The sequence below is a fragment of the Globicatella sanguinis genome, from assembly GCF_002847845.2.
Lineage (GTDB): Bacteria > Bacillota > Bacilli > Lactobacillales > Aerococcaceae > Globicatella > Globicatella sanguinis.
Genome location: NZ_CP126962.1, coordinates 2,422,201 through 2,479,871, shown reverse-complemented (window position 1 = coordinate 2,479,871; position 57,671 = coordinate 2,422,201). Strand labels below are relative to the sequence as shown.

Below are 57,671 nucleotides of genomic sequence, written 5' to 3'. Positions count from 1 at the left end.
GCCCGTCTTCATTTGATAATCCGTTTCAATTAATTGTTGATAAAACCTTTGGATATCTTTTAAGGAATATTTTACTGCTAATTGATTTGCTAATTTCACACGATACGGATGAACCCCTAGTTGGCTTGCAATATTTTGTTCTAATTGTCCGGTACTTGACAATAACTTTACTTGAAGCATTAAGCGAAATTGCGAGATTAACAAAGCCAAAATCGCAATCGGTTCATGTTTCATCAATATTAAATCATCATAAATTTGCTTAGCCTTTGCTGCTTTTCGGCTTAATAAAGCATTGGTTAGTTCAAATACATCCGATTCTAAGACGCGTGGTACTAGTTGTTGAACCACGTCGATAGTTACTTCTTTCCCACTGATGGCATAACTTTTTAATTTAACAATTTCCAACATGGCAGTACTTAAATTAGATTGAACGCGATTCAATAATTCGTTTAAAGCATCGGGAGTAATCTTTAAGTTATTTTCTTGAATATATGATTTTAAATAGTGTTTGACATCCTGTTCTTTAATGGTAGCAACATCAACAATTGTAGACTTGGCACTAAATGCTTTAGTAATCTTTTTACGTTTATCTAACTCATCAGCACTTACTCGCCAAACCACAATCGAATTGGGATTAGGATTATCAAGATAAGCGATTAATTGTTTTTGTTCAGAATCGCTTAATTTTTGATTAGGCTGGGCATTAAAGAAGGTCACATTTTCTACTATAATCAAACGGTATTCTGTAAAAAAAGAATATAACTCCGCTTCGTCTAATACAGCTTGTATAGTATCAACATTCAAATCAATATGCATCACGTCTAACTCATCCGCTGCTGAGAGTGTCGCAGTCAAACTTGACATAAAAGTAGATTGTAAATAACTTTCAGAGCCCAATAATAAATAATTAGGTTGAAAATTCCCCTTCTTGATCTGTTTAATGGCCTCTTGTACTTTCATAGCAACCTCCTTTTTTATTAATTATTATACCTATTTTTACGAATACTAGGTAGTCCCTCTGAATTCATATTAAAAAGTCACGATATCTCTAAACTAATACACACAAATCTATTAGCTCACTACTACGTGACCTTCTATTTAATAATAATTCTATTCCACATGGTATTTATTCTAATATCTATTGGCTCACTACTATGAGACAATCTATTTAGGCTTGGTCTTTTTTAGAAGGTCCAGTGGCCGTATCGACTGTATCATCGGCATGTGGTGCATGCGAACCGGCAGTTGGCTCATAATGATATGTAGGTTCTTGTAATTGTTCATCACAGTCTACATAAAAATCATAACCGTCAAAATACCATTCATCACTTTCTTCAATAAAAAATTTAGTTCCCTTCACTTCAGTCATGACTAAAGGTCGGCTTGGTTCAGCTACTTCCATCCCTAATGAAAAATTTTCATGAACTGGTGAATTACCATAGACTTTACCAAAAAAGCGAATACCAGTCGTGGCTGTTAAACCCATTTCCTCTGCATACCATGCCTGAGCAGCTTCTGATACAACTAATTTCATCTGTTACACCCTCTCAAATTTATCAATGTAGTTTCATTGTAATTAATAATGATTATTTATACAAGTTTATCGATTATTCCTTCAGTAAATAAAATGAACAGTTTCTTTCAACCACAACTATTTCAGAAGTCTTTATTTCACAAATTTTTCATTAAAATATTGTAAAGGTTGCGTAACAGCTTTAATACGTTATAATGAAAGAATAATTTTAACATTTTAAATTTAAATATATATTACAAGGAGGAACTTCATGAAACCAGTAATCGGTATCACCGGAAATATTTCATTATTATCCAGTGCACAACCTTTTAATGTTAATTATTCGCCTTTAGGTTTTAGCAAGGCTATCGAAAAAGTAGGTGGCTCACCTATTATCTTACCTATCATGGACACAGATAATGCTGAAGAGTTGATTTCTATTGTAGATGGCTTATTATTAACCGGTGGTGAAGACGTATCACCTAAATTATATAATGAAGAACCGCGTATGGTCATTGGCCCTACGTCCCCAGAACGTGATCGTAGTGAAATCTTATTGTTAAAAGAAGCAATGAAACAACAAAAACCGATTTTAGGCATTTGTCGTGGTTTACAATTAATTAACGTTGTTTTAGGCGGATCACTTTATCAAGATTTATCTGAAAACAAAGACATTACCATTCAACATGTGCAAAAAACAAAGCCCCATCATCCAACTCATTCTATTGCTGTAAAAGAAAAATCACATATTGCTAAAATCTTTCAAACAGGCGACTATGTGAATTCTTTCCATCACCAAGTCATTAAAGATGTCGCCGACGGATTAACCGTATCGGCTTGGAGTCAAGACAAAGTCGTTGAAGCGATTGAATTATTTGAAAACAATCAGAGTATTTTAGGGTTACAATGGCATCCTGAATTGAATGCACTCAAAAATAATGAACAAAGTTTAGCTATTTTTGCTGATTTGGTTAAACGTGCCAATGATGCTAAACATCATATTAAAGCAAGAAAAGAAACCCCATACTATAATATTTAAGCTTTTAGTACAAAAATTACGTGCAACAAATTGGGAAATCTTATTGTAACTTTTATTTTTAGTTTAAGTCTCAATGTTTTTAACCTCTAGTTGCTAAGCAAAATAATCATAATTTGTTTGGTAGCATCGATTAAAATTTCGCGAGTGGAAAGTTGTATCTACTGCTTTTTTTATGATTAGGCATGCAGTCAAGTCATTGACTAATAATTAAAAACTCAGTAATTGAGTGGGCAAGAAGTAGAACTGCGTATAAATTTCACTTTTTGCTCACTTTTTCGAGTTTTTAAAAGTATTAATAATCCATGTACAATTTATAATATCCTATCGAAGTTGAATGTTATCTTCTATTTTCACTTTGTCATCCTACAATAATCTTACGACCTCCATCTACAAAGGCTAGGGAGTGGGCAAGAAGTAGAAAATTAAATAATTTTCGCTTCGTCTGCCCACCCCCCACAGTTGGGAGTAGACCAGAAGTAGAAAATCGAATGATTTTCGCTTCGTTGGCCTACCCCCGCACAGTTGAGTATGCCTCAAACAAGTCGAAAGACGCAGGTTGAGACCACTCAACCACTGTATATGTCAAATGAAAAAGGGACCACTTTGCTGACGAAAAAGGGACCACCTTGCAGTGGTAATAGGAGCTAATCTTCTCCTTTCTCTAGTCCCTTTTTCCATAGGCTTGTTTGCTTCATTCTGTAACTTTCTCCTCGCATATCTACCACATGGGCTTTGTAAGCGAGACGGTCGACAAGCGCTCCTGTTAAAGTAGGATCTTTAAAGCATTCTTGCCAACGATCAAATGTTAAATTAGTGGTAATAATCACCGATCCCTTTCCTATCTGATTCGATAATAAATTAAAGATAAGTTCAGCCCCCGATTCATCGAAGGATAAATAGCCAAGTTCGTCGATAATCAATAAATCTACCTTCTTTAAGCGCTGCTTAAAACGATAAAATTGACTCTGAGTGACGGCCTCTTTCATCTGGATGACTAGATTAGGGGCGTTGACAAATAAGACATTATAACCCTTTAAACAAGCTTCCATCCCTAATCCAATACTGTAATGGGTCTTACCCGTTCCTGGATTTCCTATAAAAATGGCATTCTCCTTTTCTTCAATAAATTGTAACGTCTTTAAGTTCCGTAGTTCCTTTCTAACAGGCTCCTGAAAGACTGTGTCATCAAAGTCCACCAAATACTTCTTCTGATTAAATTTAGCCGCTTTGATTCGCCTTTGATGACTACGGTCCCGTCGATGCATCACTTCTTCATTCAGCCATTCTTCGATGGCCTCTTCAATGTTCAATCCTCTGGCTTGATACTCTTTTATTAATTGCTGGTGATTCTCTTTAAGAAAGGCCAATTTTAGCTCATTAGCTGCTTCAACAATCTTCATCATATAACTTCCTCCAAACCGAAAAGGTCATTGAATTGATGAAGAGTCTGCTGAGTCTGCTGGATGATGGCATCTTGACTCGACTCCATTGAGGGCTCTTCTAGTGAAGAAAGAAGGCTGGCTTCAATGGTTTGAATGCGAACCTCAGGATTTAAAACTTGATATTTTTCAAGTAGTTCTAGGAAATCTCTTGGTTTATCGCTATAATATTTCTCATAGAGGATTTTCAAATCAGGGTTATACTTCAATGCATGTGAATGCTTTAATGCCCCCGGCTTCTTTTTCAAAGTTTTGATATAGTGGAAGATATCGAGACAGAAGCCTTGAGAACCCTCTATTTTTTGATGCCTAGCGACCTCTTGATCATTAGAATAGATAACTAAGCGGTCATGATAGGCTTTCACTTGGACAGTTTTTCCAACTAGGTAATCGGGTACTGAATACTGATTGCGTTCATAATGAATAGCGGAATAACGATTTACCTTTAGTTCATGGAAATCTGCTAATTCAAAAGGTGGGCGATAAGATAAGAGCAGTTCCTTTTCGGCTTCTATTTGGCTACTTTCATTTAGTTTTATCAGTTGGGATTGGAGATGGTCACAAGCTGTTTCTAAACTATCGAACTGATAGACTTTGGTGAAACAAGCTTGACGCACCTTTTTAACCCTGCCTTCTACTGTTCCTTTCTCATTACCGCTGAAACAATTGGTGACGTTGATATCAAACCCATAATAAGTAGCTAATTGAATCAGACGAGCATTCAACTCCTTTTCACTTTTGCCAATAAATCTTGAAACAACGTTACGCATATTATCATAGACAACTTCTAAATAAACACCTCCTACCTGTTCAAAGAAGCGAACATGTGCGTCTTGAAAAACATCTTGTTTCTGATGGGTATATAAATAAGCCCAATAATAATCGGAAGCTGGGCTGGCAAAGACCGCTAGGTAAAGTGTTGTCACCTTTCCATTGATATCCAGCTTAACTTCTCCAAAGTCAAATTCAACTCGGGATCCTAATTCATACTCTTGGCGTATAAAAGCCTCCTTAGCCTTTTTATTCAATTGTCCCCAATAGTGAGCGACCGTTCGATACTTAATATCATAGCCTTCCTCATTGAGTATTTCAGCAACAGCTACGGCAGTTAGAGCTTGTTTATGTGAACCTAATCTTTTTGTTTTCTCTTTTTCTTCTTCAAGCAACTCCTTCATTCTTGCCTCTACTTCTGGAGTAAAGGCTGTTTTCTTTCGGTTAGAGCTATCATACTTTCTCTTTAACACTAATTCCTCTGTGGCACGTTCAAGGGCTTGGTCGTCTTCAGCTTCGCCCAGTTTAACTAACGTCTCGTCATAAGCATCACAAATTTTTCTGACTGTTTTTCTATCTACCTCCAGTTTACGACTAATTCCTCTTTTAGTTTCTCCTCGACGATAACAACTGATAATTTCAAATTCAAGAGTCATACTTAACACTCCAAGCAACCTCCACTATAAAAATTCTATCTAAATATTATAGCGGATAATTGACTGCAGGTGGTCCCTTTTTCGGCTGCAATTCTTTCGATTTTTGGCCCCTTTTTAGAATACAATAAACAACCACTGCGCTATTAATTAACGAACAATAATCTTAACTAAATTTATCAAGTTTATGCCCAGCCTCAAAATAATCTTCAAAAAAGCTGATTTCATGGCAAAACTTCTCTTCTATCTCTTCAAGTAGACTTTATCCATCTTCAATACCACTAGGATTTTCATACCAAAAAAGCCGAATAGCAACAACTGTTACTACTCGACTAGGTTATCTTGACATCATGTCTTTAGCTTTTACTTTCGCACAAGAATAACAAAGCGTTCTAAGTTGAGTGATGATTTGGCCCTTTTCGGTTTCATCATCCTTAGTTCAATAAGCTACGATAAATATCTAAATACTGCTGAGTTGGTTGTTGCCAACTAAAATCTTTTTCCATCGCTTGACGAACTAAACCAGCCCAATGATCGGGTCGCTGATAATATACGGTTAATGCACGATAAATCGTTGTTAATAAATTCCAACTATTAAAGCCATTAAAGCTAAATCCAGTGCCTTCGCCTGTATATTGATTATACGGCTGTACCGTGTCTTTTAATCCGCCTGTTTCATGAACAATTGGCAAAGTACCATAACGCATCGACATCATTTGTGACAGACCACATGGCTCAAAGGCACTTGGCATTAAGAACATATCACTACCAGCATAAATTAATTGTGCTGTTTTTAAGTCAAATTTGATTAAACTCTTCATTTTATCCGGATATTTTTGTTCGAAATATCTAAACGAATGTTCAAAGTGATCCTCACCCGTACCTAATAAAACGATTTGTACTTCAGCCTGACTCAGTAATTCATCTAAACGTTCTTCGATTAATTGGAATCCTTTTTGATCGGTTAATCGTGAAACCATGCCAATAATCGGCACATCGTCGCGTACTGGTAAACCAACAGTTTCTTGTAATGCTTGCTTATTCGCTTTTTTCCCTGATAAATCATCGACATTAAAATGATAAGGAATCAATGGGTCTGTTTCAGGATTATTGATATCATAATCAATTCCATTAATGACACCCCGAACTTTCCACTGATTATAAAGCAAGGCGCCTTCTAATTGTTCTCCAAATTCAGGTGTCATGATTTCTTTGGCATAAGTGGGACTTACCGTTGTCACAATATCGGAAAAATTAATCGCTCCTTTCATAAAGTTTACGCGATCTTTCCATTGTAAACCGTCATGAGTATAGGTATTATAACCTGTTCCAAAAATATTCGGTAAAATGCTTGGTTCAAAAATTCCTTGAAAGCGTAAATTATGAATGGTGAAAACTTTACGAATATGACGCAAACGATTTTTCCAATGATAACGGTCCACTAATAAGACCGGGATCATCGCTGTATGCCAATCATTACAATGAACAATATCGGGTATCCAATCGATTACTTCTAACATTTCAATAATCGCAGTTGAAAAGTAGCCAAAACGCTCCCCATCATCCCATTCACCATACAATGAACGGCGATCAAAATAACTTAAATTATCAATAAAATAATAGGTTACACCTTCTAATTTCAGTGATTTAATCCCACAATAAACATTTTTCTCTCCTAGTTGGAATCTAAAATGACGGATTTCTTCTAATTGATCTTTATACTCTTGTGGCATTTGCACATAATTAGGTAATACAACACGAATATCGACACCTTGCTTAGCTAATTCTTTAGGTAAAGCATAGGCAACATCACCTAATCCTCCCGTTTTAAAAAACGGTGCTGCTTCTCCCGAAGCGAATAATACTTTCATTGTCATGAACTACACCTACGCTTCTACTACTGTATTTTTGCCAATCACTTTAATATTATCCGGCGTCCCAATTACTTTAGCACCTGGTTTAATCGTACATGCTTTATCAACAATGGCATATTCCACTTGTGCACCTTCCCCGATCGTTGTTCCTTGGAAAATCACACTTTCTTTCACCACAGCATCTTTATGAACATATACCTTACGATTAATGACTGAACGCGTCACTTCACCATCAATTCTAACCCCTGTACCAATAATCGATTCCGTTACTTTTGAATCATTATCATAGTAACTTGGTACACCATTTTTAGTCTTGGTTAATATTGGTTGACTTGTATAGAATAAAGAATTGAATTTAGAACGGTCTAACATATCCATATTCGCTTGATAGAAACGATCCATCGTTTCGACATTAGCTGAATAACCGGTATATTCATATACATTGACTGTATAATCCAATAAGTATTTTTCAATTAAGTTATCAACTTCTTGATAATTGCCTTCCGCTTCTGCTCGTTGAATAATTTCATTCATTTTATCAACACTTAAAATATACATATTTAAGTTCACATTGACTTTTTCGCCCACACTCGCTTCTTTTAGTGGTACGACGTCTACTAATTGTCCATATTCATCTAATTTAAGATTCATATCAACCGTATAGTCACGAACTTTATCTAAAATAACGGGTTTATAAACCATTGTAATATCGGCTTCACTGTCAATGTGATGCTTGTAAACCGCTCGAATATCTACATTGGTAATCATTTTTGAACCGGAAACAAATACATATTCTGCATGGGCACGTTTCATAAAGATGCGATGATTATCATAAAAATCATCCCCACCATGCTCGCGTAAATGACGTAATTTCCAATTTTGTTGAGAAAAAGTAAAAATTCCACCGGTAATTTGCGAATCAAGATTCCAAGAGTCACCTGAACGAATATGGTCATATACCGCACGTCCAGACTCTGAAATAAATAAGGCACATGAATCAATTTCTGCATGGGCGATACTTGATAAAGAGAAGTCTACTACTCGGTAACGACCAGCAAATGGTAGAGCCGCAATCGGACGAAGATGGGTTAACGGTTTTAATTGATCTTCATTTTCTGTTAAGTTAACAATCGCACATAATTTATTCTTCACCATCGTTTTTCGGACCTCCTATTACTTCTTCATACCCAACAACAGCAATTTTATCTTTAGTACCTACCACTGAAGCACCATCCGCAATCACCGCATTCTCACCAATAATCGCATATTCAATCGTACAATTTTCACCAATCGTAACACCTGACATCACTAAGGAGTCCGTCACTTTAGATCCTTTACCAACTTTAACATTTAATGAAAGAATCGAATGTTCGATATCTCCGGCAACATAACAACCGTCAACAACTAATGAATCATTTAATTTAGCATCCGCTGTAATAAATTGTGGTGGCGTCACAGGATTATTCGTATAAACTCGCCAATCATCTTTTGATAAGTTTAATGGGTGATCTGGCGATAAGGTTTCCATATTAGCTTCCCATAAACTTTCAATTGTTCCAACATCTTTCCAATACCCTTCAAATGGATAAGCAAAACAATTTTCACCATTATCTAGATAAGCTGGAATCACATTTTTACCAAAATCTTCCATTTCACGGGCTTTAGCTTGGTCTTCCACTAAATATCTTCTCAATGTTTTCCAATTAAAGATATAAATACCCATCGATGCTAAATTACTTTTCGGTTCTTTTGGTTTTTCTTCGAATTCAATAATACGGTTCGCATGGTCCGTATTCATAATTCCAAAACGTGAAGCTTCTTTAATAGGGACTGGTATCACACCGACTGTTAAAGTCGCATTATTTGCCTTATGATTTTCTAACATTTCAGAATAATCCATTTTATAAATATGGTCGCCTGAAAGGACTAAAACATACTCTGGATTAATCGAATCAATATAAGAGATATTTTGATAAATCGCATTGGCTGTTCCTTTAAACCATTTTTCACCGTCGGAAGAAGAATAAGGTTGTAAAATAGTCGCACCTGAGTTACGTCCGGTTAAGCCCCAAGCAGCTCCATTACCAATATGCTCATTTAGTTCAAGTGGTTGGTACTGAGTGACAACCCCTACTCTTTTAATGCCAGAATTAATACAGTTACTCATTGCATAATCGATAATCCGATATTTACCGCCAAACGGTACAGCTGGTTTGGCTATATGCTTAGTAAGTACTCCTAAACGAGTTCCTTGGCCCCCAGCCAAGATCATCGCTAACATTTCTTGTTTCATTCAAATCACTGATTACTATGTAAAGGCGCCTTACATATTCTGTAATCTTGCTCCTTCCTTATTTATTCACGCCATAGACTCTTTTCGGTTGCAAATAAATGACTGATAACGGTGGTAAATCGAGTTCAATCATGAAAGGTTCATCATTTTGTGGTCCCTCTTTGGTTTTATATATCGGATGTTCCTCGGTTCTTTGACCGCCATATTTAGCTTCATCCGAATCTAATGCTACTTGATATTGTCCCTTATAAGGCACCCCGATCGGTGTGTTATGTTGCCATTTATTTTCAAAATTACAAGCAACAATTACAAAATCACGTGGTTGTTTTCCTTGTCGGATGAGCGTTAAATACCCATCGTCATAAGTGTCAGCTTCTAATACTCTTAATCCGGCTTCTTCATGATCCAATTGATGCATTGCCTTATGTTCAACGATAAAATGATTCACATCTTTAACGAATTGCTGATACTCACTATTATATTCTCTCGTTAAATCAATCCATTCTAATTCAGAATAATAGCGCCATTCGAGATATTGTCCTAATTCATTCCCCATGAAGTTTAAGACTTTCCCAGGTTGAGCTGCCATATACCCTTGCATTAATCTTAAAGTTGAGAACTGTTCATAACGATTACCGGGAATTTTACCTAGTAAGGAATGTTTACCATGGACAACTTCATCATGTGAATAAGGCAAAATATAGTGTTCTTTATATTGATACATAAAAACAAAGGTAATTAATTGTAAATTTTTTGGCCGTTCATGTGGTGGTAATTCAAAGAAACGCAAGGTATCGTTCATCCACCCCATATTCCACTTATAATCAAAACCTAAACTATCTGGTAATTCCAATGATCCGGTAATATGTTCACGATTAGAACTTTCTTCAGCTATCATATAGACCCCTGGACATTCTTCTTTTACGGTTTCATTTAATTTTCTTAGAAAAGCAATACCTTCAAGATTTTCATTGCCACCATAAATATTAGGTGTCCAAGGACCTTGGTCAAAATCAAGAAATATCATATTCGAAACGGCATCCACTCTAATACCATCAATATGAAATTCTTTTAGCCAAAACATAACATTCGAAATAAGAAAACTATGAACTTGTGTTTTGCCTAAATCAAAATTTAAAGTCCCCCAGCCAACATTGGTTGCTCGATTAACATCTTGGTATTCAAAAGTGGGCGTCCCATCAAAATAAGCTAAGGCATAAGCATTGCGACAGAAATGACCCGGAACCCAGTCTAAAAATACTCCAATCCCATTTTCATGTGCTAAATTAACCAAATATTTTAATTCACTGAAACGCCCCATCCGTCCAGAAAGACCATAATATCCGGTAATTTGATAGCCCCAAGAAGCTTCCAGTGGATGATCCATAATCGGCATTAATTCGATATGCGTATATCCCATCTCTTTTACATAAGGGATTAAACTATCAGCTAACTCAGTTAAAGTATAATAACGACCATCAGGATGTTGTTTCCAACTCGTTGCATGAACTTCATAAATATTCAAGGGTTGTTCAAATTTATTCACACGTTCCCGACGAGACATCCATTGACCGTCAGTCCAATTAAAATCTGGTAAATCTTCAATAATAGTGGCATCTTTCGGTGCAATTTCAAAGCGATAGCCAAAAGGATCCATCTTATATTCAATATAGCCATTTCCATGATCAATACCATATTTGTAACATTGCCCTGCGGTAGCATTCGCTACGAAAACACTCCAAACACCGCCTTCTAGGCGTTCCATTTGAGTTCGATCCCAATGGTTAAAATCACCAGTGAGTAAAACATTATACGCATTAGGTGCCCAGACTGAAAATAAATAGCCTGTTTGGTCGTTAACCACTGTTTTTTTACTACCTAAAAATTTATAAGCGTCTCGATGAACGCCGGTATTAAAAAAATAAACATGATCGGTCATGTTATCAATTATTGTAGTGTCGATTTAAATCATCCCCCTTAAATAAAACTATATTTTTATTATAATATTAAATTATGACCATGTAAACGAAAGTTACATTTTTTCTCATGAAAATATAATGTTTTACGTGTTTTTTACATAATGATATTCACCACTTACAAAATTTGATGATAACTTATTATACCACATTTCTGATAGCGTTTACAATCTGTTTCATACTTTTTATTTTTTCAAATGTTTTTCATTACGTAAGCATAAAAAAAGAATCATTATTTTCAAACTAAAGCTGTTTTAATAATGATTCACTAAAATAAATGAGTTGATGAAATATTTTAAATATATGAGACGCAATTTTGAAAATTGTTACCTATTTTTATTGAGTGTATCAAGTAATTTACCTACTGTCTCATGATAACTTTCATTTTGCTGAAAATAAAATACTATGCTTAATGGGTCTATTAAAGAGATATGTTGTTGCTCTATGAACTGCGGAAGTTGAGCTGCAACACTGACATCTTCACATTCAAAGATTAAGCTTTGTTGATCTTTTAACACTATTTGAACCGTTAAATACGTATTTTCACTAGCTGAAGAATAGACAATTTCCATTTTTTGAGAGATACCGAGTTCAACTGAATCGATTTGATCGTACCTCAAGCAAAGGAGTGGCTCAGAATTCTTTTTTTGAAAGAACGAGTTCATTTGATACAATTCAAGATTATCTTGTTCAAATGCCAGATAATAAAGGGGTAAGGTTTGGATGGCATTTTTAGGAAATAATCGCCCTTCAATTTCAATAATCGTCGGTATCACTGGCTCTTTAACGACTTCCTGGAACATTTTTAAATCCATATTTATCACCTCTTTTTGCTAAAAAAATATCGCCGTTAAAAGTTATCTCTCGCCTTTCTTAATTCGATAAAACTTTCAAGATTAGGCGCCATCATCAATAAATTGATGTCTCGCTCTAAACCAATGGTAGAAGGTAAGGTCTTAAGGTTATCCGCCCGCAATTGCTCAACCAATTGTAAAGCCGATTGTATCACTAGATTATCCGGTTCCATGCTATTAGCAAATTTTAAATTAGTCAAGGTATATTCATGACCAGCATAGACTTTAACTTCGTCAGCTAATGATTCAAAATATTTTAGCGCATCATATTGCGCTTGATAATCTTGAGTGAAGACTCTTCCACAACCTGCTGAAAATAAAGCATCTCCACAAAATAGGTGTTGATCATCCATTAAAAAGCTAATATGTTCTGCCGTGTGACCAGCCGTTTTTTTAACTTTAAATTGATGTTGATTGATTTCAAACTGCTGACCATCTGCTACTATATAAGTCATTTCCTCTACTTCAACAGGACTATAGACAGGTGCGTCAGGATAGTTTGATAACAACTCTTTCACCCCACCTGTATGGTCGTCGTGATGATGAGTAATGAGTACCGCAGTTAAAGGTAATTGATGATCTGTTAAAAAATCAAGTACCGGTTGAGCCTCTCCAGGATCAACGACAATCGCCCCATTAGCTTCTTTGATTACCCATATATAATTATCGGTTAATGCATTAATCGCTATTATTTCCATTATAGAACCTCCTCAAATTTACTATTTGGTCGATGCTTTAAATATTGAATACCATTATAAAAAGTATAGCCTGTTATGATAAAAGCGAGCGCATCTGCAAATGGTGCAGCATAGACAATCCCTTGTAATCCCCATAATTGAGAAAAGATGATAATTGCAGGAATTAAGAAAATCAATTGTCTGGTCAATGTTAAGAACATCGCTTTTTTTGAACTACCAATCGCCTGGAAGAAATTGGCTCCCAATATTTGAAAACCAACTACTGGCAAACATAATAACCACGCGTGTAAGGCTGGTTTAGTAAAGGCCATTAATTCAGGACTCTTATTAAACAGACCAATAATAAACTCTGGGAATAAGCGCGTCAAAATCCATCCGCCTGTCGTAATCACTGTCGCTGCCATCATGGCTAATTTTTCAGCCTTAATAATACGCGAGTATTGTTTAGCACCAAAGTTAAAACTAATAATTGGTTGAACCCCTTGATTAATACCAATGACTGGCATCACCAAGAAAGTCGTGATACTGTTGACGATACCCATTCCGGAAACAGCAATATCTCCTCCATATATCAATAATGTTTTATTAAGGGTTAAATTAAGAATCGAACTCCCAATATTAGTTAAAAAGTTTGGCATTCCTAATGCCATAATATTCAAGACATCTTGCCAATTCCACTTCAATTGGTTTAAACGAATATGATGAGTATTTTTAGGATTCATAAAATAAAATAAGGTCCAACTCATGGAAATAAACTGAGAAATAATCGTTGCCCAAGCAGCACCAGCCATGCCCATCTTCAAACCAAAAATAAAAATAGGGTCTAAGATAATATTTGTACCTGCTCCAAAAAACATCGTCATCATTGCTAATTTAGGCTGTCCATCAGCACGTAAAAAATTATTCATCCCTAATCCTAAAATTTGAAAAATAGATCCAAAATAAATAACGCGCATATAGGCTGCTGAATAAGGTAAAACGGTCTCACTGGCACCAAATAATACTAATAATGGCTCTAAAAACATCGTACCAATCATCATAAATAATGCTCCTGATGTGATTAACAATACAAAAGCGGTATTTAATGCTTGAGTTGCTCCTTTTTCATTTCGTTCACCTAGTCGTATCGAAAATAAGGTGGCCCCTCCAACCCCAAAAAGTAAGCCGATTGATAATTGTAAAATCATAATAGGAAAACCGATAGTAATTCCTGCTAACCCATTAGCTCCCAAGTCAGGAGCATTACCAATAAATATTCGATCGATAATATTATACAAAGCATTCACGACCATCCCGATAATTGCTGGAATTGAAAATTGTACTAACAATTGTCCAATCGGTGCCGTTCCTAAACGTCTATTTCTTTCTTGCATTCACTTCACTCCATCTATTGATTCTATTATTGTTGATTATCTCGTTATTTCTTAACTAAATCACAGCATAGCTTCTCAAAAGAACGTACCAATGATACCGCAAATTTTTTCTCAATTTACAAAAGTACATTTGCCTAGTCACTACTTCTTTTGTCATGACGAATATCACTGACTCAATTGGCAAAAGTAGTGACAAATTATCTTATAATTAGACTTATTGATTTAGTTTTAAGAATCCGCCGTTATGTTTGGTACTGTCAAATGAACAGTCCAATATCAAAAATGCACCTTATCAAGAACTGACCCATTTTATCAAGCGATTAACCTGGTTTATTAAGTTAAGCCACCATAAGGCTTTATTAAAAATCATTCTTCGTTTTGCTTTAATATTAAAGGTAGCTAACACTTTGTTCTTTAGAAAGATATCATTTTTGGCACAGATACCTCCTATCCTCCTTCAATTATAAACGATTATTAATAGAATAACCTTCGTTTATGTAAGCTGCTTTTATATAACTGGCTGATATAATCAAATCCTAATCATATTATGCCATATCTTGGTGAATATTACTTAAATAATGATTTAAAGTGTCGACAAATAGACTTCGAATAATCAAATGATTATAAATGATGACAGTTTTGCTTCTTTTTACCAATTCAACATTCATAAATACCAATCAAATTAATCTTTCGAGAATCTTTTAGCTATAATTGAGCTACCAAATTTAATTTAAAATAAAAATCATTCCGAAACCACTTAATAAAACACAAAAAATAGGTTAGAAGCAAAAATCGAAATTTTCACTTCCTAACCTATCCTTCAATCAGAAAAAATACTAATTTTTCTTAAATATTGAGCACTATATAGAATCGTTTCTAACAGTTTAAATAATACTATTGAATTAAGGCTTCAATTTCATCTATTTGCAGTGATAATGATCCTAACCCTCCACCAGCCAAATACCATAAATCACTCGTTAAAGCATTAATCGCATCATGTTGACTAGCTGTTGTTTGCGCGATTAATTCATTTGTAAGAAAGTCAGCATTTTTAGTTTTATCACCGCCAATAGTTGCCGTACGATCTAAGTAAAAAATACGTTCAGGATTTAAGCTTAAAACACCTTCATAACTCATTTCTTGCCCATGAGTCCCATCTTCAACACTATCATCTACAGCTTTAAAACCTAATACTTGGTAAATTAAAGCAAAGCGAGAATTAGCTGAAAAGGCAGAGAGATTTCCTTCATTTAACATTAACACTAAAGTTGTTTGATTTTGATCGGCAACCGTCTGTTTAACTTGTTCTACTTTTTCTTCAAGACTCTTTATCACCGCTTCAGCTTTTTCAGTTTGATTAAAAATGGTTGCTAAATTTAAGTTTGTTGATTTAAAGGATTCCCAATAGTTAGCATTATCAATACGATTGACAAATACAGGCGCAATTTGTTTCAGCTCTTCTGCTAAAGCTGCTGTTCTCCCCGTTGCAATAATTAAATCCGGTGCTAATTCGGCAATAGTTTCCGAATTTGGCTCTTTTAAAGAACCGATATCGGTAATCTGTTCGGGTAATGCACCTAAATATGCCGGGACATTCTTTTTAGGAGCACGAACAACTAATTCCTCTAGACCTAAGGCTTTTAAAGTATCGTATTCTGAATATCCTAACACCACTACTCTTTCTGGTGTCTGCTCAAAGACCAATTCAGTTCCTAAACTATCGGTAACCTTCACTGCTGCTTGAACTTTTACCATACCTGTTAATAAACTTACTAATCCTAATAATAATACGACAATTTATTTCATAATATTCTCCTTGTATAATGAACACATTATTTCACAAGTTTGTGCGTTTTAACGTAAATAAGAATAATTCCAAAATAGCATAAAATAATTTTATATTTTGCTATAATAACCAGTATAACGCTTTAATATCAAGGTTTTTGTGCCATTTAACACTTAATCAAACTTTGTGAAAAACCCCTTATATTAAGGCATAAAAAAATAGTATGTCGTATCCATAAAAATACAACATACTATTAAAAATATTGATACAGTTTAACAAACGGTTTTAGGAGCGAACCAGAAGTTGAAAACTAAATTATTTTCGCTTCGTTTGTTCTTCTCCATAAAAGTTGGGAGAGGGTCTCAAACAAGTCTTCAAGATTCGGTTGAGGCCACTCAACCACTGCGCTTATAATTAGAACACAATAACTTGACTGATTTATTCAAGTTATTCTCAGCTACTTTAAGACGCGGTTTGAGGGCACTCAACCATTGTACTTTTGATTATCGATTAGCAACTTGATTGAATGATGCCTAGTCTATAATTGGCGAAGATGCGTGATTCTTTCTTGGACTGCTGCTAATTGTTGTTCATAATCAACTTGTTTTGCACGTTCAGCTTCCACTACTGCTGCTGGGGCTTTGGCTACGAAACCTTGATTACTTAATTTTTTAACAACGCGATCCACTTCTTTTTCAAGTTTCACTACTTCTTGTTCTAAACGTTTGATTTCATCTTCGATTTTAATTAAGCCTGCTAGCGGCATTAAAATTTGTGCAAATGGTAATGTTTGAGACACCACTTCTTCTGGTGCGTTCGGAGCTAAGGCAATTTCTAATGCTTCAGGATTACAGAAGCGTTCAATATAAGCTTTATTGGCTGTTAATAAATCCATTGTCGCTTCATCATTCGCTTTGATGAATAGGTCCACTTTCTTAGATAATGGCGTATTCATTTCATTGCGAATCATACGCACTGCGCGGATAATCTCCATAACTTGTTCCATTGCTTTTCCTGATTGAGCATCACGATAGTTTTCATCCACTATTGGATACTTAGCCACCACAATTGATTCACCTGCTGGGACGATTTGTTGCCATATTTCCTCTGTAACAAATGGCATAATTGGGTGAGATAATTTTAAAATATTATCTAAAACATGGACTAAAATCGATTTGGTAGTAGTATTATCACGTGAATCATCTTGTAACTGTTCTTTCGTCATTTCAATATACCAGTCACAAAAATCATCCCAAATAAAATGATAAAGTACTCGACCTGCTTCTCCGAATTCAAATTTATCAAAAAGACGCGTCACATCTTCAATCACATTTTGTAAACGTGCCATAATCCAACGGTCTGCCAAGGTTAAATCTTCACCAATGTTAATATCTTCAATGGTCATCTCGCCAACATTCATCAAGGCAAAACGACTCGCATTCCAAATCTTATTAATAAAGTTCCATGCAGCTGCTAATTTTTCTTCACTATAACGAACATCTTGTCCCGGAGCCGAACCATTGGCTAAGAACCAACGTAAAGCATCGACCCCAAATTCATCAATGACGTCCATTGGATCAATCCCATTACCAAGTGATTTAGACATTTTACGTCCTTCGCTATCACGAATCAAACCGTGTAATAAGACATTATTAAATGGTCTGCGACCAGTAAACTCTAATGATTGGAAAATCATCCGACTCACCCAGAAAAAAATAATGTCATACCCGGTTACCAATGTGCTAGTTGGGAAGTAACGGTCAAAATCAGTTGTTTCTTCTGGCCACCCCATGGTAGAAAATGGCCATAAAGCACTAGAAAACCAAGTATCTAAGACGTCTTTATCACGTTCCCAATTCTCTTCATCTTCAGGAGCAACCTCTCCTACATAGACTTCGCCAGTTTCTTTATGATACCAAGCAGGAATTTGATGTCCCCACCATAATTGACGTGAGATAACCCAGTCGTGAACATTTTCCATCCAAGTTAAGAATGTTTGATTAAAGCGTGGTGGGAAGAATGATACTGCATCATCTTCAGATTGATTTTGAATGGTTCTTTCAGCTAATGGCTTCATTTTAACAAACCACTGCGTCGATAATATTGGTTCCACAACCGCTCCACTACGTTCAGAATGCCCGACACTATGTGGATGATTTACAATTTTAACCATTAACCCTAATTCTTCAAGGTCTTTAACGATTTGTTTTCGAGCAACAAAACGATCTAATCCAGCATATTGACCCGCTTTATCATTCATCGAACCATCTAAATTCATGACGTTTAAACGTTGCAAGTTATGACGATTGCCTAATTCAAAGTCATTTGGATCATGAGCGGGTGTTACTTTCATGGCTCCCGTTCCAAATTCTACATCGACATAATCATCGGCGATAATTGGTATTTCACGATTCATTAATGGTAACATCACGGTCTTACCTATTAGATGTTGATAACGCTCATCTTCAGGATGAACAACTACTGCCGTATCACCGAGCATAGTTTCTGGACGTGTAGTCGCAATTTCTAATACTTCATCACTACCCACAACCGGATAATTAATATGATAAAATGCTCCTTCAATGTCTTTATGAATGACTTCAATATCTGACAAAGCAGTCATCGCTTTCGGGTCCCAGTTAATAATATACTCACCACGATAAATTAAGCCTTTTTTGTATAACTCAACAAAGACACGATTGACAGCTTTATTAAGACCTTCATCTAAAGTAAAACGTTCACGAGAGTAATCAACAGAAACGCCCATTTTACCCCATTGTTGACGGATAGTTTGAGCATATTCTTCTTTCCAGTCCCATACTTGTTGGATGAACTTTTCACGACCTAAATCATGACGACTAATCCCCTCTTTAGCTAATTTTTCTTCTACTTTAGCTTGAGTCGCAATACCAGCATGGTCCATACCTGGTAACCATAAAGTATCATAGCCTTGCATTCTTTTTTGTCGGATAATCATATCTTGTAACGTTACATCCCAAGCATGACCTAAGTGTAATTTACCAGTGACATTTGGTGGTGGGATGACAATTGAATAGGGTTCCGCATTCGGGTCTTCAGAAGGTTTAAAGACACCTGATTCAACCCATTGTTGATATTTTCCCGCTTCTACCGCTTGCGGATTATATTTGGTTGACATTTCTTTTTTCATAAGAAACTTCCTTTCTTTCATTCATTGCGATTTACTGATTAAGTTGGATGCTAGTTATTTGAAAATAAAAAAGCGCCCCTTGTTGAACAAAGGACGTTTAAATAACGTGGTACCACCTAATTTCAGACACAAATCCGAGTGTCTCTCCATGTTGTTAACACAGTATCTTCTGCGTAAAGTACTACTATTAGTTCACACTTTAAAGCTCCAAGCTACCTTCATCAACTATGAAAACTTTCACCGACTGTTTTCTCTCTGAAAAAGCGTTGACTACTCTTCTCTTCATCGCATTCATATTATGTTTTACATTCTAACAAAATAACCGGATAGTTTCAAGCACTAATCAAGCTTGATAATACTTCAATCATCAAGTATTAGCGATTATTCTTGCTTAATGCCATCATGATATCAAAAGTTCGTCCAACAGTAAAAGAATCAATAATTAGTAGCGAATAGTTTTTACCAAATTGAAATATAACTTGGAACCTTATGTTATATTTTTAAAAATAATATTTGTGGTTAATTGACATCGCGTTAGGATAGCGAATAAACCACGCAAGCACAGTGCTATCAAATAATCGAACTATAACTTGACTGAATGGATCAAGTTTATGATAGTCGCCTTTAGAAGCTGTTCGATCCCTCTCAATCATAGGACTAACAAAAAAGATGGAACCAAAAATAAATTTTTTCATTTTTACCTAGTCTCAGGACTTTTATTTTAGATTAATTTTGGTACAATGGTTAAATGAGTTATAGCGAGAGGAATGATAATATGAAAATTGGATTTGATAGTGAAAAGTATCTTGATGAACAAAGTCAATACATTATGGAACGTGTTAATCATTATGATAAATTATACCTCGAGTTTGGTGGAAAATTAATCGGGGATTATCATGCATCTAGAGTTTTACCTGGTTTCGATCCAGACGGTAAAATTAAGCTATTATACCGTTTACGTGAACAAGCTGAAATTATCATTTGTATTTATGCCGGAGACATTGAAAGTAACAAAGTTCGTGGCGATTATGGCATTACCTATGACCAAGATTTATTAAAATTAATTGATGATTTACGTCATTGGGATTTAAGTGTTAACAGTGTTGTCATTACTCGCTTTACTGGCCAATCACCTGCACAACAATTAAAAACTAAGTTAGAACGTCGCGGTATAAAAGTTTACACACATGGGCATACTCAAGGTTATCCTATGGATATTGATACTATTGTTTCAGAAGAAGGCTATGGTCAAAATGAATTCATCAAAACCACTAAACCTTTAGTAGTTGTAACTGCCCCCGGAGCAAATAGTGGTAAATTAGCTACTTGCTTAAATCAACTTTATCACGAAGTGCAACATGGTCATTCAGCTGGCTATGCCAAGTTCGAAACTTTCCCTGTGTGGAACTTACCTCTCGACCATCCAGTAAATATCGCTTATGAGGCCGCTACGGTTGACTTAGAAGATGTCAATATGATCGACACCTTCCACCTACAGCATTATGGCGAAACAACGGTCAATTACAACCGAGATATTGAGGCTTTCCCATTGTTAAGAAGAATTTTAACGCGTATTAATGGCGGTGCCGAAATTGAATACCACTCCCCTACGGACATGGGCGTAAACCGAGTAGGGTTTGCGATTACTGACCAAAAGGTCGTGGAAGAAGCCGCTAAGCAAGAAATTATTCGACGTTATTTTGAATCACAAACCGCTTATAAAAAAGGAACTGCTACCCTCGCAACTGCTCAAAGAAGTAAATTAATTATGGACGAAATGGCATTGACAACTGATGATCGTCCAGTCGTTGCGGCCTCACTGCAAAAAGCGGAAAAAGAAGGCGTTCCGGTTGTAGCCATTGAATTACCAAATCAGACCATTATAACCGGTAAAAGCAGTGAAATGATGACGGCTTCGGCTGCGTGTGTCCTCAATGCGATTAAAGCTTTAGCCAATATCAGTGATGATTTACATTTATTAACACCAATGATTTTAAAAGCGATTGACGATTTAAATAGTACATATTTAAAACGCCGTAATCATGTTTTAAATACCCACGAAATTCTAATTGCATTAAGTATTTCAGCCGTTACCAACCCCACTGCTGACTTGGCTTTAAAACAACTCGATAAATTAAAAACATTACAAGCTCATAGTACGGTCATTCCAGCAAAATCTGATGAAGAATCTTATCGTAACTTAGGAATTATGATGACCAGTGAATCTGAATTTGCTAGCGATTATTTATTTTACGAAGGATAATCAAGAAATTTGTCTAGCATCAATATCTTACTCAAGTTAGTTACCCTATTTTTCTAACCTGAACTTTCTTACTTAGAATAATCACCTAATTCCATCACAAATTTTTGTGCTTTGACGTGAATTCGAACGAGGTTCTGTCTCAATCAACATACCATATAATTATTGCGGTGTTATTAATGACCCGAATACTAATCGTTTAAACTTAGTCATTGAAAAGAACTTAATTTAATCGTACTAAACTAAGTAAATAATCCAATAAAATAAACGAGCAAACTCTTTATTGCTGAGAGGTTGCTCGCTTTTTATTCTAAAATTGATGTGCGTCAGCGAAAAATAGTACCTAATGAGAAATAGCGCTCAAAATTGATCGATAAGCTATTTTATTAATATTGAGTGATAATTATGACTTCGCTTAATTATTTAAAGTATACCACGGTTGAACCATTGCCGCCAGCATTCGGCGCTGAATATTCAAAATGATCGACTTGTGGATGGCGTTTTAAAGCTTCACGAACCCCTTGTCTGAGGGCTCCTGTGCCTTTTCCATGAATGATGGTCACCATTGGGTGATGCGATAATAAGGCACTATCTAAATATTGACTTAAGCGATGTAAGGCATTTTCATAGCGTTCACCACGTAAATCTAAGGTGGTTTGTACTTTCGGACCTGCACTACGTTGAACGTTCACTTTTACTTTCGATTCCACTTTATCCAATGGTTCTAATTCATCAGCTTTTACTTTCATCTTCAAGATACCCATTTGGACAATATACTCTTCGGCGCCTGTCTGTTCAACAATGGTACCTCGTTGTCCATAAGAAATGACTTCGACATCATCGCCTTCATGAAATTGGCGTTGACGTTTCGCACGACGAAGTACTTTATTTTTCTTAAGGTTTTCTGGCATTTTCAAATCATCAAAGGCATTTTTCTTATCTATTAAGACATGTTCCTTAATATTATCACGACTACCTTGTTCTAATTGTAACTCACGAATTTCTTGAAGCATTTTTTCCGCTTGATTTTTAGCGTCTTCTACTTTTTCATTCGCTTCTTGTTTAGCTTTTTCAACGATTTGATTTTTTTGCTCTAGCCAACGATTATATTCTGTTCGTAAGTCTTTATGAAGTTGTTCAGCTAAAGCAAGTTGTTCTAAAGCTTCTTCATGAGCTAATTCAGCTTCGCGACGCTCCCGTTCTAAATTCGCTACCATTTCATTGACGGACTGAGTTTCAGTGTCAATGCCTCCACGTGCTTCTTCTAAAATATCCGCTCGTAGTCCTAAACGTTGAGAAATATCAAAAGCATTACTACGTCCTGGCACACCAATTAATAGACGATAAGTTGGCGATAATGTCGTGACATCAAATTCCATACTGGCATTGATAGTTTTTGGCGTATCGTGTGCATATAATTTGAGTTCAGGATAGTGTGTAGTCGCCATGACCGTCGCGTCGACTTTACGGAAATAATTCAAAATCGCCATTGCCAAAGCGGCCCCTTCTTGCGGATCAGTACCTGAACCTAATTCGTCAAATAGTACTAGCGATTGATAAGTCGCTTGTTCTAGAATACGGACCGTATTGGTCATGTGACTCGAGAACGTCGATAAACTTTGCTCGATCGACTGCTCATCTCCAATGTCTGCAAAAATATCGTCAAAGACACCAACTTGACTTCCTCGATCAGCTGGAATATGCAATCCCGTTTGCGCCATCATTTGTAGTAAACCCAGCGTTTTTAAGAGAATGGTTTTCCCACCGGTATTAGGTCCCGTAATAATCAAAGCACGATACTCTTCGCCGATAATGATATCATTGGCTACAATATCTTTAGCATCTATTAAGGGGTGACGCGCTTGCCACAACGCTACATGATTGTCCACTGAAAATTTCGGCTTTACTGCCTCGAATGCACGAGCATGTTCTGCTCTTGCTTGAATAAAGTCTAATTCACTAACCATTAATTGATTATGTTTTAAAGATTCATAATGCGGCATCAATTCGACTGATATTTCCATCAAAATTCGTTCAATTTCTTTACGTTCAGCCACTAATAATTCAGCCCGTTTTTGATTTAAAACCATTACCGCTTGTGGTTCGATATAGAGCGTTTGCCCCGTACTACTTTGATCATGAATACGACCACCAAATTGATTACGGTATTCTGCTTTAACCGGTAAAACATACACATCATTACGCATGGTCACTAATGTATCGGATAGCTGACTCGCTTTTGATTTGACTAATTGATTTAATTGATTACGGATTTGTTCTTCTGTTTGTGTTTGTTGACGGCGAATTGAAGCTAGCTCGGTGGAAGCAGTTGACAATACACTCCCCTCTTCAGTAATTGATTGTTCAATTAACTTTTCAATTTGAGGCAAATGAACACATTGGTCGACCCACTTTGATAAAGCCGGATAAACTTGATCATCCTCAGCCAATTCATCAAAAAAAGTAATTAATTGTTTAATCGTTTTTAACAGACGACCTACTTGTGCAATCTCCAATGCATTTAAACTGGCTTCTAATTTTAAACGTCTTAAAGCCGGTGCTAAATTATTTAAACGAGGTATCGGCATGACTTTACGTTGTGTTAAAATACCTAATGCTTGCTCAGTTTCTAATTGCCATTCTTCAAGCTGATCTAAGTCAGCACTAATCCGCATGGCTTGTACTTTTTCTTTTCCTAATTCTGTTTGAATATATTGTTGTACTTGTGCTTGTACTTTAGCAAATTCTAATGTTTCATAAATTTTTGTATTGGAACTCATCGGACACTCTCCTTCAAAAAGACAATAAAGGAGTGGGCAAGAAGTTGAAAATCGATTGATTTTCGCTTCGTCTGACCACTCACCACTACGCTATAAAATAATCAGCTGGAACCAAATAGAATTTTTAAGTCGATGACCAGCCTCTTTCAGACGCAGTTTGAAACCACTTATCACTGCGCTATAAAATAAACAGATGAACTAAATAGAATTTTTAAAGTTTTGTCCAGCCTTATCATTTGTTTATCCAAAAGGATTAACCGTTAACCACGTTTCTGCCGCCCATTTTGATAGAAAAGGCGTATCAGCAACAATGCGATAAGCGAGTGGATTATCAACAAACTGTTGTTGAATAAACTCAATTGGAATTAACGATAAAATAAATAAAAAGATATAAATCATGACAAAAGTAATCAGTAGATTGATTAAGCCACCACCAATATAATTAACAATACTTAAAACATTATAATAAGTAATTCTAGTGAAAAACACGGCTAAAAACTTCGTCAATAACCAACCGATTAATCCAATAACGACGAAAGTAACAGCGCGGTAAAATGCTTGGTCTACTAAGAAGCTTTGTGCTTCATCATAAAATATCAAATTAGTATTTTGCTGAACGGATGGAAATGGAATAATCATCTCGACATATTGAGATAAGGGTTCAAAATATTTGGTAGCTAAGATAAAAGTAATAACATAACCTAATAATTGCACCAATTGCATTACTAAACCACGTCTAAATCCGGTATAAAAACTATAGGCTAAGATAATTAAAATTATTAAAGTTAACATCAGACAGCCTCCTCTTTAAAATTATTTTCGATATGGAATATTAGCATTTAATTTAGATGATGCTGGAGCCGCTTTTAACTGTTCAAGCTCTGCTTCTAATTCCATAATTCTAGCTTCCTTCACGAGTTGATCACTGACAGCATTGACTGCCATTAAAATACTGTGATCCATAATAGATAACTGAGGGGCTAGTTCAGATAATTGACTTAATTGAGTATTCACCAATTCAACTACTGCCTCCATGTGTTCGTTTGAACGTTCACCAACAATTGTATAAGGTCGCCCAGCAATCGTCACATTAAAACGACGTTTCTCGCTCACAATCTTCTTCCCTTCTGCTATAGTAGTATTTTATATACACTACATTTTATCAGAAAATAGCGTTTATTGCACGTTTTCTAAGAAGTTTCATATTTAATTCAATCTTTACTAACCCTATGATATAATAAAAGAGCATTTATAAATAAGGAGGGATTCGCTTGTCTAGTCAAACACTCGTATTAAGTCCTGAAAAAATTAAGGAAATGTCCACACATTATCAACATTATATGCAGTCTCCAGTTCCTTATAGTATTTTCCGTGCCAAAAAAAACGGCATTGTTATTACCGCGTATCAAAGTGGTAAAGTTCTTTTTCAAGGTCATGGTGCCGAAAATGAAGCAGCTATTTGGGGAACTGCCAGTCAAAAAACAACATCGTCAAAAACCGTTGCCTCTACTCATTTACCTCATGATTTTGCTGATTGGACGATCATTGGGAGTGATGAAGTAGGAAATGGCAGTTATTTTGGTGCTTTAACCGTTTGTGCCGTCTATTTACCGAAAGAAAAGCAGCCGTTAATGAAAGAACTAGGCGTTAAAGATTCAAAATTATTGACGGATAAACAAATTATTGAGTTGGCTTGGCAAATTAAAGAATGTGTGCCTTATCATTTAACCATCTGTTCTCCTGAGAAATACAATGAAGCCAATCAAACACGTAATGCCAATGCCATCAAAGTCTCCTTACATAATTTTACTATACAAAAATTAATAGCCAAGCTATCAGATGATGAAAAAAATCAATTACAAGGTATTTTAATTGATGAATTCACTAGCGAAAAAAATTATTATCAATATTTAAAAAAGGAAGCAAATCCATATAAAGGTAAAATTTATTTTGAAAAAAAAGGCGAGAGTCATCACTTAGCAGTTGCTTGTGCTTCTATTATTGCACGGGCTGCCTTTCTAGAATCGCTAACCAAATTAGGTAAACCTTACAACACCGTCCTACCATCCGGTGCCGGTTTAAATGTTGATCAAATTGGAAGACGCCTAGTAAAACAATTTGGTCCTAAAATATTAGATAAAACTGCTAAATTGCATTTTGCTAATACCCAGAAGATTTTAGGTAAATAAAACCAATCTATGCCGTTTATTATGATGATATTCCCTGACTTGCCTACTCACCTTCCCAATAGTCATTAATAAAGTGCAAAAAACGCTAGTTGTATAGTACTTTCTACGAATTTTGTATCAGCCAAAACAAGACTCACTAGAAATGAATAAATTTCTAGGAAGTCTCGTTTTTTTGTTTCATCTCATTATGACCTATTAAAAGCCTAATCTCTTGCTATTTAAAGCGTTTTTTCGATATAATTCAGTTGACATTACTAGATGGAGGAACATCAAAATGGATATTAATTATGCGGAAAAAATAAAAAAACTACGTCTCCAAAAAAAATATGACACAAAAAGATCTCGCGAAAGATATTTGCAGTCAAGGACTGATTTCCAAAATCGAAAAAAATGAAGTTGATTCTGATATTAAAATTTTACATAAAATTGCGCAAAAACTCGATGTAACGGTTGGCTATTTGATTGGTGAAGTGGATGATGTTGGCCAAAATATTACTTCTGCTATTCCAAAATTTCAACAAAAAATAAATACCTTTATTGAAGAAAATCGATATTTAGCTCTCGAACATTTCTTTAATGAAGTGGTGAATGATGCGAGCTTTTCTCCAATCAGTTCAACTTATAAACTATGGATTGAATCCATCATCTTAGCGAATAATTATAATCTTATTGAGGATGCAATTGCAAACTGTGAACAGGCGATTAGTATATTAGAAAATAAAAATCGACCAGAACTAGGTGACCTTGAACTTCATATTAATTTTTTGATTGTCAAATTAAGCTAGAATTTTTACCTAACACATAATACGTTGGCTTTTGGTCTAATTGATAATTTAAATGTTTGTTCGAAAGTTCAAGTATAAATTAGCTACTGACTTTAAGTTTTTCACATAGTTAAATTTGTGGCAGGTGTAGTGAGTCAGATTGATGCATTAAATCGTTAGAGCTTTACTTGGATGCTCCGGTATGATACTCGCGGATAGCGAGTTGGGGAAAGGATTTGGGTAGGAGACCCAAAAAGCATCCCCAAATCATCATGCCGGGCTAGGCACCAAGTCAAGCTCTAACAATCAGGTGCCGTACGTAATGGATTCACTGCCTTAACAAACACATTGTGTGCATTAGAAAGCATCTAGCCATCCAAGTTCCTTACAACAATCGATAAAAACTTCAATTGGCGTTCGATAACCTAATGATTTTCGTGGAATTTCATTGCGGAAATGGGCTGTTTGGCTGAGTGTTTTCTGCGATATATCAGTAAAATCCATCCCCTTAGATAACCCATCTCTTCGAAGAAGTCCATTAGAGTGTTCATTTAAACCTCGCTGTGACGGACAACCGGGATCAGCAAAGTAAATATTGATGTCATTGACATTTGAAATGGCTTGCCAATCAGAAAATTCTTTTCCACAATCAAACGTAATGGATTTAAATATATTTCTCGGTAAATAAGCAAACCAGTTATCACAAGCGATTCGCACATCACTTGCTTTGCGACTGTTAATTTTTATCGGGATGATGAGTTTACTGATTCTTTCGACCAGTGTTAGGACTGCACTCTTATGGTCTTTTCCGACAATAGTGTCACCTTCTAGATGTCCAAATTCTTTCTCATATTGTGGATTTTCTTTTTGACGATCTTCGATGGTGCGTCTAAAGTGTTGTTTACCTCTTTTTTCCTGATACCCATTAGGTTTTCTCTTACCTTTCATCGGTAAAGTTGAGGGATCAAAGAGTTCCGAGTCTTTAAAACGACGATAAAGTGTTCGAGCTGTACATCCTAATGGGAGTTCATTCCGACCAATGATGACGTCAGGAGACCACCCCTGGTCCACTTTTTTCTTAATATATGTGATTTGTTTAGTGTTAAAGACCTTCTTTTTGGCACCACAGCGTGATTTATTCTCTTTATATTGATCGTAGTATTCCTGAATATTACCACTATTTTTAAGAAAATTAACGACGTTATAAATGGTTTGGATGGCCCGATTTAATTTTTTAGCGATATCCGTTACTTTTTTACCGCTATCGTAATAATTTTCTATCCAAATCAATTCTTTCATGGTAAGATGTGTATAAGCCATTTGTGTGTACTCCTTCCTTAGCATGTGATTTTATGTTTAGGATACCATACAAATGGCCTATTTATTTTTCTAGCTTAATTTTACTATCCAAGATTTATTAAATTCGGTTGCTGATTATTATTTTTCGTTAGAAAACTATAATGAAGCGATTGAATATTTTGAAAAAGCACTAAAATTAGTTGAAAATAAAACAATTTTTTTACACTATCAGATTAAAATTTTATTTGGACTTGCACGTTCAAACTCCTATCTATTAAAGATTATGGAATCCAATTTTTATGCAGAAAATGCGGTTCATCTATCTGCTCAAACAAAAGATTTACAAAGCATCGATTCATTATATTTATTATTGGCTGATAATGCAATTATTGCAGATGATTTTACTAAAGCAGCAGAATTTTGTAATAAAGCACAGTTAATTGCAGAGATTAAAGAAAATAACTTCTTAATGCCTTACATTAACCGTACTTATGCTAAACTTCAACTAAAAATTAAAGACCAACAAAAAGATAATAAGTAGAAAAATAACAATAGCATATCAATTTGAGGCGAATGATAGAGTTGATGCGACTGATTATAAAGTAAATCACAAAAAGTTCCTATAAAGGGTCCGACTTCATCAAATTGCAAAGGATCAGTTAATCGTACTACAGTGTATTTTTTATTTAAACGCAAAAAATCTCCCCGAAAGTAGTTTACTGAGCTGAGCTGCCCCCCAAAAGTTAGATTTTTGGTCTAACTTTTGGGGGGCAGCTCAACTTTTAAGTAACTACTAGGGGGGTTTTTTGTCGCTAAACAAGTTTAGCGATTATTTACGTTTACGAATCATATCAAATTTTTCAACTGGTTGGTTGACTTTCATTTTACAAATCATCATAGCATGAGGGGCCACTTCTATCGCATTATCTTCTTCATCCCATAATTCCGTTAAATGTTGTTCAAAATGACGCATACCAGGTCCGTAAAACTCAATATCATCACCAACTTTAAAATTATTGCGTTGTTGAATCGTTGCAATTTGAGTGACTGGATCATAGTCTAGCACTTGACCAATAAAACCATATTGAGGGATTTTACGACGTTTACCAAATAATTGTTCATTTTCTGAAGGAGTACTGTAGTAAAATCCAGTGGCTAATTCACGTTGAGCCGCTTTCCATAATTCATCAACCCATTCTTGTTTTAATTCATAATGATCAGGATCTGCACAATAAGCATCAACAGCCGCACGATAAACATTTGCGACAGTCGATACATAATGAATGGATTTCATGCGTCCTTCAATTTTTAAACTATCAACGCCTGCTTCACATAAATCCGGAATATGCTCAATCATCGCTAAATCGACCGAACTCATAGAGAATTTTTCTTCAATACCTTCTTCACCAGCACCCACCATCTGACGGTCACCATTAATGGCGATATCAAATAAGCCATATTTCCAACGACAAGACTGACAACAGCCACCACGGTTGGCATCACGGTTTTCCATATGATTCGAAAGAACACAACGACCAGAATAAGAAATACACATTGCCCCATGTATAAAAGCCTCAATTTCTACATCGACACGTTCTTTCATTTCATTAATTTCTTCCATGGAAACTTCTCGCGCAAGGACCACTCGTTCTAATCCTTCGTCTTTCCAAAAATTTAAATTTTGATAATTAGCAGCTGAAGCTTGAGTGGATAAATGAATTGGTAAACCAGGCGCTGCATCCACACAAATTTGCATTAGAGCGGTATCAGATACAATCACTGCATCAATCCCAATATCTCTTAGATGACGGAAAAATTCATCGGCTCCCTGCTCATCCCCCTCATGAGTAACCATATTGGCTGTAACGTAAACTTTCGCTCCGCGTTTATGAGCAAATTGCACCGCTTCTGACATCTCATCAAAATCAAAGTTCCCCGCACGACTGCGTAAACCAAATTGCTCTCCACCAATAAAAACTGCATCCGCTCCATAATGAATTGCTGTTTTTAACTTTTCTAAAGTACCAGCTGGTGCTAACACTTCAGGTTTTTTAGTAATAGTTCGCATCTTATTCCTCCTACTTCACAAATCCAGGTTCATATAAGAAGAATCCTGTATCAAGACCACGATTAGCTGGATGTAAAGTTCGCACATCTTCTTCTAGTTTTTGAGCGGCTATTGCATCAAATGTCCCAGCTTCAATTTGATCACGCGCATCAACAAATAATTTCGCAATTTTGACAAAATTAGTTCCTGGCGAGAAAATACCTTCTAATTTGAATTGAGCGACGCCCATATCGACTAAGTCTTGTAAATGTTTCGCTAACAATACATCATTATTGGCAAAAATATGTGTACCATTGCTATCTTGATAGATAGAATAATGACTTTCTGGTTTACGTGGTTCGGATAAGAATAAGCCTCGATCACGTGTCACTGATTCATTTTTGCCGATATAATTATAATAATTTTGCAGTAGTGGACGTTTAGATTGATGAATACAAGTCGCACCATAAACTAAAAATTCCACCGGCACCAACGATTCACGCGCTAATATTTCTAAAGAATCACGCGGTACTTCACGAGCTATTACCGCACCGACCGCTCCTCTTTTAGCCCAGAAATTGATGGATTTACTACTTGTCACTATCACTTGCGCATCATAACGATAAGGTATAAATAAATCAGGATTTTTCATAATTTGAACGACTCCTGGGTCTCCCACCGTTATCGTATCCACATTGATTGATTTTAAAAATTGTAAATATTCAGGAACTTTTTCAATTCCATCATTATGGAAGATTGCATTCACCGCAATACTAACTTTTTTACCTTTCTGATGAGCTAAAGCCACTAACGATCGTTGCTCTTCACGAGTAAAGGAGTAAGGTAATCTCAATCCGAATTGGTCCTCACCAAAATAGAGAATATCTACCCCTGCATTTAATAGGTTTTCAGCTTGTTGGAGTGACTCAACTGTTGCAATCAGTTCAACCATTTCCTTGCCTCCTCTTATAAAAAATACTAATACCTTTCTATTCTATCATAAACCGTTCTGATGATAAATATTTTTTATAACTTGGATAGTAAAATTAAGCTAGAAAAATAAATAGGCCATTTGTATGGTATCCTAAACATAAAATCACATGCTAAGGAAGGAGTACATACAAATGGCTTATACACATCTTACCATGAAAGAATTGATTTGGATAGAAAATTATTACGATAGCGGTAAAAAAGTAACGGATATCGCTAAAAAATTAAATCGGGCCATCCAAACCATTTATAACGTCGTTAATTTTCTTAAAAATAGTGGTAATATTCAGGAATACTACGATCAATATAAAGAGAATAAATCACGCTGTGGTGCCAAAAAGAAGGTCTTTAACACTAAACAAATCACATATATTAAGAAAAAAGTGGACCAGGGGTGGTCTCCTGACGTCATCATTGGTCGGAATGAACTCCCATTAGGATGTACAGCTCGAACACTTTATCGTCGTTTTAAAGACTCGGAACTCTTTGATCCCTCAACTTTACCGATGAAAGGTAAGAGAAAACCTAATGGGTATCAGGAAAAAAGAGGTAAACAACACTTTAGACGCACCATCGAAGATCGTCAAAAAGAAAATCCACAATATGAGAAAGAATTTGGACATCTAGAAGGTGACACTATTGTCGGAAAAGACCATAAGAGTGCAGTCCTAACACTGGTCGAAAGAATCAGTAAACTCATCATCCCGATAAAAATTAACAGTCGCAAAGCAAGTGATGTGCGAATCGCTTGTGATAACTGGTTTGCTTATTTACCGAGAAATTTATTTAAATCCATTACGTTTGATTGTGGAAAAGAATTTTCTGATTGGCAAGCCATTTCAAATGTCAATGACATCAATATTTACTTTGCTGATCCCGGTTGTCCGTCACAACGCGGCTTAAATGAACACTCTAATGGACTACTTCGAAGAGATGGGTTATCTAAGGGGATGGATTTTACCGATATATCGCAGGAAATACTCAGCCAAACAGCTCATTTCCGCAATGAAATTCCACGAAAATCATTAGGTTATCGAACGCCAATTGAAGTTTTTATCGATTGTTGTAAGGAACTTGGATGGATAGATGCTTTCTAATGCACACAATGTGTTTGTTAAGACAGTGAATCCATTGCGTAAGGCACCTGATTGTTAGAGCTTGACTTGGTGCCTAGCCCGGCATGATGATTTGGGGATGCTTTTTGGGTCTTCTACCCAAACCCTTTCCCCAACTCGCTATTCGCGAGTATCATACCGGAGCATCCAAGTCAAGCTCTAACGATTTAATGCATCAATCTGACTCACTACACTTGCCACAAATCTGACGTTGTGGAAACCTTAAAGTCAGTGGCTAATTTATACTTGAACTTTCGAACAACCATTTTAATTATCAATTAGAAAAAAAGCAAACGTATTATGTGTTAGGTAAAAATTCTAGCTTAATTTGACAATCAAAATAATATTTTGGATGCAAAAAAGCAAGAAGTCGAAACATAAGTGTTTCATACTTCTCGCTCACTGCTTTAAGATAAAAGCTCTCTATTTAATTATTTCTAAAATATTTGTAAATTCTCTATCTTGTGAGTCTGCGACTGCTTTAGATGTTAATTTACCACGGTAAGTATTGATACCGGTCATGATGGTTTCATTTTTAAGAGATGCTTCTTCAATTCCACTACCAGCAATTTGTTTCGTATAGCGTAAGGTTGCATTCGTTAATGCGATGGTTGATGTTCTTGGAACAGCCCCTGGAATATTCGCAACAGCATAATGAATCACACCATGTTTTACATAGGTTGGATCTTTATGTGTGGTTGCATGGCTCGTTGTTTCAAAGTTACCACCTTGGTCAACGGCGATATCAATTAAGACAGAACCTTCACGCATTTGTTTAATTGTTTCTTCTTTTACTAATACTGGTGCACGACGACCAGCAATTAGAACAGAGCCAATTACAACATCTGAGTCCACAACTGCTCGATGAATATTAGCTTCATTTGACATTAATGTTTGCACACCATGGCCTAAAATTTGTTCTAATTCTGCTAAACGTTGTGGGTTCACATCTAAAATCGTTACATTCGCGCCTAAACCATAAGCTAATTGGGCACTGTTTAAACCAACAACTCCCCCACCAATGATTGTAACATTCGCACGACGAACGCCTGGAACACCACCTAGTAAAATACCAGGTCCACCGTTATTTTTCTCAAGGAAATTAGCCCCAATTTGTACAGCCATACGTCCAGCTACTTCTGACATTGGCATTAATAAAGGTAATGTGCCTTCATGAGCCATTGTTTCATAAGCAACCGCAATAACGCCTTTATCTAATAACGCTTGTGTTAATTCTAACTCTGGTGCTAAATGTAAATAAGCAAATAAAATTAAACCTTCATAGAAATAATCAAATTCTTCTTTAAGAGGCTCTTTTACCTTAATCACCATTTCAGCTTTCCATACTTCTGCAGCAGTCGCTTTAATTTCCGCTCCTGCTTTTGTATATTCCTCATCTGAAAAGCCAGATCCCTCTCCGGCATTGGTTTCGACTAAGACTTGATGTCCAGCATTCACTAATTCACTAACGTTCGCTGGCGTTAAACCAACTCGGTCTTCACTTGCCTTCAATTCTCTTGGTAATCCTATAATCATAAGTTAAATTCCTCCTCATATATCCTTAATATAACATAAAAAGGACGAAGGTAAAAATAATATGGTTTAAATTTCGAATAAAATCGGTGTGTTTTACCAAAAAACCTTAATAATCAGTATGAAATTAACATATAATTAGCTTAACATCCGTCGCCCCTATGTCTATTTAATGGATTATTTTGCTTAAAAATTTGGCTGTTAACCACAAATTTTAACCACTGTTGTCAACTTTTTCTGCAAAGAATTCATTTAACTGGTCTACTATTGTATAATAAGAATATTTTGTAAGTAGCTGGAAAGCAATAAGGTGCTAAGCACAATTATTGATCATCTGATGGCGTTACTAAGTCCGCTTCCGCAATATTCTCTAAAAAACGGTCCGCTTCCTTAACAATCCCACTTAAGCTTCCCGCTTCAAATGGTGACAATAAGTTGGCGCTATTCACAATTTGTTTGAAGCTTTGAGTACCACCGATTCGACAAATCGCTAAATAATCATCCCACGCTTTAGGATCTTGATCCACTTGACTTCGTTTCCAAAATTGTAAAGCACATACTTGCGCCAGTGTATAATCAATATAATAGAATGGCGAATTAAAGATATGGCCTTGACGGAACCAGAAGCCACCTTCTTCTAATAGTTCAATGCCATCATAGTCTTTCCAAGGATTGTACATTTTTTCCAGTTTTCTCCAAGTGGCACGTCTTTGTGCAGGTGTCATTTCTGGATGCTCATATACTTCATGTTGATAATGATCGACTAATACACCATATGGTAGAAATGATAAAGTGCCAAACAAATGACTATATTTGTATTTCAAGGTTTGTTCTTCAAAGAATAGTTCCATCCAAGGATAGGCAAGAAATTCCATACTCATCGAATGAATCTCACACGACTCATAAGTCGGCCATACCACTTCTGGCGTCTCAATCCAACGAGAAGAATAGACTTGAAAAGCATGTCCCGCTTCGTGCGTTAAAACATCCACGTCGCCTGAAGTACCATTAAAGTTAGAAAAAATAAACGGAGAGTCAAAATCTGGAATATAAGTACAATAACCACCACTTTGTTTACCAGGTTTAGTGACTAAATCTAATAATTCTTTTTCCACCATAAAGTCAATGAATTCACCGGTTTCTGGTGACAATTCATGGTACATTTTGACACCATTGGCTAAAATTTCCTCCGGTGTCCCTTTAGGCTTAGCATTACCGTCTTCAAACTCAAAACCTAAGTCATAGGATTTCAACGCATCTAACCCTAATCGTTGTTGTTGACGTTGATACAATTTTGATACTAAGGGTACTACATGTTTTAAAACTTCTTGACGATAGATTTCAACATCTTTACGATTGTAATCCAAGCGATTCATACGCAAATAGCCCAATTCAACAAAATCATTAAATCCTAATGCCTTCGCAATCGCATCACGTGTTTTCACTAATTCATCATATAAGCGATCAAATTCATCACGATTTTTTTCAAAGAATTCACTCACTAAAACAGTTGCTTCACGACGTTCTTGGCGATTTGTTGATTGTGTAAAGGGACTCATACCAGATAAATTATAAGTTTGACCTTTATATTCAATCTCAGCTGAAGCAATTAATTTAGAATATTCTGTTGATAATTTATTCTCTTGTTGTAATAAAGGAATCACTTTCACATCGAATGTTTTTAAACTATTTTCAGCTAATTGGAAAAATGTTGCGGGTACTTTCTCTTTTAAATCAGCTAAAAATTTTGATTCAAAAATCGCACGATAAAAATCATTAACCCATTCACTAATTACGGGCATATTTTCATCCCAAAAACTAGTTTCTGCTTCATAAAACTCATCACGTGTATCAATGGAATTACGAATGAGAGCTAAGTTATATTGGGTATCAATCGTGTTTTGAATTTTTTGAATCCCACGCACGGCCTCATACGCCGCTTCAGCTGTCTCACTGTCTTTTAAAGCAGTAACAAGTTGCATAAACTCTGTTTTTACTTGGTCCAAATTAGGACGCTCATATGGATAGTCATTAAATTTCATTGTATCCCTCTCTTCTTAAGATAATAGTACAATTATAGCATATTCTAGTGAAAATCGGGTAAGATTTAAACAATCAATTAGCGCTTTAAAGGGGGATAGAGTATAATAGATAAGTGCAAGAAAGGAGTTGACGATCTTGAGTGAACAAGAATTAAGTGCGAAAGAAATTCGTGATCGCATTGAACAAAAGTTAACTTTACTGCCTGACCTGCCTGGTTGTTATCTAATGAAAGATAAAAATGACCAAATCATCTATGTCGGGAAAGCTAAAAACTTAAAAAATCGAGTTCGTTCTTATTTTAGAGGCGCTCATGATACGAAAACAACTAAATTAGTAGCCGATATTCACCACTTTGAAACCATCGTCACTAATAGTAATAAAGAAGCGCTACTACTTGAAATCAATCTGATTCAAAAGTATCAACCTATTTATAATATTAAATTGAAAGAAGGGACGATGTATCCCTATCTCAAAATTACCAATGAGCGTCACCCGCAATTAATTCTAACCAATATTGTAGGTAAAGATGGTGCTACTTATTTTGGTCCATTTCCTAATGTGGGAGCGGCCACAAGCACTCAACAACTTTTACACAAAGTTTATCCCTTACGTCGCTGTGGTAAAAATGAAAAACGAGCTTGCTTCTATTATCATTTAGGACAATGTATTGGCCCTTGTGATCATGAAGTGTCCAGAGAAGAATACGCAGCCCAAATCAATAAAATTAAACAGTTTTTTAATGGCAATGTGAATGATATTAAACAAGACTTAAAAGTTAAAATGGCTGAAGCAGCTGAAAAATTAGAATTTGAAGTGGCAGCAGATTACCGCGATCAATTAAAATATATTGAGACCACGATTGAACGTCAAACAGTGATGAGTCAAGATTATGATAATATGGATGTCTTTGGCTATACCTTAGATAAGGGATGGTTATCAGTACAAGTTTTTATGTTAAGACAAGGTTCTATTTTAAAACGAGAAGCCGCTATTTTTCCAAGCTACGCTGATCCTGAAGAAGAAGTGACGACCTTCATCGCTCGCTTTTACAAAGAACAGTCTCAAATGAAACCACGTGCAGTATTAGTTCCGAGTGATATTGACAAAGAATTACTTGAAGAAGTATTAGAACTGCCCGTATCGACGCCATTGAGAGGTAAAAAACGTAGCATGTTAGAGTTATGTGAGAAAAACAGTAAAATTGCCTTAGATGAAAAATTCCGCTTAATTGAAATGCGAGAATTAAAAACCACCAAAGCGGTTGAAGATTTAGCTCAATTATTAAAAATTCCACAAGCTTATAAAATCGAAGCCTTTGACCATTCAAACATTTTAGGCACCAATGCGGTAAGTGGTATGGTTGTCTATACCGATGGTAAACCCGATCGCAAACAATATCGCAAATACAAGATTAAAACCGTTGAAGGTAGTAATGAATTTGCTTCGACACAAGAAGTCATTCGCCGCCGTTACACCAGACTCTTAAAAGAAAATGCTCCCCTACCCGATTTAGTGTTAATGGATGGAGGCAAAATTCAAATTAGGGCTGCCCGTGATGTCATTGAAAACGAACTGGGTCTAGCGATTCCTGTTGCCGGTATGGTCAAAGATGATCATCATAAAACAGCAGCGATAATGGATGGCTACACGGAAGAAGTATTGGATGTTGATCCTAGAAGTCAAGTGTTTCATTTTATTCAACGCGTTCAAGAAGAAGTTCACCGCTATGCCATTAGTTATCATCGACAAGTTCGTAGTAAAAGCCAAATCGCTTCTCAACTACAAGAAATTGAAGGTGTCGGTCCTGCGACCCGCACTAAACTTTTAAAACATTTTAAATCATTAGATAAAGTGAAACTGGCGAGTGTAGAAGAAATTCGTTCATTAGGGATTCCTAATAAAACAGCCGAACGTATTGTCTTAACATTAAATCCAGATGAAGCTAATGAAGCTGTTACAGTTAACGAAGCGATTGAAGCTGCTACAGTCAACGAAGTGATTAAAACTAAAGAAGCGATTGAAGCTGCTACAGTCAACGAAGTGATTGAAACTAAAGAAGCGATTGAAGCTGCTACAGTCAACGAAGTGATTGAAACTAAAGGAGCGAACGATAAGGCGACTAAGTAAAGGTCTTAAAATTGGGAGTGGACCAGAAGTAGAAAATCGATTGATTTTCGCTTCGTCGGCCTACCCCCGCACAGTTGAGTAGGCCTCAAACAAGTCATGAAGACGCAGTTTGAGGCCACTCAACCACTGCGCTATTAATTAACAAGCAATCACTTGCTTGATTTTATCAAATTGTTGCCGAACCTCATTAAGACGCAGTTTGAGGCCACTCAACCATTGCGCTTTTAGTTACCGAGCAATAAGTTGATTGAAATGAACAAGTTGAGAACCAATCTCATTAAAACGCAGTTTGAGGCCACTCTACCACTGCGCTTTTCATTAGATAAGTATGACTGAACAGAGTTCAAAAGTTTAGGCCCAGCCTCAATTAATTATCTGGAAACTCAGATTAAATAACATTTTGGCGATGACGAAATTGTAAATTTGCAATTACGAAAGTAATGAAAATAGAAATAAATGATAAAGAGAAAAACTAGTATTTAACAAAAATACTTGATATAATGACACCAAATTTAAGGAATGAGGGATATAATTGTTATATTTTCAAAGTGATTATATATTAGGAGCACATCCAACAGTATTAGAGGCATTAGTCAAAACTAATCTCGAACCATTAGCTGGATATGGGACAGATCCCTACACTGAATCAGCTAGCCAGAAAATTAAACAAGCCTGTCAATTAGAAGATGCGGAAGTTTATTTATTAACTGGTGGGACACAAACCAATAAAATTGTGATTGATACCATGTTAATGCCATATGAGGGTGTGATTGCCGCTGATACCGGCCATATTGCCGTGCATGAAGCCGGAGCCATTGAACATTCTGGACATAAAGTCTTAACTGTCCCTCACTATGAAGGTAAATTAAACGCGAAAGACGTTCGCCAATTAATTGAGTTTTTCTATGCCGATGGTAATCAAGAACACATGGTTTATCCTGGAATGCTGTACATTTCACATCCTACGGAATACGGAACTTTATATTCAAAAGCAGAATTAGAAGAACTTTCGGCTCTTTGTAAAGAATTTGACATTCCACTATTTGTCGATGGGGCTCGCTTGGCTTATGGTTTAGCTTCAAATGAGACCGACGTTGACTTGGCTACTCTAGCAAAATTAGTCGATGTCTTTTATATCGGTGGTACCAAAGTCGGCGCTTTAGCCGGTGAAGCCGTTGTTTTCACAAAAAATAATATGCCAAAACGTTTTAATACTCGCGTTAAACAATTTGGTGCAATGCTTGCTAAAGGTCGTTTGCTAAGTGTTCAATTTGATGCACTCTTCACGGATGATTTATACTTAAAATTAGGAGAACATGCTATCGATATGGCGGAGCAATTAAAAGTCATTTTACGAGAAAAAAATTATCCATTTTACTTAGCTTCCCCAACTAATCAACAATTCGTTGTTGTTACTAAAGATCATTATGAAAAAATTGCTGAAATTGTAACGACTGGTTTTTGGGAAACCCTTGATGAAAATCATATCGTCATTCGATTTGCGACTAGTTGGTCAACGACTCAACAGGATGTTGATCAATTAAATGAACTTTTACCTCATTACGAACTGTAATACAAAATAAATAATACTGTCCTATTTGTTCAACAGCTTTATAAGCTAATTGTATCATCATAGGACAGTATTTTTTATTCCAACAAATAGCGATGAATATTTAAGAAAAGGTTAACCTTCATTCTCAAAACCTAAAAAAAACCGATAGTTCTTGGGAGGAGAACTGTCGGTAAATGTTGTGTATATCTCAAGTGACAATTAATTGTTATGGGAGAGAGATGAGGATGTCACTTGATATTGTTAATATAGCCCCTCAACCTAAAATATAGTTAAAACTTCTGAACTTAATGACGTAAATATCTCTCTAAAAATTGTTTTGTTCTTTCCTCTTTTGGATTGGTGAATAATTCTTCTGGATGAGCGACTTCGGCAATCACGCCAGAATCCATAAAGACGACTCGGTCACTCACTTCACGAGCGAATTCCATCTCATGGGTGACGATAATCATCGTTAAGCCAGTATGAGCTAATTCTTGCATCACACGCAAAACTTCGCCTACCATCTCGGGGTCTAATGCCGATGTCGGTTCATCAAACAATAAGACATCCGGTTGCATCGTTAATGCTCTAGCAATCGCTACCCTTTGTTTTTGTCCACCAGACAATTGACTTGGACGCGCATTGATAAAACTATCCATCCCTACTTGTTTTAAAAACTCTTTGGCACGTTTTTCTACCTCAGCAGGATGCTCCTTTAATACTTTTAAAGGTCCTACCGTACAGTTTTCTAATACATTTAAGTTATTAAATAAGTTAAATGATTGAAAGACCATTCCAAAATGCGTACGATACGCGTTCACATCATATTTAGGTCCTAAAACATTTTCATCACGATAAATGATTTCGCCACCACTTGGTTCTTCCAATAAATTTAAGCAGCGTAATAAAGTCGACTTGCCAGAACCAGATGAACCAATGATGGTCACTACTTCCCCTTTTTCAACTTCAAAATGGATGTCTTTTAAGACTTCACGTTCACCAAAGGATTTACTTAAATGATTCACTTTTAAAATTGCTGTCATTTGCTATTCTCCTTTTAATGTTTTTACTTGCTCTTGATTACCACCAACTAAGACAAACTCTTTTGGTCCATCCATTTTATTTTCAATCGCACGCAAGATGGCCGTGATGGTGACTGTTAAGACAAAATAAATAATGGCCGTAATGACGAATGTTTCGAAATATCGGAAACTATTACCAGCAATGGTACTTGAAGTGAAATACAATTCATTGACTGAAATAACGTTCAAGACTGACGTATCCTTGACGTTAATCACAAATTCATTCCCTACTGATGGTAAAATATTACGAATAACTTGTGGCATGACGACTTCCTTCATCGTTTGCCAATGGCTCATCCCAATCGCTCGCGCGGCTTCAAATTGTCCTTTATCTATCGACAAAATACCACCTCGCACGACTTCGGAAATATAAGCCCCCGTATTGATTGAAACAATAAAGAAGGCAGCGCTAAGTGGTGTTAAATTCCAATTCCATAAAATAGATGTTCCGTAATAGACAACCATCGCTTGCACAATCATTGGTGTTCCACGGAAAATACTTATATAAGCATTTAAGAACCAATTAGCAAATTTTAATAAACCATTTTGTAGTTTAGTTTTAGCTTTAGGAATCGTACGCACAATCCCGACTAACAATCCAATTAATAAACCTATAATAGTACCTGTTAAAGAAATAACCAACGTATTTATGGTACCACGTAAGTATGCTGGCCAGTTTGCTTTAAAGATATTCCAAACATTACCAAAGAAGTCAGATTCACCAGTAGATGGTTGTTCTTTAATCGCTTGGTTCATAATTTCTGCACGTTCTTCTGTGGAGATATCAGCTAAGACTTCATTCACTTGTGTTAATAATTCTTCCCGACCCTTTTTAACCCCAATACCAATTTGCACATCTTCTGCAGAAACTTCAAATGAAGGATCTGGCACCACATAGGTAAATTGAGAAATAGCATCAGTGGCCGAAATAGCCTCAGGTATTTCAGATACATAGGCATCAATTTTTCCAGATTGTAAAGCTACCCGCATCGCAGAGAAACTCTTCATTGCTTGATCAACCGTTGCATTCGGAATTTGACTTAATAAATCATAATGCAAAGTCCCTAATTGACCTGTCACCACAGCCCCACCAAAATCGTCGATTGATTTTGCTTGTGCATAAGGTGAATCCTTCTTGGTTACCATTGCGAATTGCACATCATAATAGGAGTCTGAGAAATCAATCACTTCTTTACGATCAGGTGTAGGAGACATCCCAGCAATAATCAAATCAATTTTTTCAGATTGAATCGCTGGTAATAAACCTTCCCATTCAGTTTTAACGATAATGATTTCACAGTCTAATGCTTCACCAATTTTACGTGCGATTTGCACATCATAACCATTGGCATAATCTTGGGAATCCTGAATACGAACCGCATCATTACTATTATTTGATTGGGTCCAGTTATATGGTGGATACCCTGCTTCCATACCTACTAATAAGGGTGGATTGGTGGAAGTAGTGGTTTCTTCCTGTCCACAAGCGACTAAAAATATCGATATAATTAACAATAGAATCGCTCTAAATTTTTTTAACATCTTTCTACCTCTTCTCTATTTACCTAAAGAATTATAACAAGCTTACTCTAAATAATCAATTTAATATTAAGCCTTCTTAACAAAAAACTTATTAAATTTTAATCTGGCGTTGAATTTATCGCTATATTATCTTGATTCATTTGATAAAACTCATATTTAACTTCTAAGAAACGGCTAAATTCAATTAAGAAGGCATAAATCATCGCTCGTGCCTCAAATTCCGCTCTTGATTGAGGTAATTGTGATTGACGAGAATAACGATATAAATCAGCCACGCCTTCAATTAACTCTATTACCGTATTTTGCTCATCATAATGTTCCGCGGTTATCGCCAGTAAATGTGATAATTTAAACCCTTGGTCAACTGCTAAAGGAATATTGGGCAACATCTCAATTAATCCACGTAAAATATCTAATTGCGTTTTACGCATTGTTAAATAATCAATGTGATAACTATTTTTTTGGAAAATTTGATTATTATATTCAAGTAAAGCTACTTGTTGGGCTAGTTCCAAATAAACTTCTAATTCTTTACTTCTTCTTTGAATGGCTGTAACGTCACATTGAACCATCTTTAAACTGACTGCCATTCCTTTAATAATTTCCTTCATTTCATTATCAACATTGAGTTTCATTTGATTTAACTTCGTCATCTGAGACGGCATCCATACATTCAGTAATAATGACATCCCAGTGCCAATGATCATTAACAACCCGCCATTAATCATCCATTCAATCCCCACACTTTTAGCAACAATAAAATGTGTCACTAACACCGATACCGGTGCAATCCCTGCTTGAAAACCAAAGGTGTAACAAATGGGAATAAAAAAGAGTAAATATAGACCAAATACCCAGACACTATAGCCCAAAAAACTAAATAATACCCACGCAATTGCGAAAGCTATCATCGTTGCTGAAAGTCGCGAAATCGCAATCTTCAATGTATCAGTTCGTGTATCTAATAAACTCAGTATCGCAATAATACCAGCAGCATAACTATTTTCCAATTGTAACCATTGGGCAAGAATAACGGCAAAAATCGTTGCTACGACAATCTTTAACGTACGTTCCCCTAATTTCATATTTTCGACTCCTCAAAAAAACAGATAATCCTAGTATAACAAATTTTCATGATTACTTTTGGTTTTTTATTAAAATATATTAAATAATTACGAAAACCTCCATCATTGGCTAAAATCTGACGGAGGTTACGTTTCTTTATATATTTAGATAGAATTGTCTCGGATAATTAAGCAAAACGATAGCATTAGATGGCTTTCATTAAATCGAGATGATCTTTACGTTTTAAGTAAGTGTACATCAAAGGAACAGCTGAACCAATCCAAGCTAGTGGGCTAGATAATGCTAAACCAGTAAAACCTATTAAATCTCCTAATATAAAGGCAGCAGCGACACGCATTATTAACTCCATAAAGCCAGCAAATGTCGGAATTCTACTATCTCCCAATCCTTGTAAAGTATAGCGGTAAATAAACAGTAAACTTAAGACCCAATATAAAGGACCATTAACTTTAAAGTAAGTATCACCATAAGCGATTATTTGTGATAAATCATCACCTTTAACAAAGAACGCAACAAAATCTTTTCCGAACACAAACAATACTGCTCCTAAAATAATCGCCACGATGACAGATAATATCGCTACTGAGCGCACACCATCACGAATCCGATCAAATTTTTTCGCACCAAAGTTTTGACCGACATAAGTAGCCATCGAAACGCCAAATGACATTAAAATTAAGATTACGACTTGGTCAATCTTACCCGCTGCCGCAAAACTTGCTACTGCCTCAGCACCTAATATATTTAAGGCCATTGAAACAGCAATCGTTCCTAAAGCGATAATTGATGACTGAAAGGCCATTGGTAAAGCAATTTGAATATGATACCATAATTCTTCCTTCTTAATCCCAACATTGACTCTTAAACGCAAGATGGGCATGCTTCGTTGAATAGCCCATAAACATAATAATACCGATACGAATTGAGAGGTTACCGTCGCAATCGCGGTTCCTCCTACCCCTAAACCAAAATAGATGATAAAGACATAGTCCAGAATAATATTAATAATCGCCGCAACAATTAAAAAGTATAAAGGCGTGCGACTATTTCCTAAGGAACGCATCATATTATTTAGCATATTGTAGAAGACAGTAATAATCATAAAGCCAAATACAATCACTAAATAATCATAAGTATGTTCAATAATATTACTAGGTGAATTCATAAATTCCAATAAGGGTCTTAAAATAACTAAACTGATGATCGTTAAAACTGCTGATACCAAGACCGACAGCACCCAATTCAAGAACACACTGCGTTGCAATTTATGATAGTCTCTAGCACCATACGCTTGCGCAACCGGAATAGACAACCCCGCTGCAAACCCTTGGGTAAATCCTAAAATAAGAAATGACACACTACCCGCTGCTCCTATTCCAGCCAGTGCTTCAACTCCCATAGTTCGACCAACAATAAAAGTATCGGCCATATTATATAATAACTGAAAGACATTCCCAATAATTAATGGAATAGAAAATAAAATAACTTTTGAAAGTGGATTGCCACTGGTCATATCATTTTTCATTTGTTTACCCCTTTCTCTTTTCAACTCTGTGTAGTATACCGATGTTTTAATTTAATTACAATGGAATATTGCAAATTGTTTCAAGGAAAATTTTGTATTTTCATCTATTCAAAGCTAAAGCGATTATCATTTCATTAACTATCATCATTTAAAACGCGCCTTATTAGACCGTTACAAACGACCTTATAAGGCGCATTAAATTGTATATTGTGACTGGCCAAACACTTTATAAATTCAATCAAGTATTATTCATTAACGATAAGCGCAGTGGTTAAGTGCTATCAAACTCCGTCTCAAAGAAATAAGGCATTAAGGCCGGGCATAAACTTGATAAACTTAGTTAAGATTATTGTTCGTTAATTAATAGCGCAGTGGTTGAGTCATAACCCTTTGCATTTTGTAACCATTTTATTACCCATCACCTGTGTGGTCATGCGCAGACGAAACGAAAATCATTCAATTTTCTACTTCTGGTCTACTACCAACTGTGCGCTGGGGAACAGGCAAATCAAATCTTCTCATTTTCTATTGCTTGCCAATGCCCAACTGTGCGCGGAGTCAACAGACAAAGCGAAAATTCCTGAGTTATTCTACTGCTTGCCCATACCAGCATTATTTATTTTTTAAGATACCAGTTAAACCACGTGAAATCGCTCGTCCTAATTCACGCCCCACTGAACTCATTAAATTTTTGGTTAAACGATTCATCGGTGAATCACTACGACGATAACTACTATTGGGTTCAGCAGCCTGCTTTTTAGCGGCTTGAGCTTGTTCTTTCAGCAAACGTTCTTGTTCTTTTTGCAAACGTTCCATTTCTTTTTCATTGGCTACCCGTTCTGCTTCAGCTAATAAAGCTTGTTCTTTGGCTGCTATTTGGGCATTAATCATTTCATGCGCACTTTCGCGATCAATTGGTGTTTCATATTTAGGCATTAACTCTGAATTATTTAATAGGCTAGCTAAGACCGAATGATCAATTGTCCCTAAATGACTTTTAGGTGGCCAAATCGTCACGATATCCGCTACTTTAGGTGTACCATCTTGATCTAAAGTTGAGACAACTGCTTGACCTACTTTTAGCTCTTGGATTGCACGAGCCATATCGACCGTTTCTGTTTGACGGAAACTATCAGCAACAGCTGCTACTGTCTTTAACTCTTTTGGCGTAAATGCTCGTAGCCCATGTTGAATTCTATTGCCTAATTGAGCAGCCACTCGATCTGGGATATCCAATGGATTTTGGGTGACAAAAAAGACCGCTACTCCTTTTGAACGAATTAAGCGAACCACTAACTCTATTTTTTCTAATAAAACTTCCGGTGTCTTATTAAACATTAAATGCGCTTCATCAAAGAAAAAGACCAATTTGGGTTTATCTACATCACCCACTTCTGGTAATGTTTCATAAAGATTTGCTAAAACTGCTAATAAAACTGTCGCATATAAAGTAGGCTGTTGGCTCAATGCTACAGCATTTAACACATTAATAATCCCGCGTCCTTGACTATCTACGCGCATTAAATCTTCTAGTTCTAAGGCAGGCTCACCAAAAAAAGCGCCTGCTCCTTGTTGTTCCAATACGACGATTGAACGTAAAATGGCCCCTACAGAAGAAGAAGCGATATTACCATAGTGTTTACTTAACTCACTCGCATTTTCCAATACATAGTTTAACATTGCCCGTAAGTCCATCAAGTCAATTAATAATAAACCTTGTGCATCCGAAACGGCAAAAACAATATTCAGTATACCTGTTTGAATCTCATTCAAACCTAAAATACGCGCTAATAAAACCGGTCCTATTTCAGAGATAGTCATCCGTAATGGTATCCCCTGTTTTGATAGAGCATCCCATAATTCCACACTATACTCAGCCGTTTCATAATGATCGTAATGAGTAGCGGCTAACCGTTCAGGATCAACCTCACCATTACCCGCTTGGGCAAGGCTCATTAAATCTCCTTTGATATCAGCTAAAAAGACGGGTATCCCTGCTTCACTTAATTGCTCAGTAATAACCTTTAACGTAACCGTTTTTCCAGTACCGGTTGCACCCGCAATAATACCATGACGGTTTAATAATTTTAAGTTAAGTGTAGCTGGATCTTTACCGTAACCAAATTGAATTGTCTCAACCATTGTGCGCACGCTCCTTCAAGTATGATAAATATATCGTACCATAATTAATGCAAATTAAATATATAAAAATCTTGTCTACTAGAAAAATATTCAGCTAGTCATAATAAAAACCTTTCGCCGATGTAGTGAGTTAAAAAGTTAGCTTAAAACCCAACTTTTGTCGTTTCACCTCACTCCACTTTAGGCAAAAGGTTTAATTAATTATGATTTTATAACATTCTGACTTTCTTTAAGCGCCGTTTCCAAGATTGCTTTATCGAAATCAAATTTATCATAAGCTGCTGCGATAATATTGTAATATTCATCGGAAGGCAGACCTAAGCCATATTGTTCAACCATATAATAATACATGACCACTTGACCGTTTAATTCAATTTCAGCCTTTTCATAAAAATTAGGATAATCTTCGTATCGATCTAAACTCGCTTCATCAGACTGTGAAATTTCCCATAATAAAACGGGAACTTGACGCGTGTCATCTTTTTGGATAGTAGCATAAGAACGATTAGGTGCCCCTGTAAAAGCTAAGCGAAATCCAGGTAACATCGTTACCTCTAACAATTTTGCCTCAGGACAACGATGAGCCATTTGTTCCACACTCATATTACTACCATATGCTAAATAAATTTTACTCATCATATCACTCCTTCAAAAAATGCTGTGCCTACCCTAACAAAAGTAGCGCCTTCTTCGACTGCAATCTCATAATCTTGAGACATTCCCATACTTAATTCCGTACAGGGTGCATGTAGCCATCCCATTTTTTCGATTTGAATTTGTAATTGTTTTAATTCACCAAAATACTGACGTAATGCCGCTTCAGTTGCATCAATCGGTGCCATCGTCATTAACCCTACGACACGGATATGATGATAATCGGCAATACTCTCAATCCATTCAACTACTTCTTCAGGTTTAAAGCCACTTTTAGAAGCTTCCCCACTAACATTTACTTGTACAAAGCAATTGACGACAGATTGCGCACGTTTTTGAATTTCTTTGGCTAATGAAGGTCGGTCTAAAGAATGTAAATAATCGATCTCGTTAATGACATCCTTAACCTGTCTTGTCTGTAAATTACCAATATAATGCCATACTGCCTTATCTAAATGTATTAATTGACGATATTTTTCCACAAAAACATTCGGACGATTCTCACCAAAATGATGAATCCCATTTTCATATAAAGCTTCCATCATTTCAATCCCTACTGTTTTTGTAACCGCCACTAATGTTGCCACTTGACCTAAATTTTTATGACTATTAATGACGCGTTCAATCATATGCTGATTTTGCCTTAATTGTTCCAAATTCATCTAGTTCCCACCCTATCACTATTAAAAAAATTTAGTTCGTTTATTCTATCACTTATCACAGTATACCATATTATTCAGCGTAAATAATGTGTAAAACGTTTTCTAAATAAAGTAATTTAAGATATAATAGAATTAGTAAAACTTATTGGAAGGAAGGATTCTATGACTCAGACAGTTTATACAAATTATTGGGTTAATCGTCGTAATAAATTAAAAAAAGAACACGGCAGTTATCCAACTGAAGAACAAGCGATTAAAGGCATTGAAACTTGGTGGGAAATCCATAAAGAAAAGTACAAAGAGGTCAAACATGTCCGTACCAACACTGGCGCTTTAGAAATTTATTATGGTGATGATAACTATTATTATCGTATTGAACAACGCCAAATATCAGGTAGTCTGCCATCGCTTAAGTATAAACTAAAAACTGATGGTGAAATCAATTCACTTCGCAAACAAAATAACTTACGAGACGATTTATATTTATTCGATGAATTAGCTGAACCCTATCGTGATCGATTGATTGTCACGATGGCTGATGCCCAAAAAGTACGCGACTTCGTTTACACTGAAAAAGGTGCACCGATTATTAAATTAACTGAAATCAAACAAATGCCACGCTAATCGTGTCATTAGCTAAAAACTCCAAAGCAAAGTATAATCCAATAAAGCCTCCTTCACTCTCTTTTGAGAATGAGGGAGGCTTTAATAATTTACTGCTTTTAAAATTAGGTTGAGAACTTTAAACTAAACAAACCAATAAGTAGCTAAATTAACCAATATATGCCTTCACAATGCGATCAATGATCGTTTGATCTTGTAATTGGGTCACTTCTTTAATAACTTCCTCTACCGATTTTTCTTTTAACATTGATTGTAGTTGTACTGCTTGTTCATCGGCAGGGTCATTATATTTTAAGATTTGAACCGTAGTTATTTCTCTCGTCAAAATAATATTATTTTTGCCTCTTTATTCTTTTTGTGATTTAATTATTATTTCAATTGGTCAACAATACCACTTGGGAAGTTGTTGATTAACATTTCAAATCCAGTTAGGATTTTATCACCAAAAGCTTCATCAATTTTTATGATAGCATAACCACCTAATGGACCTAACATCATGGCACCTAATAACATTGGAATTCCTGATCCAACAATGGCACCCATCGTTGCAACTGTCCCTACGACACCTCCACGGAACCCATGAACCATTTCCCCACCTTTAAAAGCAATTAATAATGGGATTAAGTAGTTAATCATTGGACCTACTAAACCAGCGATATGTTCATTTGGCAAATAGCCATCTGGAATAAATAACGCTGTAATAATACCCCAAGCAATTAATGCTCCAATGTTTGGCATGACCATACCACTTAGGTAAGAACCTAATTTTTAAATTGTTGATTGTGATGATTTCATCAAAATCGCTCCTCTCTTTTTTCTGTACCTTAAGTATATGGGAAAGATAGTGCTTTCACAACGGGTCAACAATGCATACTTTGTCAGACTATTGGTCATTTATTTTGACAAGATTGACTAATTTTGAGCGTTTTCATTGATTGAATCTGATTTTTTGTCAAAATGGCTACTTTTTGAGAGATTGTTTGTCACTGAACGAGGAAAGTTGATTAATTAATCTATTTCTTCCACTAAATCATTCAATGGTAAAATAGCTACTTACGTTCATTACCCAAAAAATCCCACCTCGACTTTTAAAGTCAAGATGGGATTTAATTCTAATCATTCAAATGATAATTATTCAACGGTCACGGATTTTGCTAAGTTACGGGGTTTGTCAACGTCTAAGCCTCTATGTAAAGCTGTATAGTAAGCTAATAATTGTGTCACTACTACAACACCTAAAGGTGCTAATAATGTTGGCATATTTGGCAAGATAAAGAAGTCATCTTCGTTGGCTACTTCTTCAGTACTAATGACTATTGCTTTAGCTCCACGCGCTTTAACTTCTTCCACGTTACCACGTGTATGAGCCGCCACAGCTGGATTACTAATTAAAGCAATGACAGGTACCCCTTCTTCAATTAAAGCGATGGTACCATGTTTTAATTCTCCTGAAGCGAAAGCTTCTGTTTGGATGTAAGAAATCTCTTTTAATTTCAAAGCAGCTTCCATCGAAACATAGTAATCAGATAAACGTCCAATGTAGAAAGCATTGCGATTTTCAATTAAATTATTTTGAACCCACTCTTCTAACATCGATTTTTCTGATAAGACACCTTCCATAATCGCTGCAATTTTACTTAATTCTTGATGCATATCGAATAAAGCAGGTAAATTACGTTCTACACGCATCGCTTCTGCAATGATTGACATAACCGCAATTTGGGCTGTATAAGCTTTGGTAGAAGCTACAGCAATTTCTGGTCCAGCGTATAATAACATGGTATAAGTTGCTTCACGTGATAATGTAGAACCTTTAACATTGGTGATTGTTAATGAATGGTAACCTAATTCATTGACTTTAACTAATGCTTGACGACTATCAGCCGTTTCACCACTTTGAGTTAAGAAAATAAAGAATGGTTTGTCCCCTAATAATGGAATATCATAACTAAATTCACTTGCTAAATGAACTTCAACTGGCGTTTTCGTTAATTTTTCAATCACAGATTTACCAACCCAACCTGCATTGTAACTTGTACCACATGCCACAATATGAATACGGTCCGCATTTAATAAATCGGCTTTTAATTCAGGTTCAATTTCAAATTGATCTTCTGAATTCGTATACTCAGAAATTAAACGACGAATCACCGTCGGTTGCTCATCAATTTCTTTAATCATATAGAAAGGATAAGTGCCTTTTTCTAAATCATCCGCATCTAGTTCCGCAATAAATGGTTGACGATCAACCACTTCACCAGAATATTTTTCGATTTGCACATGATTTTCAGTTAAAGTCACTAATTCTTTATCATGGATTTCTAAATACTGGTTAGTCATTTGAATCGCAGCCATCGCGTCAGAACAGATTAAATTAAATCCTTCTCCTAATCCGACTAATAATGGACTTTTATTTTTTGCTGCATATAAAGTATCAGGATCTTCATTATCAATTAAACTGAACGCATAAGAACCTTCAATAACTGATAAAGCTTTTAAGAAAGCAGTTTTAGTGTTTATACCTTCATTTGAAAAATGTTCTACTAAGGCTACCGCTACTTCTGTATCAGTATCTGAATAGAAATTAACATCAGCTAAATATTGTTCTTTGATTTGAGTATAGTTTTCAATTACACCGTTATGAACTAAAACGAAACGTCCATTTGGTGATGTATGAGGATGGGCATTTTCCACTGTTGCAGGACCATGAGTAGCCCAACGTGTATGTCCAATTCCAATTGAAGCCGGCAAATCAAAATCAACATTTGCTTTTAAATCTGCAATACGACCTACTTCTTTAAATAAACCATTATGAGTTTCATCTTTTACATAAATACCAGCTGAATCATAACCACGGTATTCTAATTTTTCTAACCCATTAATCAAAAATTCTTGTACTTTACCATTACCAACAAAACCTACTACACCACACATATAAATATCTCCTTTTTATATCAATTTATATTGCTTTTAGGTGTTGTGTTTCTTTTTGTGAGAACCTTTCGGTTATTCTTTGTAGAAACACTGTAGACTACACTGCCTTGAACCATCCGCCGAATCTTTCGATAAGTTCAATCCTCGTCACCTTTTCAGGCCTGGCGCTATCCGATATTATTTTTATCCTCCTATAAGTTATTTTCTAAAAGCTTTTTTATTTTACCCTTTTTTTCATGAAAATGTCAAGAACTTGCGACCTAATTCACAAGGTTTCTATGATAATTTTCATGTTGTTCTGCTTGATAGAATAAAAGGCCTAAAAGTTGAGCCCTTTATTTTCTTAAATTTCGTCTATATAAAATTATGTATAAAAGTTACAATAAGATTACTCAATTTGTTGCATGTAACTTTCCCCAGTTACAAACCAATGCAACAATCTAATCAGCTACCGCCAAGTATTTAATCAACCAAAATAGATACTCTTCAAATCAGCTATCTCTACTCACTCCGTCATACCTTACCCGAAGGCGAAAGGCATCAGCAGAAATTTTTCGTGAGGAAAATTTCAACCTCTTAAACCTCTCTCTTTCTCTCTTTTTTATGAATAATTATGCGTTAGTTTATTATCATTAGTAAAGCCAAGGTTTTATTTTCTTACAAAATGTGTATGAGTCATTATTAATAAAGTTAAGCAAAACAGATAAGTTAGTAGATTGTTATTAGCAATGTTAAGCATAAATTCTGCATGAGTTTGGGCAAAAACTTTTTAAATTCTGTTCAGGCATATCTATTTAATTCAAAGCGCAGTGGTTGAGTGGTCTCAATATGCGTCTTAATGACTTGTTTGAGACCTACTCAACTGTGCGGGGGTGGGCAGACGAAGCGAAAATCAACTGATTTTCGACTTCTTGCCCACTCCCAAGAATTTAAGTCTGTATGTTCTTCGAAGAAAACAGAAAGACGGTGCCATTGCTCCTTCATGTCAATTAGCTATCGTCTTATACATCCTCAATCCACATGCTCCCTTTCCCGAAGGTGAAAGGCATCAGCAGAAATTTTTCGTGAGGAAAATTTCAACCACATAAACTATCTCTTTTTCTTTTTTTATGATAGATGATTAAACGTTAGTTTATTATCATTAGTAATGACTAGGATGTATTTTTGCATGAGCGCTGTTGAACTTTAGTTCTTACAGCGCCTCAGAAAATCAAGTCTGTAGGTTCTTCGAAGAAAACCGAAAGACGGTCCCATTACTCTTCAATGATAATAAACTAACAAAAAATCATTCATTGCTCTTAAATAACAATCCACTAACGAAATAATAAAATATTACTCTTCAATGATAATAAACTAACAAATAAATCATTCCTAGCCATTTCTCATCAATCAAAAAACTCCCCACTCATAAAGTGAGGAATTTCTTGCAAAAAAAAACTATCTTGGTTCCATTTTAATCTCTAAATACAAATCATTAAAATGAATTAAACTTTCTTGTCCTAAATTAGCATAGACTTCTAAATGGCTAATCGTATCATCACTTGGATAGAAAGCTTCATCCGATGTGATTTCTGGATCTAACAAATCAAACGCAGCCTTATTCGGTGTTGAATAACCAATATACTCTGCATTACGCGCCGCAATCTCTGGACGCATTAAAAAGTCAATTAAAGCATGTGCTCCTTCTACATTTTTAGCATTTTTTGGAATCACAATATTATCGAACCAAATATTAGAACCTTCCTCCGGAACGACATAGACAAGGTCTTCATTTTCCTCCATCGCCATCGCTGCTTCACCTGAAAACGTCACACCAATTGGCGCTTCATCTTGCACTAAATGCATTTTAATTTCATCAGCCGCTAAAGCAATCACATTCGGCATTAAAGCTTTCATCTTTGCAGTCGCCACAGTTAACGCCGTCTCATCGGTATCATTTAGTGAAAAACCAAGCGACTGTAACCCAATGCCTAGCACTTCACGAGCCCCATCAATTAATAAAATTTTATTTCTTAAATCATCAGCCCACAAATCATCCCAATGATGAATCTCGCGCCCCACTTTATTAGGATCATAAACTATTCCTAAAGTACCCCAGAAATACGGCACTGAATATTTATTATCCGGATCGAATGATAAATCCATAAAACGACTATCAATATTCTTAATATTAGGCAATAAATCATAATTTAAAGGTTGTAACATATCATTTTCCATTAACTGTTCAATCATATATTCACTTGGCACCAGAATATCATAGGTAGTACCACCTTGTTGAACTTTAGAAAACATCGCTTCATTAGAATCGAAAGTCTCATAAATAATACGATAACCTGTTTCCTCTTCAAATTCAGAAATCAATGCTGGATCAATATAATCTCCCCAGTTATAAAAGACAATGGTATTACCACCCGCCATACCACTACTTGCTTCTAAACGGTGACGAAGGAAAAATAACACGCCAACTGCTAATAATAGGGCTATTACTGCATTAAGTAATTTTTTCATCTACTTCGCCCCTTTCGCTTTACGACGTTTTTGTTCACTCATTTGGATGAAATAATAACCCACCACTAATGCCAACGCTAATAAGAACATCAAGGCACTTAAAGCATTAATCTCTAAACTAATACCTGTACGTGCTCTTGAATACACTTCAACCGATAATGTACTAAAGCCATTACCCGTTAAGAAGAAAGTCACGGCAAAATCATCTAGTGAATAGGTAAAAGCCATAAAGAACCCGGCAAATATACCACTGCTAATACTTGGTAATATAATATGACGCACAGTTTGACCATGAGTAGCACCTAAGTCTTGAGCAGCCGTAAGCATTGAAGGATTCATCTCATATAAACGTGGTAACACCATTAATACCACAATCGGAATATTAAATGCAATATGTGCAATTAATACCGTTCCAAAGCCCATTTGCACAGGGATTAAAATAGAGAATAAAATTAAAAAGCTAGCCCCCATCATAACATCAGGTGTCACCATTAACACATTATTGAGATTCAAAATCGTATTACGTTGTTTTTTACTACGATTAAAGTAGATAGCAATCGCACCAAAAGTCCCAATAATGGTGGCAATTAAGGCAGAAAGTATCGCCACAATAAAAGTATTAATAATAAAAGTCATCAATCTTGTATCTTGAAATAATGTCTGATAATGCTCTAAGGTAAAGCCAGTAAAGCCTGTCATATCGCCACCCTCATTAAAAGAATACATAATTAAATAAAAGATTGGCGCATATAAAATAAGAAACATTACGACGATATATAAATTTTGCCATTTAAAACGACGATTACTCAACCAAAGCACCTCCTTGATCACGGCGCTCACGTGTTACATACATTACCAAGACCATTGAAATTAACAAGATAACCCCAATAGCCGAACCCATGCCCCAATTTTGAGTCACTAAGAAATGTTGTTCAACCGCCGTCCCTAATGTAATAACCCGATTTCCTCCAATTAAACGTGTTAACATGAAAAGCGACAAGGAAGGAATAAAGACTGCTTGTACCCCACTACGAACGCCACGCATAGATAAAGGGAATACCACTCGTTTTAAAGTCTCCCACGGTGTCGCTCCTAAGTCATTACTCGCTTCCATTAATGAATTAGGAATTTCATCAATCGAGTTAAAAATCGGTAACATCATAAACGGTAATTCGATATAGGCCGCAACAATTAAAAAGGCCACATTAGTGAATAGTAATTGTTGACGACCAAAACCAAAATTCTGTAACCAATGATTAATCGGTCCCGTTTGACCTAATAAACCAATAAAAGCATACGTTTTAAGTAATAAATTTATCCAAGTCGGCAAAATAATTAACAATAACCACAATTGTTTGTTTTTAGTTTTGGTTAAAAAATATGCCATTGGATACGCCATTAAAAAGGTTACCAAGGTCACTAAAAACGCATAGAAGAAAGAGGACAAAGCCATGCGAATATAGTTACCTGAGGTAAAGAAATTAATATAATTTTGAAAAGTGAAATGGCCATTAATATCAAAAAATGACTTGAACAGTAACAAAATAATCGGTGCAATGACAAAGAGTAGTATCCATAAATAATATGGAATTGCCAATAAATGATTCTTCTTTTGATTCATTTACTCCCTCCTAATCTTCATATTGTTCTAAACGGGCATCAAATTCTTCTTCTGTTTCATTAAAACGCATAACATGGATTTGATCTGGTTCGAAAAACAAGCCAATAACCGCTCCCGGTTCTACTTTCTTTGTTGTATGAACCATCCATTCATTCCCTGCATCATCATAGGCAATGACTTCATTAAACATCCCTCTAAATAGCATCGTATCAACATGGGCCACTAACTTTCCATTTTCAGGAGCTACCACATCAATATCCTCAGGTCGAATCACTATTTCTACCGCTTCACCACTTGGGATTCCGGCATCTTCACAGTCAAATTCTTTGCCAACAAACGCAACACGATAGTCTTCAATCATTCGCGCATTAATAATATTACTTTCCCCAATAAAATCAGCTACATAACGGTTAATTGGCTCATCATAAATATCTGAAGGTGTGCCTGATTGTACGATTTCACCTTTATCCATTACAAAAATCCAATCAGACATAGCTAAAGCTTCTTCTTGATCATGAGTAACAAAAACAAACGTAATATTCAAACGTTGTTGTAATTCACGTAATTCATACTGCATATCGGTACGTAATTTTAAGTCTAAAGCCGAAAGAGGTTCATCTAATAATAATACCTCTGGTTCATTGACTAAAGCGCGGGCAATCGCTACCCTTTGTCTTTGTCCTCCCGACATTTCTTGAATATCACGATTTTCATATCCTTCTAATCGTACCATTTTTAATGCTTCTTTTACTTTCGTTTCAATGGTAGCTTTATCCATTTTTTTCATCGTAAGGCCGAATGCAATATTATCAAATACATTCATATGAGGGAACAAAGCGTAATCTTGAAAAACGGTATTTACTTTACGTTTATTAGCTGGAATCTCAGTGACTTCCTTTCCATCCAAATAAACCTTACCAGTAGTCGCTTCCGCAAAACCAGCAATGATTCGTAAAATCGTGGTCTTCCCACAACCAGAAGGACCTAATAGCGTATAGAACTTTCCTTTTTCGAGTTCCATATCAATTTGCTTCAAAACTTGGGTATCACCATAGGATTTTGTGACATTTTCAAGTATGACTGTATGATTTGTTTGCATTTCAACACTCCTTTATTTCAGCATTCAAAATGAATTATAGCATAATATTTTGCCT

General features: G+C 35.8%; 43 protein-coding genes, 2 pseudogenes and 1 other annotated feature (1 of these 46 running past the window's edge). Of the genes and pseudogenes, 10 read left to right on the top strand and 35 right to left on the bottom strand.

The features are described 5' to 3' along the window. Together holA and CYJ72_RS10910 are read right to left on the bottom strand one after the other, a co-directional pair. A protein-coding gene (gene holA, locus CYJ72_RS10915; protein ID WP_066126849.1) for a DNA polymerase III subunit delta crosses the window boundary here: on the bottom strand, positions 1 to 960 show its 5' portion. 60 nt of this gene lie to the left of the window's left edge; 960 of the gene's 1,020 nt are visible here — the first part of the coding sequence; the start codon lies at positions 958 to 960; the stop codon falls past the left edge of the window. Between the two features lie 208 nt (positions 961 to 1,168). After that, a complete protein-coding gene (locus tag CYJ72_RS10910) occupies positions 1,169 to 1,534 on the bottom strand; it encodes a HesB/YadR/YfhF family protein (protein WP_066126851.1) in 366 nt (121 codons plus the stop codon). Between the two features lie 250 nt (positions 1,535 to 1,784). Between CYJ72_RS10910 and CYJ72_RS10905 the strand changes: the two genes are divergently transcribed. Beyond that, positions 1,785 to 2,552: a gamma-glutamyl-gamma-aminobutyrate hydrolase family protein gene (locus CYJ72_RS10905; RefSeq protein WP_066126853.1), complete on the top strand. Its 768-nt coding sequence runs from the start codon at positions 1,785 to 1,787 to the stop codon at positions 2,550 to 2,552. Positions 2,553 to 3,196: 644 nt separating this feature from the next. On the opposite strand, the gene istB is transcribed toward CYJ72_RS10905, so the two are convergent. From istB to CYJ72_RS10850, 11 genes are all read right to left on the bottom strand, one after another. Further along, positions 3,197 to 3,955, bottom strand: coding sequence for an IS21-like element helper ATPase IstB (gene istB, locus CYJ72_RS10900; protein WP_071408384.1), 759 nt, complete (start codon positions 3,953 to 3,955; stop codon positions 3,197 to 3,199). Then, complete coding sequence (gene istA / locus CYJ72_RS10895) at positions 3,952 to 5,418, bottom strand: IS21 family transposase (RefSeq protein WP_284629836.1); 1,467 nt, start codon at positions 5,416 to 5,418, stop codon at positions 3,952 to 3,954. The genes istB and istA overlap by 4 nt, the downstream gene beginning before the upstream one ends. A gap of 431 nt (positions 5,419 to 5,849) precedes the next feature. Continuing rightward, complete coding sequence (gene glgA, locus CYJ72_RS10890; RefSeq protein WP_284630904.1) at positions 5,850 to 7,286, bottom strand: glycogen synthase GlgA; 1,437 nt, start codon at positions 7,284 to 7,286, stop codon at positions 5,850 to 5,852. Between the two features lie 15 nt (positions 7,287 to 7,301). After that, entirely contained in the window at positions 7,302 to 8,444 is a 1,143-nt protein-coding gene (gene glgD / locus CYJ72_RS10885; RefSeq protein WP_284629835.1) for a glucose-1-phosphate adenylyltransferase subunit GlgD, read from the bottom strand. Beyond that, a complete protein-coding gene (locus CYJ72_RS10880) occupies positions 8,431 to 9,582 on the bottom strand; it encodes a glucose-1-phosphate adenylyltransferase (protein WP_066126348.1) in 1,152 nt (383 codons plus the stop codon). Before CYJ72_RS10880 ends, glgD begins: the two co-directional genes overlap by 14 nt. A 58-nt stretch (positions 9,583 to 9,640) precedes the next feature. Further along, a complete protein-coding gene (gene glgB, locus CYJ72_RS10875; protein ID WP_284629834.1) occupies positions 9,641 to 11,521 on the bottom strand; it encodes a 1,4-alpha-glucan branching protein GlgB in 1,881 nt (626 codons plus the stop codon). Between the two features lie 363 nt (positions 11,522 to 11,884). Continuing rightward, positions 11,885 to 12,373, bottom strand: coding sequence for a hypothetical protein (locus CYJ72_RS10870; protein WP_066126345.1), 489 nt, complete (start codon positions 12,371 to 12,373; stop codon positions 11,885 to 11,887). Positions 12,374 to 12,408: 35 nt separating this feature from the next. Then, positions 12,409 to 13,110, bottom strand: a complete 702-nt coding sequence (gene gloB / locus CYJ72_RS10865; protein WP_284629833.1) for a hydroxyacylglutathione hydrolase — start codon at positions 13,108 to 13,110, stop codon at positions 12,409 to 12,411. Next, complete coding sequence (locus CYJ72_RS10860; RefSeq protein ID WP_284629832.1) at positions 13,110 to 14,483, bottom strand: MATE family efflux transporter; 1,374 nt, start codon at positions 14,481 to 14,483, stop codon at positions 13,110 to 13,112. Before CYJ72_RS10860 ends, gloB begins: the two co-directional genes overlap by 1 nt. 894 nt (positions 14,484 to 15,377) lie before the next feature. Beyond that, complete coding sequence (locus CYJ72_RS10855; protein WP_284629831.1) at positions 15,378 to 16,238, bottom strand: siderophore ABC transporter substrate-binding protein; 861 nt, start codon at positions 16,236 to 16,238, stop codon at positions 15,378 to 15,380. 569 nt (positions 16,239 to 16,807) lie between these two features. Further along, on the bottom strand, positions 16,808 to 19,438 hold the full coding sequence (locus CYJ72_RS10850; RefSeq protein ID WP_284629830.1) for a valine--tRNA ligase: 2,631 nt from the start codon (positions 19,436 to 19,438) through the stop codon (positions 16,808 to 16,810). Between the two features lie 86 nt (positions 19,439 to 19,524). Beyond that, positions 19,525 to 19,733 (bottom strand) — a binding site (T-box leader). 480 nt (positions 19,734 to 20,213) lie between these two features. Between CYJ72_RS10850 and CYJ72_RS10845 the strand changes: the two genes are divergently transcribed. Further along, complete coding sequence (locus tag CYJ72_RS10845) at positions 20,214 to 21,701, top strand: DUF1846 domain-containing protein (RefSeq protein ID WP_284629829.1); 1,488 nt, start codon at positions 20,214 to 20,216, stop codon at positions 21,699 to 21,701. A gap of 416 nt (positions 21,702 to 22,117) precedes the next feature. Here CYJ72_RS10845 and CYJ72_RS10840 read toward each other — a convergent pair whose 3' ends face one another. The 3 genes from CYJ72_RS10840 to CYJ72_RS10830 form a co-directional block, all read right to left on the bottom strand. After that, positions 22,118 to 24,478 carry an endonuclease MutS2 gene (locus CYJ72_RS10840; protein ID WP_284629828.1) on the bottom strand — a complete coding sequence of 787 codons (2,361 nt, stop codon included), beginning with the start codon at positions 24,476 to 24,478 and terminating at the stop codon, positions 22,118 to 22,120. A gap of 240 nt (positions 24,479 to 24,718) precedes the next feature. Further along, on the bottom strand, positions 24,719 to 25,270 hold the full coding sequence (locus CYJ72_RS10835; RefSeq protein ID WP_284629827.1) for a CvpA family protein: 552 nt from the start codon (positions 25,268 to 25,270) through the stop codon (positions 24,719 to 24,721). Between the two features lie 21 nt (positions 25,271 to 25,291). Beyond that, entirely contained in the window at positions 25,292 to 25,591 is a 300-nt protein-coding gene (locus tag CYJ72_RS10830) for a cell division protein ZapA (protein WP_284629826.1), read from the bottom strand. A gap of 158 nt (positions 25,592 to 25,749) precedes the next feature. Between CYJ72_RS10830 and rnhC the strand changes: the two genes are divergently transcribed. Together rnhC and CYJ72_RS10820 are read left to right on the top strand one after the other, a co-directional pair. Next, positions 25,750 to 26,667 (top strand): ribonuclease HIII, encoded by a 918-nt coding sequence (gene rnhC / locus CYJ72_RS10825; RefSeq protein WP_284629825.1) that lies wholly within the window; start codon positions 25,750 to 25,752, stop codon positions 26,665 to 26,667. Positions 26,668 to 26,993: 326 nt separating this feature from the next. Continuing rightward, complete coding sequence (locus tag CYJ72_RS10820) at positions 26,994 to 27,452, top strand: helix-turn-helix domain-containing protein (protein WP_284629824.1); 459 nt, start codon at positions 26,994 to 26,996, stop codon at positions 27,450 to 27,452. 336 nt (positions 27,453 to 27,788) lie between these two features. Here the strand turns inward: CYJ72_RS10820 and CYJ72_RS10815 are convergent, their stop codons facing one another. Then, a complete protein-coding gene (locus CYJ72_RS10815; RefSeq protein WP_284629705.1) occupies positions 27,789 to 28,751 on the bottom strand; it encodes an IS30 family transposase in 963 nt (320 codons plus the stop codon). Between the two features lie 85 nt (positions 28,752 to 28,836). On the opposite strand from CYJ72_RS10815, the pseudogene CYJ72_RS11700 reads away from it, so the two are divergent. Both CYJ72_RS11700 and CYJ72_RS10810 read left to right on the top strand, forming a co-directional pair. Continuing rightward, positions 28,837 to 28,926, top strand: a pseudogene (locus CYJ72_RS11700) (tetratricopeptide repeat protein); the annotation flags it as partial. 87 nt (positions 28,927 to 29,013) lie between these two features. After that, on the top strand, positions 29,014 to 29,271 hold the full coding sequence (locus CYJ72_RS10810) for a hypothetical protein (protein WP_284629823.1): 258 nt from the start codon (positions 29,014 to 29,016) through the stop codon (positions 29,269 to 29,271). A gap of 288 nt (positions 29,272 to 29,559) precedes the next feature. On the opposite strand, the gene CYJ72_RS10805 is transcribed toward CYJ72_RS10810, so the two are convergent. Together CYJ72_RS10805 and CYJ72_RS10800 are read right to left on the bottom strand one after the other, a co-directional pair. Continuing rightward, positions 29,560 to 30,798, bottom strand: a complete 1,239-nt coding sequence (locus tag CYJ72_RS10805; protein WP_101813333.1) for a peptidase U32 family protein — start codon at positions 30,796 to 30,798, stop codon at positions 29,560 to 29,562. Positions 30,799 to 30,808: 10 nt separating this feature from the next. Further along, positions 30,809 to 31,729, bottom strand: a complete 921-nt coding sequence (locus CYJ72_RS10800) for a peptidase U32 family protein (protein ID WP_284629822.1) — start codon at positions 31,727 to 31,729, stop codon at positions 30,809 to 30,811. Positions 31,730 to 31,901: 172 nt separating this feature from the next. On the opposite strand from CYJ72_RS10800, the gene CYJ72_RS10795 reads away from it, so the two are divergent. Further along, a complete protein-coding gene (locus CYJ72_RS10795) occupies positions 31,902 to 32,864 on the top strand; it encodes an IS30 family transposase (protein WP_101975427.1) in 963 nt (320 codons plus the stop codon). A 441-nt stretch (positions 32,865 to 33,305) separates the two neighbouring features. Here CYJ72_RS10795 and ald read toward each other — a convergent pair whose 3' ends face one another. Both ald and CYJ72_RS10785 read right to left on the bottom strand, forming a co-directional pair. Then, complete coding sequence (gene ald, locus CYJ72_RS10790) at positions 33,306 to 34,418, bottom strand: alanine dehydrogenase (RefSeq protein ID WP_071408662.1); 1,113 nt, start codon at positions 34,416 to 34,418, stop codon at positions 33,306 to 33,308. Between the two features lie 320 nt (positions 34,419 to 34,738). Then, on the bottom strand, positions 34,739 to 36,457 hold the full coding sequence (locus CYJ72_RS10785; protein ID WP_284629821.1) for a M3 family oligoendopeptidase: 1,719 nt from the start codon (positions 36,455 to 36,457) through the stop codon (positions 34,739 to 34,741). Between the two features lie 136 nt (positions 36,458 to 36,593). On the opposite strand from CYJ72_RS10785, the gene uvrC reads away from it, so the two are divergent. After that, positions 36,594 to 38,585: an excinuclease ABC subunit UvrC gene (gene uvrC / locus CYJ72_RS10780; RefSeq protein WP_284629820.1), complete on the top strand. Its 1,992-nt coding sequence runs from the start codon at positions 36,594 to 36,596 to the stop codon at positions 38,583 to 38,585. A 532-nt stretch (positions 38,586 to 39,117) separates the two neighbouring features. After that, complete coding sequence (locus tag CYJ72_RS10775) at positions 39,118 to 40,158, top strand: threonine aldolase family protein (RefSeq protein ID WP_284629819.1); 1,041 nt, start codon at positions 39,118 to 39,120, stop codon at positions 40,156 to 40,158. A gap of 284 nt (positions 40,159 to 40,442) precedes the next feature. On the opposite strand, the gene CYJ72_RS10770 is transcribed toward CYJ72_RS10775, so the two are convergent. The 7 genes from CYJ72_RS10770 to CYJ72_RS10740 form a co-directional block, all read right to left on the bottom strand. After that, a complete protein-coding gene (locus CYJ72_RS10770; protein WP_066126686.1) occupies positions 40,443 to 41,180 on the bottom strand; it encodes an amino acid ABC transporter ATP-binding protein in 738 nt (245 codons plus the stop codon). A gap of 3 nt (positions 41,181 to 41,183) precedes the next feature. Beyond that, entirely contained in the window at positions 41,184 to 42,761 is a 1,578-nt protein-coding gene (locus tag CYJ72_RS10765; RefSeq protein WP_284629818.1) for an ABC transporter substrate-binding protein/permease, read from the bottom strand. Between the two features lie 98 nt (positions 42,762 to 42,859). Further along, positions 42,860 to 43,846: an aromatic acid exporter family protein gene (locus CYJ72_RS10760; RefSeq protein WP_284629817.1), complete on the bottom strand. Its 987-nt coding sequence runs from the start codon at positions 43,844 to 43,846 to the stop codon at positions 42,860 to 42,862. 185 nt (positions 43,847 to 44,031) lie between these two features. Continuing rightward, positions 44,032 to 45,372 carry an MATE family efflux transporter gene (locus CYJ72_RS10755; protein WP_284629816.1) on the bottom strand — a complete coding sequence of 447 codons (1,341 nt, stop codon included), beginning with the start codon at positions 45,370 to 45,372 and terminating at the stop codon, positions 44,032 to 44,034. A 612-nt stretch (positions 45,373 to 45,984) separates the two neighbouring features. Then, on the bottom strand, positions 45,985 to 47,514 hold the full coding sequence (locus tag CYJ72_RS10750; RefSeq protein WP_284629815.1) for a helicase HerA-like domain-containing protein: 1,530 nt from the start codon (positions 47,512 to 47,514) through the stop codon (positions 45,985 to 45,987). A 201-nt stretch (positions 47,515 to 47,715) separates the two neighbouring features. Beyond that, complete coding sequence (locus CYJ72_RS10745; RefSeq protein ID WP_284629814.1) at positions 47,716 to 48,150, bottom strand: gamma-glutamylcyclotransferase family protein; 435 nt, start codon at positions 48,148 to 48,150, stop codon at positions 47,716 to 47,718. After that, positions 48,150 to 48,830, bottom strand: a complete 681-nt coding sequence (locus CYJ72_RS10740) for a YggS family pyridoxal phosphate-dependent enzyme (RefSeq protein WP_284629813.1) — start codon at positions 48,828 to 48,830, stop codon at positions 48,150 to 48,152. Before CYJ72_RS10740 ends, CYJ72_RS10745 begins: the two co-directional genes overlap by 1 nt. Before the next feature lie 162 nt (positions 48,831 to 48,992). On the opposite strand from CYJ72_RS10740, the gene CYJ72_RS10735 reads away from it, so the two are divergent. Further along, positions 48,993 to 49,454: a hypothetical protein gene (locus tag CYJ72_RS10735; protein ID WP_284629812.1), complete on the top strand. Its 462-nt coding sequence runs from the start codon at positions 48,993 to 48,995 to the stop codon at positions 49,452 to 49,454. 148 nt (positions 49,455 to 49,602) lie between these two features. On the opposite strand, the gene CYJ72_RS10730 is transcribed toward CYJ72_RS10735, so the two are convergent. From CYJ72_RS10730 to CYJ72_RS10700, 7 genes and pseudogenes are all read right to left on the bottom strand, one after another. Then, positions 49,603 to 49,779 carry a hypothetical protein gene (locus CYJ72_RS10730; protein WP_180764853.1) on the bottom strand — a complete coding sequence of 59 codons (177 nt, stop codon included), beginning with the start codon at positions 49,777 to 49,779 and terminating at the stop codon, positions 49,603 to 49,605. A gap of 59 nt (positions 49,780 to 49,838) precedes the next feature. Further along, positions 49,839 to 50,222, bottom strand: a pseudogene (locus tag CYJ72_RS10725) (PTS mannitol transporter subunit IICBA); the annotation flags it as partial. Between the two features lie 363 nt (positions 50,223 to 50,585). Next, positions 50,586 to 52,388, bottom strand: a complete 1,803-nt coding sequence (glmS, locus tag CYJ72_RS10720) for a glutamine--fructose-6-phosphate transaminase (isomerizing) (protein WP_284629811.1) — start codon at positions 52,386 to 52,388, stop codon at positions 50,586 to 50,588. Positions 52,389 to 53,825: 1,437 nt separating this feature from the next. Beyond that, on the bottom strand, positions 53,826 to 54,896 hold the full coding sequence (locus tag CYJ72_RS10715) for an ABC transporter substrate-binding protein (protein WP_066126269.1): 1,071 nt from the start codon (positions 54,894 to 54,896) through the stop codon (positions 53,826 to 53,828). Continuing rightward, complete coding sequence (locus tag CYJ72_RS10710) at positions 54,897 to 55,661, bottom strand: ABC transporter permease (protein ID WP_071409348.1); 765 nt, start codon at positions 55,659 to 55,661, stop codon at positions 54,897 to 54,899. 37 nt (positions 55,662 to 55,698) lie between these two features. Further along, on the bottom strand, positions 55,699 to 56,517 hold the full coding sequence (locus tag CYJ72_RS10705; RefSeq protein WP_284629810.1) for an ABC transporter permease: 819 nt from the start codon (positions 56,515 to 56,517) through the stop codon (positions 55,699 to 55,701). Positions 56,518 to 56,527: 10 nt separating this feature from the next. Next, a complete protein-coding gene (locus CYJ72_RS10700; RefSeq protein ID WP_284629809.1) occupies positions 56,528 to 57,616 on the bottom strand; it encodes an ABC transporter ATP-binding protein in 1,089 nt (362 codons plus the stop codon). Positions 57,617 to 57,671 lie beyond the last annotated feature (55 nt).

Coding starts and splice junctions, on each gene's coding strand:
- glgB (WP_284629834.1), bottom strand. CDS start 11,521: ATGACCGATCATGTTTATTTTTTTAATACCGGCGTTCATCGAGACGCT.
- CYJ72_RS10905 (WP_066126853.1), top strand. CDS start 1,785: ATGAAACCAGTAATCGGTATCACCGGAAATATTTCATTATTATCCAGT.
- CYJ72_RS10880 (WP_066126348.1), bottom strand. CDS start 9,582: ATGAAACAAGAAATGTTAGCGATGATCTTGGCTGGGGGCCAAGGAACT.
- CYJ72_RS10715 (WP_066126269.1), bottom strand. CDS start 54,896: ATGAAAAAATTACTTAATGCAGTAATAGCCCTATTATTAGCAGTTGGC.
- CYJ72_RS10870 (WP_066126345.1), bottom strand. CDS start 12,373: ATGGATTTAAAAATGTTCCAGGAAGTCGTTAAAGAGCCAGTGATACCG.
- CYJ72_RS10850 (WP_284629830.1), bottom strand. CDS start 19,438: ATGAAAAAAGAAATGTCAACCAAATATAATCCGCAAGCGGTAGAAGCG.
- CYJ72_RS10710 (WP_071409348.1), bottom strand. CDS start 55,661: ATGTTTCTTATTTTATATGCGCCAATCTTTTATTTAATTATGTATTCT.
- CYJ72_RS10745 (WP_284629814.1), bottom strand. CDS start 48,150: ATGAGTAAAATTTATTTAGCATATGGTAGTAATATGAGTGTGGAACAA.
- CYJ72_RS10700 (WP_284629809.1), bottom strand. CDS start 57,616: ATGCAAACAAATCATACAGTCATACTTGAAAATGTCACAAAATCCTAT.
- CYJ72_RS10855 (WP_284629831.1), bottom strand. CDS start 16,238: ATGGTAAAAGTTCAAGCAGCAGTGAAGGTTACCGATAGTTTAGGAACT.
- CYJ72_RS10760 (WP_284629817.1), bottom strand. CDS start 43,846: ATGAAATTAGGGGAACGTACGTTAAAGATTGTCGTAGCAACGATTTTT.
- CYJ72_RS10770 (WP_066126686.1), bottom strand. CDS start 41,180: ATGACAGCAATTTTAAAAGTGAATCATTTAAGTAAATCCTTTGGTGAA.
- glmS (WP_284629811.1), bottom strand. CDS start 52,388: ATGTGTGGTGTAGTAGGTTTTGTTGGTAATGGTAAAGTACAAGAATTT.
- CYJ72_RS10840 (WP_284629828.1), bottom strand. CDS start 24,478: ATGAGTTCCAATACAAAAATTTATGAAACATTAGAATTTGCTAAAGTA.
- CYJ72_RS10750 (WP_284629815.1), bottom strand. CDS start 47,514: ATGGTTGAGACAATTCAATTTGGTTACGGTAAAGATCCAGCTACACTT.
- CYJ72_RS10805 (WP_101813333.1), bottom strand. CDS start 30,798: ATGCGAACTATTACTAAAAAACCTGAAGTGTTAGCACCAGCTGGTACT.
- glgD (WP_284629835.1), bottom strand. CDS start 8,444: ATGGTGAAGAATAAATTATGTGCGATTGTTAACTTAACAGAAAATGAA.
- CYJ72_RS10795 (WP_101975427.1), top strand. CDS start 31,902: ATGGCTTATACACATCTTACCATGAAAGAATTGATTTGGATAGAAAAT.
- glgA (WP_284630904.1), bottom strand. CDS start 7,286: ATGAAAGTATTATTCGCTTCGGGAGAAGCAGCACCGTTTTTTAAAACG.
- CYJ72_RS10910 (WP_066126851.1), bottom strand. CDS start 1,534: ATGAAATTAGTTGTATCAGAAGCTGCTCAGGCATGGTATGCAGAGGAA.
- CYJ72_RS10860 (WP_284629832.1), bottom strand. CDS start 14,483: ATGCAAGAAAGAAATAGACGTTTAGGAACGGCACCGATTGGACAATTG.
- CYJ72_RS10705 (WP_284629810.1), bottom strand. CDS start 56,517: ATGAATCAAAAGAAGAATCATTTATTGGCAATTCCATATTATTTATGG.
- CYJ72_RS10835 (WP_284629827.1), bottom strand. CDS start 25,270: ATGTTAACTTTAATAATTTTAATTATCTTAGCCTATAGTTTTTATACC.
- CYJ72_RS10740 (WP_284629813.1), bottom strand. CDS start 48,830: ATGAATTTGGAACAATTAAGGCAAAATCAGCATATGATTGAACGCGTC.
- CYJ72_RS10785 (WP_284629821.1), bottom strand. CDS start 36,457: ATGAAATTTAATGACTATCCATATGAGCGTCCTAATTTGGACCAAGTA.
- ald (WP_071408662.1), bottom strand. CDS start 34,418: ATGATTATAGGATTACCAAGAGAATTGAAGGCAAGTGAAGACCGAGTT.
- istB (WP_071408384.1), bottom strand. CDS start 3,955: ATGATGAAGATTGTTGAAGCAGCTAATGAGCTAAAATTGGCCTTTCTT.
- CYJ72_RS10755 (WP_284629816.1), bottom strand. CDS start 45,372: ATGAAAAATGATATGACCAGTGGCAATCCACTTTCAAAAGTTATTTTA.
- CYJ72_RS10845 (WP_284629829.1), top strand. CDS start 20,214: ATGAAAATTGGATTTGATAGTGAAAAGTATCTTGATGAACAAAGTCAA.
- CYJ72_RS10800 (WP_284629822.1), bottom strand. CDS start 31,729: ATGGTTGAACTGATTGCAACAGTTGAGTCACTCCAACAAGCTGAAAAC.
- istA (WP_284629836.1), bottom strand. CDS start 5,418: ATGACTCTTGAATTTGAAATTATCAGTTGTTATCGTCGAGGAGAAACT.
- gloB (WP_284629833.1), bottom strand. CDS start 13,110: ATGGAAATAATAGCGATTAATGCATTAACCGATAATTATATATGGGTA.
- CYJ72_RS10820 (WP_284629824.1), top strand. CDS start 26,994: ATGACACAAAAAGATCTCGCGAAAGATATTTGCAGTCAAGGACTGATT.
- CYJ72_RS10735 (WP_284629812.1), top strand. CDS start 48,993: ATGACTCAGACAGTTTATACAAATTATTGGGTTAATCGTCGTAATAAA.
- CYJ72_RS10765 (WP_284629818.1), bottom strand. CDS start 42,761: ATGTTAAAAAAATTTAGAGCGATTCTATTGTTAATTATATCGATATTT.
- CYJ72_RS10810 (WP_284629823.1), top strand. CDS start 29,014: ATGGAATCCAATTTTTATGCAGAAAATGCGGTTCATCTATCTGCTCAA.
- CYJ72_RS10815 (WP_284629705.1), bottom strand. CDS start 28,751: ATGGCTTATACACATCTTACCATGAAAGAATTGATTTGGATAGAAAAT.